The 56371-nt window shown below is 71.6% G+C and carries 52 protein-coding genes and 2 pseudogenes (1 of these 54 cut by a window edge); 26 read left to right on the top strand and 28 right to left on the bottom strand.

Annotation, left to right across the window (positions count from 1 at the left end):
* The 3 genes from AC0VYM_RS26745 to AC0VYM_RS26735 form a co-directional block, all read left to right on the top strand.
* A protein-coding gene (locus AC0VYM_RS26745) for an AfsR/SARP family transcriptional regulator (RefSeq protein WP_475456674.1) crosses the window boundary here: on the top strand, positions 1-1963 show its 3' portion. 1103 nt of this gene lie to the left of the window's left edge; the window shows 1963 of its 3066 coding nt (coding positions 1104-3066); its start codon lies beyond the left edge, outside the window; the stop codon is at positions 1961-1963.
* A gap of 397 nt (positions 1964-2360) precedes the next feature.
* On the top strand, positions 2361-3608 hold the full coding sequence (locus AC0VYM_RS26740; protein ID WP_475456672.1) for a hypothetical protein: 1248 nt from the start codon (positions 2361-2363) through the stop codon (positions 3606-3608).
* The gene (locus AC0VYM_RS26735) at positions 3605-4078 is read left to right on the top strand and encodes a hypothetical protein (protein WP_475456670.1); all 474 of its coding nucleotides are present in this window, start codon (positions 3605-3607) and stop codon (positions 4076-4078) included. The genes AC0VYM_RS26740 and AC0VYM_RS26735 overlap by 4 nt, the downstream gene beginning before the upstream one ends.
* Here AC0VYM_RS26735 and AC0VYM_RS26730 read toward each other — a convergent pair.
* Positions 3981-6059, bottom strand: coding sequence for a tetratricopeptide repeat protein (locus AC0VYM_RS26730; protein WP_475456668.1), 2079 nt, complete (start codon positions 6057-6059; stop codon positions 3981-3983). The genes AC0VYM_RS26735 and AC0VYM_RS26730 overlap by 98 nt on opposite strands.
* A gap of 254 nt (positions 6060-6313) precedes the next feature.
* Between AC0VYM_RS26730 and AC0VYM_RS26725 the strand changes: the two genes are divergently transcribed.
* Positions 6314-6577, top strand: a complete 264-nt coding sequence (locus AC0VYM_RS26725) for a GlsB/YeaQ/YmgE family stress response membrane protein (RefSeq protein ID WP_475456666.1) — start codon at positions 6314-6316, stop codon at positions 6575-6577.
* A gap of 16 nt (positions 6578-6593) precedes the next feature.
* Here the strand turns inward: AC0VYM_RS26725 and AC0VYM_RS26720 are convergent, their stop codons facing one another.
* Positions 6594-7529 carry a Gfo/Idh/MocA family protein gene (locus tag AC0VYM_RS26720; protein WP_475456664.1) on the bottom strand — a complete coding sequence of 312 codons (936 nt, stop codon included), beginning with the start codon at positions 7527-7529 and terminating at the stop codon, positions 6594-6596.
* 354 nt (positions 7530-7883) lie between these two features.
* Here AC0VYM_RS26720 and AC0VYM_RS26715 point away from each other — a divergent pair, with 354 nt between their 5' ends.
* Complete coding sequence (locus tag AC0VYM_RS26715) at positions 7884-8726, top strand: hypothetical protein (protein WP_475456662.1); 843 nt, start codon at positions 7884-7886, stop codon at positions 8724-8726.
* Between the two features lie 243 nt (positions 8727-8969).
* Here AC0VYM_RS26715 and galK read toward each other — a convergent pair whose 3' ends face one another.
* From galK to AC0VYM_RS26690, 5 genes are all read right to left on the bottom strand, one after another.
* Complete coding sequence (gene galK / locus AC0VYM_RS26710; RefSeq protein WP_475456660.1) at positions 8970-10109, bottom strand: galactokinase; 1140 nt, start codon at positions 10107-10109, stop codon at positions 8970-8972.
* Positions 10106-11068: a UDP-glucose 4-epimerase GalE gene (gene galE, locus AC0VYM_RS26705; RefSeq protein WP_475456658.1), complete on the bottom strand. Its 963-nt coding sequence runs from the start codon at positions 11066-11068 to the stop codon at positions 10106-10108. Before galE ends, galK begins: the two co-directional genes overlap by 4 nt.
* 3 nt (positions 11069-11071) lie before the next feature.
* A complete protein-coding gene (gene galT, locus AC0VYM_RS26700; protein ID WP_475456656.1) occupies positions 11072-12097 on the bottom strand; it encodes a galactose-1-phosphate uridylyltransferase in 1026 nt (341 codons plus the stop codon).
* Positions 12094-12882, bottom strand: a complete 789-nt coding sequence (locus AC0VYM_RS26695; protein WP_475456654.1) for a DeoR/GlpR family DNA-binding transcription regulator — start codon at positions 12880-12882, stop codon at positions 12094-12096. The genes galT and AC0VYM_RS26695 overlap by 4 nt, the downstream gene beginning before the upstream one ends.
* A gap of 362 nt (positions 12883-13244) precedes the next feature.
* A complete protein-coding gene (locus AC0VYM_RS26690; protein WP_475456652.1) occupies positions 13245-14207 on the bottom strand; it encodes an EamA family transporter in 963 nt (320 codons plus the stop codon).
* Between the two features lie 90 nt (positions 14208-14297).
* On the opposite strand from AC0VYM_RS26690, the gene AC0VYM_RS26685 reads away from it, so the two are divergent.
* Positions 14298-14804, top strand: a complete 507-nt coding sequence (locus AC0VYM_RS26685; RefSeq protein ID WP_475456650.1) for a MarR family winged helix-turn-helix transcriptional regulator — start codon at positions 14298-14300, stop codon at positions 14802-14804.
* Positions 14805-14876: 72 nt separating this feature from the next.
* On the opposite strand, the gene AC0VYM_RS26680 is transcribed toward AC0VYM_RS26685, so the two are convergent.
* The 3 genes from AC0VYM_RS26680 to AC0VYM_RS26670 form a co-directional block, all read right to left on the bottom strand.
* A complete protein-coding gene (locus AC0VYM_RS26680; RefSeq protein WP_475456648.1) occupies positions 14877-15071 on the bottom strand; it encodes a CsbD family protein in 195 nt (64 codons plus the stop codon).
* 109 nt (positions 15072-15180) lie between these two features.
* Positions 15181-15984, bottom strand: coding sequence for a bifunctional hydroxymethylpyrimidine kinase/phosphomethylpyrimidine kinase (thiD, locus tag AC0VYM_RS26675; protein ID WP_475456646.1), 804 nt, complete (start codon positions 15982-15984; stop codon positions 15181-15183).
* A 155-nt stretch (positions 15985-16139) separates the two neighbouring features.
* Positions 16140-17438: a flavin monoamine oxidase family protein gene (locus tag AC0VYM_RS26670; RefSeq protein ID WP_475456644.1), complete on the bottom strand. Its 1299-nt coding sequence runs from the start codon at positions 17436-17438 to the stop codon at positions 16140-16142.
* A 160-nt stretch (positions 17439-17598) separates the two neighbouring features.
* Between AC0VYM_RS26670 and AC0VYM_RS26665 the strand changes: the two genes are divergently transcribed.
* The 3 genes from AC0VYM_RS26665 to AC0VYM_RS26655 all read left to right on the top strand — a co-directional run bounded on the left by AC0VYM_RS26665 (position 17599) and on the right by AC0VYM_RS26655 (position 20272).
* A complete protein-coding gene (locus AC0VYM_RS26665) occupies positions 17599-18207 on the top strand; it encodes a TetR/AcrR family transcriptional regulator (RefSeq protein ID WP_475456642.1) in 609 nt (202 codons plus the stop codon).
* 1 nt (position 18208) lies between these two features.
* The gene (locus AC0VYM_RS26660) at positions 18209-19414 is read left to right on the top strand and encodes a DUF418 domain-containing protein (protein ID WP_475456640.1); all 1206 of its coding nucleotides are present in this window, start codon (positions 18209-18211) and stop codon (positions 19412-19414) included.
* 138 nt (positions 19415-19552) lie between these two features.
* Complete coding sequence (locus AC0VYM_RS26655; protein WP_475456638.1) at positions 19553-20272, top strand: DUF6882 domain-containing protein; 720 nt, start codon at positions 19553-19555, stop codon at positions 20270-20272.
* A gap of 69 nt (positions 20273-20341) precedes the next feature.
* Here the strand turns inward: AC0VYM_RS26655 and AC0VYM_RS26650 are convergent, their stop codons facing one another.
* On the bottom strand, positions 20342-21139 hold the full coding sequence (locus AC0VYM_RS26650) for a TIGR03084 family metal-binding protein (protein WP_475456636.1): 798 nt from the start codon (positions 21137-21139) through the stop codon (positions 20342-20344).
* A gap of 145 nt (positions 21140-21284) precedes the next feature.
* Here AC0VYM_RS26650 and AC0VYM_RS26645 point away from each other — a divergent pair, with 145 nt between their 5' ends.
* The 3 genes from AC0VYM_RS26645 (at position 21285) to AC0VYM_RS26635 (ending at position 23697) form a co-directional block, all read left to right on the top strand.
* Positions 21285-22448 carry an acyl-CoA dehydrogenase family protein gene (locus tag AC0VYM_RS26645; protein ID WP_475456634.1) on the top strand — a complete coding sequence of 388 codons (1164 nt, stop codon included), beginning with the start codon at positions 21285-21287 and terminating at the stop codon, positions 22446-22448.
* 22 nt (positions 22449-22470) lie between these two features.
* Positions 22471-23127, top strand: a complete 657-nt coding sequence (locus AC0VYM_RS26640) for a TetR/AcrR family transcriptional regulator (protein WP_475456632.1) — start codon at positions 22471-22473, stop codon at positions 23125-23127.
* A 138-nt stretch (positions 23128-23265) separates the two neighbouring features.
* On the top strand, positions 23266-23697 hold the full coding sequence (locus tag AC0VYM_RS26635; protein ID WP_475456630.1) for a DUF2000 family protein: 432 nt from the start codon (positions 23266-23268) through the stop codon (positions 23695-23697).
* Here AC0VYM_RS26635 and AC0VYM_RS26630 read toward each other — a convergent pair.
* The 6 genes and pseudogenes from AC0VYM_RS26630 to AC0VYM_RS26605 form a co-directional block, all read right to left on the bottom strand.
* The gene (locus AC0VYM_RS26630) at positions 23672-24511 is read right to left on the bottom strand and encodes a helix-turn-helix domain-containing protein (protein WP_475456628.1); all 840 of its coding nucleotides are present in this window, start codon (positions 24509-24511) and stop codon (positions 23672-23674) included. The two genes, AC0VYM_RS26635 and AC0VYM_RS26630, sit on opposite strands and share 26 nt — an antisense overlap.
* Positions 24512-24665: 154 nt before the next feature.
* Positions 24666-25211, bottom strand: coding sequence for a hypothetical protein (locus AC0VYM_RS26625; protein WP_475456626.1), 546 nt, complete (start codon positions 25209-25211; stop codon positions 24666-24668).
* A gap of 235 nt (positions 25212-25446) precedes the next feature.
* Entirely contained in the window at positions 25447-26364 is a 918-nt protein-coding gene (locus tag AC0VYM_RS26620; RefSeq protein ID WP_475456624.1) for a DNA-processing protein DprA, read from the bottom strand.
* A 428-nt stretch (positions 26365-26792) separates the two neighbouring features.
* Positions 26793-28163 (bottom strand): MFS transporter, encoded by a 1371-nt coding sequence (locus tag AC0VYM_RS26615; RefSeq protein WP_475456622.1) that lies wholly within the window; start codon positions 28161-28163, stop codon positions 26793-26795.
* A 279-nt stretch (positions 28164-28442) separates the two neighbouring features.
* Positions 28443-28901 carry a hypothetical protein gene (locus tag AC0VYM_RS26610; protein WP_475456620.1) on the bottom strand — a complete coding sequence of 153 codons (459 nt, stop codon included), beginning with the start codon at positions 28899-28901 and terminating at the stop codon, positions 28443-28445.
* A pseudogene (locus AC0VYM_RS26605) lies at positions 28898-29164 on the bottom strand (ATP-binding protein); the annotation flags it as partial. The gene AC0VYM_RS26610 and the pseudogene AC0VYM_RS26605, both read right to left, overlap by 4 nt.
* Between AC0VYM_RS26605 and AC0VYM_RS26600 the strand changes: the two are divergent.
* Together AC0VYM_RS26600 and AC0VYM_RS26595 are read left to right on the top strand one after the other, a co-directional pair.
* Positions 29153-29344: pseudogene (locus AC0VYM_RS26600) on the top strand (Rid family hydrolase); the annotation flags it as partial. The pseudogenes AC0VYM_RS26605 and AC0VYM_RS26600 sit on opposite strands and share 12 nt — an antisense overlap.
* Before the next feature lie 202 nt (positions 29345-29546).
* Complete coding sequence (locus AC0VYM_RS26595) at positions 29547-30962, top strand: CoA transferase (RefSeq protein ID WP_475456618.1); 1416 nt, start codon at positions 29547-29549, stop codon at positions 30960-30962.
* Between the two features lie 6 nt (positions 30963-30968).
* Here AC0VYM_RS26595 and AC0VYM_RS26590 read toward each other — a convergent pair whose 3' ends face one another.
* From AC0VYM_RS26590 to AC0VYM_RS26580, 3 genes are all read right to left on the bottom strand, one after another.
* Positions 30969-33440, bottom strand: coding sequence for a protein kinase domain-containing protein (locus AC0VYM_RS26590; protein WP_475456616.1), 2472 nt, complete (start codon positions 33438-33440; stop codon positions 30969-30971).
* A gap of 159 nt (positions 33441-33599) precedes the next feature.
* Positions 33600-34598, bottom strand: coding sequence for a small ribosomal subunit Rsm22 family protein (locus AC0VYM_RS26585; RefSeq protein ID WP_475456614.1), 999 nt, complete (start codon positions 34596-34598; stop codon positions 33600-33602).
* 89 nt (positions 34599-34687) lie between these two features.
* Positions 34688-35494, bottom strand: a complete 807-nt coding sequence (locus tag AC0VYM_RS26580) for a hypothetical protein (protein ID WP_475456612.1) — start codon at positions 35492-35494, stop codon at positions 34688-34690.
* A 151-nt stretch (positions 35495-35645) separates the two neighbouring features.
* Here AC0VYM_RS26580 and AC0VYM_RS26575 point away from each other — a divergent pair, with 151 nt between their 5' ends.
* From AC0VYM_RS26575 to AC0VYM_RS26540, 8 genes are all read left to right on the top strand, one after another.
* On the top strand, positions 35646-37424 hold the full coding sequence (locus AC0VYM_RS26575) for a carbon starvation CstA family protein (RefSeq protein WP_475456610.1): 1779 nt from the start codon (positions 35646-35648) through the stop codon (positions 37422-37424).
* 4 nt (positions 37425-37428) lie between these two features.
* A complete protein-coding gene (locus tag AC0VYM_RS26570; protein WP_475456608.1) occupies positions 37429-37701 on the top strand; it encodes a cory-CC-star protein in 273 nt (90 codons plus the stop codon).
* Positions 37692-38642, top strand: a complete 951-nt coding sequence (locus tag AC0VYM_RS26565; RefSeq protein WP_475456606.1) for an ArsA family ATPase — start codon at positions 37692-37694, stop codon at positions 38640-38642. The genes AC0VYM_RS26570 and AC0VYM_RS26565 overlap by 10 nt, the downstream gene beginning before the upstream one ends.
* A 239-nt stretch (positions 38643-38881) precedes the next feature.
* Positions 38882-39955: a substrate-binding domain-containing protein gene (locus AC0VYM_RS26560; RefSeq protein WP_475456604.1), complete on the top strand. Its 1074-nt coding sequence runs from the start codon at positions 38882-38884 to the stop codon at positions 39953-39955.
* A 72-nt stretch (positions 39956-40027) separates the two neighbouring features.
* Entirely contained in the window at positions 40028-41683 is a 1656-nt protein-coding gene (locus AC0VYM_RS26555; protein WP_475456602.1) for a sugar ABC transporter ATP-binding protein, read from the top strand.
* Positions 41680-42696, top strand: a complete 1017-nt coding sequence (locus tag AC0VYM_RS26550; protein WP_475456600.1) for an ABC transporter permease — start codon at positions 41680-41682, stop codon at positions 42694-42696. Before AC0VYM_RS26555 ends, AC0VYM_RS26550 begins: the two co-directional genes overlap by 4 nt.
* Positions 42693-43673 (top strand): ABC transporter permease, encoded by a 981-nt coding sequence (locus tag AC0VYM_RS26545; protein WP_475456598.1) that lies wholly within the window; start codon positions 42693-42695, stop codon positions 43671-43673. The genes AC0VYM_RS26550 and AC0VYM_RS26545 overlap by 4 nt, the downstream gene beginning before the upstream one ends.
* An 85-nt stretch (positions 43674-43758) precedes the next feature.
* The gene (locus tag AC0VYM_RS26540; RefSeq protein WP_475456596.1) at positions 43759-45030 is read left to right on the top strand and encodes a Gfo/Idh/MocA family protein; all 1272 of its coding nucleotides are present in this window, start codon (positions 43759-43761) and stop codon (positions 45028-45030) included.
* Between the two features lie 80 nt (positions 45031-45110).
* Here the strand turns inward: AC0VYM_RS26540 and AC0VYM_RS26535 are convergent, their stop codons facing one another.
* The 4 genes from AC0VYM_RS26535 to AC0VYM_RS26520 are packed head-to-tail and all read right to left on the bottom strand — an operon-like array spanning position 45111 to position 48351.
* On the bottom strand, positions 45111-45587 hold the full coding sequence (locus AC0VYM_RS26535; RefSeq protein ID WP_475456594.1) for an SRPBCC family protein: 477 nt from the start codon (positions 45585-45587) through the stop codon (positions 45111-45113).
* A 5-nt stretch (positions 45588-45592) separates the two neighbouring features.
* Positions 45593-45853, bottom strand: a complete 261-nt coding sequence (locus tag AC0VYM_RS26530) for an acyl carrier protein (RefSeq protein WP_475456592.1) — start codon at positions 45851-45853, stop codon at positions 45593-45595.
* A gap of 21 nt (positions 45854-45874) precedes the next feature.
* Entirely contained in the window at positions 45875-47086 is a 1212-nt protein-coding gene (locus tag AC0VYM_RS26525; RefSeq protein ID WP_475456590.1) for a beta-ketoacyl synthase N-terminal-like domain-containing protein, read from the bottom strand.
* On the bottom strand, positions 47083-48351 hold the full coding sequence (locus AC0VYM_RS26520) for a beta-ketoacyl-[acyl-carrier-protein] synthase family protein (RefSeq protein WP_475456588.1): 1269 nt from the start codon (positions 48349-48351) through the stop codon (positions 47083-47085). The genes AC0VYM_RS26525 and AC0VYM_RS26520 overlap by 4 nt, the downstream gene beginning before the upstream one ends.
* Before the next feature lie 164 nt (positions 48352-48515).
* Here AC0VYM_RS26520 and AC0VYM_RS26515 point away from each other — a divergent pair, with 164 nt between their 5' ends.
* The 4 genes from AC0VYM_RS26515 (at position 48516) to AC0VYM_RS26500 (ending at position 51829) form a co-directional block, all read left to right on the top strand.
* Complete coding sequence (locus tag AC0VYM_RS26515; protein WP_475456586.1) at positions 48516-48677, top strand: hypothetical protein; 162 nt, start codon at positions 48516-48518, stop codon at positions 48675-48677.
* A gap of 342 nt (positions 48678-49019) precedes the next feature.
* Positions 49020-49685: a LysE family translocator gene (locus tag AC0VYM_RS26510; RefSeq protein WP_475456584.1), complete on the top strand. Its 666-nt coding sequence runs from the start codon at positions 49020-49022 to the stop codon at positions 49683-49685.
* Positions 49686-49736: 51 nt separating this feature from the next.
* Positions 49737-50786 (top strand): 2-ketoarginine methyltransferase, encoded by a 1050-nt coding sequence (locus tag AC0VYM_RS26505; protein ID WP_475456582.1) that lies wholly within the window; start codon positions 49737-49739, stop codon positions 50784-50786.
* Complete coding sequence (locus tag AC0VYM_RS26500) at positions 50783-51829, top strand: pyridoxal phosphate-dependent aminotransferase (RefSeq protein ID WP_475456580.1); 1047 nt, start codon at positions 50783-50785, stop codon at positions 51827-51829. The genes AC0VYM_RS26505 and AC0VYM_RS26500 overlap by 4 nt, the downstream gene beginning before the upstream one ends.
* A 75-nt stretch (positions 51830-51904) precedes the next feature.
* Here the strand turns inward: AC0VYM_RS26500 and gltS are convergent, their stop codons facing one another.
* From gltS to AC0VYM_RS26480, 4 genes are all read right to left on the bottom strand, one after another.
* Positions 51905-53104, bottom strand: a complete 1200-nt coding sequence (gene gltS / locus AC0VYM_RS26495; RefSeq protein WP_475456578.1) for a sodium/glutamate symporter — start codon at positions 53102-53104, stop codon at positions 51905-51907.
* Entirely contained in the window at positions 53101-54039 is a 939-nt protein-coding gene (gene hutG / locus AC0VYM_RS26490; protein ID WP_475456576.1) for a formimidoylglutamase, read from the bottom strand. Before hutG ends, gltS begins: the two co-directional genes overlap by 4 nt.
* 5 nt (positions 54040-54044) lie before the next feature.
* A complete protein-coding gene (locus AC0VYM_RS26485; protein ID WP_475456574.1) occupies positions 54045-54785 on the bottom strand; it encodes an IclR family transcriptional regulator in 741 nt (246 codons plus the stop codon).
* A 261-nt stretch (positions 54786-55046) separates the two neighbouring features.
* Positions 55047-55784, bottom strand: coding sequence for a hypothetical protein (locus AC0VYM_RS26480; RefSeq protein ID WP_475456573.1), 738 nt, complete (start codon positions 55782-55784; stop codon positions 55047-55049).
* Positions 55785-56371: the final 587 nt, after the last annotated feature.

Here is a 56371-nt window from a genome sequence, read left to right as displayed (position 1 = left end):
CGCCAAGGGAGGGCAGGTGGGGCCCCTGATCCCCGGGACACCCCACAGCGTCGTGCTGGTGACGAGCAGGCAGATCCTGCTGGACGTGGAGGGGGCCCAGCGGATCAGGCTGGAATCGCTCGGCCAGGAGGAGGCGGTGCGGATGTTCTCGGCCTTCACCGGCCTCGCCCCGGAGACCGAGGGCATGGACCGGGCGGTGCGGCAGATGTGGAACCTTCCCCTCGCCCTGCGCGTGGGGTCGGGATACCTCCAGAGTCATCCCTCGTGGACTCCGGCGTACCTGGCGGACCAGATCGCGGACAGCGCTCGGGGCGTGACGAGGACCCTGATGCGCGGGGTGTCGACCGTGTTCGCCCTGTCCTACGACGAGCTCAGTCCTCGGGCCCAGCGCACCTTCCTGTGCCTCGGACTGCACCCCACGGCCCTGGTCTCCGACTACGCGGCGGCGGCCGCCGTCGGAGACTGGGACGAGATGGAGTCCGCCATCGAGGAACTGTTGGACCACCACCTCGTGGAGGAGGTCGCCCCCGGGCGCTTCCGGATGCACGACTCACTGCGGGACTTCGCCGCGCTGCGGTCCCGGATGGTGACGTCCGAAGGGGAGCGCCGGGCGATCGACGGCCGGATCCTCGACCACTACCTGGCCGCCCTGGACCACGCCGACCGGGTGGTCCAACCGGGTCGCTACCGGCTGTGGGACCTGCCGCCGTTCAGCTCGGCGCTGCCCCGGTTCCCGGGACCGAAGGAGGCCCACGCCTGGTTCACCGAGGTCTTTCCCACCATCGAGGCCGCTCTGGCCCACGCGCGACGCCACGGGTTCGTCGAGCACGCCGCCCGGATCCCTCTGGCGATGGCGGGGCTCCTGGGCAACGCGGGCCCCTGGGACCGTGCGGAGAGGTTCCTTGAGGACGCGGTGGGGGCGTGGCGTGAACTCGACTCGGCGACCGGTCTGGCGCACGCCCTCTACGAACTCGGGTGTGTGCGGGCCAACCTCGCGGATCCGGAGGCCGCGGACGGCCTGGAGACGGCCATCGCCTTCTGGACCCGGGAGGGGAACGACCTCGGGGTGGCCCATGCCCGGGTCCGGATGGGGACGTTGCGGGCCCGTGCGAGCGATGAGCCGGGGGCGATGGACCACTACCGCTTCGCCCTGTCCGAGTTCCGGCGCCTCGGTGACCGGTTCGGGCAGGTACGCGTCCTCACCCACATGGGCGGTCTCCACAACGAGACGGGGGACTTCGAGGCGGCCGAGGCCTCCTTCGAGGAGGCCCTGCCCCTCTGCCGATCGCTGGGCGACCGCCGGATGGAGGGCGCCGTCCTGATGGGCGTCGCCCGGACCGGTTTCGAACTGGGATACCACCGCAGGGCCCTGGAGTCCTGCCAACAGGCGCTGCGGATCTTCCAGGCACTGGGCGACCTCTACGGAGCCACGCAGGCGCGACTCAACCTGGGATCCATCGCCAACTACCTGTGTCGCTACCAGGAGGCGCTGGAGCACTTCCTGGCCGCCCGCGAGGGTTTCCGGGCGATGGGCGCCACGCCAGCCGAGCTCAACAACGAGAACGGCCTGGGCCTGGCCCTGCTGGAGCTGGGGCGGGTGGGCGAGGCGGAGGAGGTCCTGGCCAACGCGCTCCACCGGATCCGGACCTCGGGGATCGCGAGCCTCATCCCCCAGGTCCTGAACGTCCTGGGGGACGTTCACGTCGCCCAGGGACGCCTGTCGTCGGCGCGTATGAGGTACCAGGCGGCCCGGGAGGAGGCACGGGCGAACCTCTCGGTCCTGGACGAGGGACTGGCCTGGAACCGGCTGGGTGACCTGTGCCGTACGGAGGGGGACGAGGAGGCGGCCCTGACCAACTGGAGGCACGCGATACAGCTGCTCGAACCCCTGCGCACCCGCCATCTACCTCCCATAATGCTCAAGTTGGAAGCAAGCACCAGCTTCGGGATGCCGGGACACTGAAGCAAGATTTCTTCTTTACCCCTCAATTTCTCCACATCTTCTGCTTGGCGTCGGTAATCTACGGGCGTCCGTGACCGCAGTGTCCACTGCGGTCACTCTTGTTGCGGCCAGAACATCTGCTGTCGCCTTCGCGAAGATGGGATTTTCATCCGTGTCCGTTGTGGTTGTCCTGTTCGATTGCGCCGTTCGCCTCGATGCCGATGACGTCAAGTGGGGTGACGTCACCTCCCGGGTGGCGGTCGGCAAGGCGGAGGCACTCGACTCCGGGCTCCTCGACAGACGGCCATAGGAATCCCGCAAGGTTCCGCAAGGAAGTCGAAAGCGGTCCTCCAGGATTGGATCAGACATTTCGCCCAGAGTTGGTTCTGGTCAGACAGTGAAGATCAGAAGGAGCGAAATGAGCAGATCCTGGATGCGGGGTGACACCGGCCCGGTCTTCCCGCTGACGGTGCGCCCCGAGAGGACCGTCCTCGCGGTCGTCCACAGCCAACAGTCCGGCGACCGCCTCAGCGAGTTCATGGGGACTCTGCTGGAGAACGACCGTCGGGTCCAGGTGGTCTGGACCCTCGCACCCGGCTCACAGTTCGAGTCGAGCGGACGGGCGTTCCTGCACGGGTTGGACGCCGCGGTCCTGTCGTGGTCGGAGGCCACCTCCTTCGACTACGACCTGGCGGTCGCCGCCAACCACGGACTCCTGGAACAGGTCAGGGCGCCCGTGCTGGTGCTGCCGCACGGAACCGGCTTCTCCCGGCATCCGGCGCGCGGGAACGGCTACGGCCCGGCGGTCGCGCGGCCCGTGGGCGGTGCCGTCCCCGGTGCGCTCACCCGGTACGGGCGGCTGGTGCCCTCCGCCATCGGCGTGGCGCACGGTGCCCAGAGAGCGGCCCTCGTCTCCACCGTCCCGGAGACGGCGGAGATCATCCACGAGGTGGGTGACCCCTGCTACGACCGGGCCGTCGCCGCTCTCCCCGAACGGCGGTGGTTCCGGCGTGCGGCGGGGGTCGGGGAGGGCCAGAAGCTGGTGGTCGTCACCAGTACCTGGGGTCCCGCGGGCGTCTGGGGGCGCCATCCTGACCTCGTGGACCAGCTCGTGGACGAGATGCCGTGCGGGTACATGGCCGCCGTGATCCTGCACCCCGGGATCTGGTGGGGTCACGGCCCACGTCAGGTCCTGGGCTGGTTCTCCGAGGCCCGGCGTCGGGGGCTGCGCGTCCTCGCCCCGGGGTCGCCCTGGCTCGGGCTCCTGGTCGCCGCCGACGCGGTGGTCGGTGACCCCGGCTCCGTCACCGCCTACGCGGCGGGACTGGGGGCCGCCCCACTCCTGGCCGGGGGTGTCGCGGACATGGCCTCCGGCTCGACTCCGGAGCTCCTCCACCGGTTGGCCCACCACTACAGGGAGGGGGAGCCGATCTGGCCGCAGGTCGAGGACGCCGTCGGGCGGTGGGGGAGCGAGAACGCCTCGGCGGTGCACACCCGGCTGACCTCCGCTCCCGGGCGGTCCGCGGAGCTCCTTCGCCGCGTCATGTACCGGATCATGGACCTGCCCGAGCCCGCGGAGCCCGCCCGCCTCCAGCCGTTGCGTCGCCCGGTGTTCGTCTCCGAACGTCCCGGGTCGCGGGGAACCGGTGAGGGGAGGGTCGCGTGAGGAGCACACGAGAGCGGGTGATCCGCTGCCAGGTGGGCCTGGTGCGGGACGCCGGAGGTCCGAAGCCGTTCGACGATCACCTGACGGTCGTGCTGGCACCCGGTGTCCCCGCGCGTTGGCTGCACGTCGCCGACGTCGTCGACATCACGGACGCGGGCGGTGGGTGCGCCTTCGACGTCCTGGCCGCCCTGCCCGGCTCCCGGGCCGCCCTCGACCTTCGGCGGGGGGCGGCCGTGTACGTGCGCGGCTTCGCCGAACCGGTGCGACTCTCCGGACCCGTGATGGCGGGGGTGGTCGCCGCCCTCGCCTGCTCCTGGCCGGAGGCGTGGGGCGGGACCGGTGCGGTGGTCGCCGCGGCCAGGGACGGGGCGATCAGCGTGGTCGCGTGTACGGCGGCCGGTCCAACCTCGACCGCGTCCGTGCGGCTTCAGGGGAGGACAGCCCTGTATAGACGGGCAGCGCTTCTCTGAGCAGCTCGCCGGCCTCGTCGAACCGCCCCTCGGTCTCCGCGAGGTCAGCGAGCATGACCAGGGCACCGGCCCTCTCGGCCCGCGCCCCGACCTGATCGCTGAGCCGCAGGACCTCGACCAGGACCGCCCGGGCCCGATCCGGCTCGGCGGCGGCCATGTGTGTCCTGGCCAGCCCGGCCAGGACCCGGGTCCTGGCGTAGGGCTCCTCGGACTCGACGAAGAAGTCGAGGGCGCGCTCGAAGTAGTCGACGGCACCGACGTGGTCGTCGAGGTCCCGGCACACCTCACCGAGTCTTCGCAGCATCAGTGCGATCCCCCGGTTCCTGCCGAGCCTGGTGTGGATGGCGAGCGCGCTCTCGAAGTGGGGACGCGCCCTGGCGGGACGTCCCTGCGCGAGTTCGCACACTCCGCAGCCCTCCAACGACGACGCCGTTCCCAAGGCGTGATCGGCGGCCCTCCACAGTTCCAGGGCCTGGATCTGGAGTTCTCCGGCCTCCGCGGGTTCGTGGACGTTGAGACGCTGGATCGCCAGCATGGAGAGCATCCTGGCCTGGGCCCCGGGGTCGGAGAGCAGGCGCGCGGAGGCCAGGCCGTGCCGACCGACCTCCCGCCACACGAGCAGGTGTTTTCTCAGGATGAAGAAGCTGAGCAGCGCCTCACACAGCTGCCAGCACGTGGAGTGCCTGCCCGTCGACTCACAGAAACGCACGGTCGCGCGGAGGACCTCCAGCTCGGACTCCAGCCAGTCCAGAGCCTCGGACCTCGAACCGAACTCGCGTTCCGGTGGCCCGTCGAAGACGGGTGCGAGGTGCCAACGGCCGGGGTTCAGGGCGCGGTCGGCCGCGGCGGCGGTGGTGAGGTAGTACTCCAGGACCCGGTCCAGGGCCGCGTCGGACGAGGCCTGTGGCTCCTCCGCCTCAGCCAGGGCGCGGGCGTGCAACCGGACCAGGTCGTGCTGGCGGAACCTCCCTCCCGGGGCCTCCTCCAGGAGATTGGCCGCGACCAGGTCGGTGAGCAGGTCCTCGGCTTCGGTGGGTGCGCGGTCGAGCAGCGCGGAGGCGGCCTCGGGGGTGACGTCCCGTCCGGGGAGGAGACCGAGCAGGCGGTACAGGCGTCGCGCGGGCTCGGGTAACAGGTGGTAGGAGGTGGTGAAGACGGTGTCCACTGACAGCTCCCGGTCGCGGTTGAGCCCGGCGAGGCGGTCCTCCTCGCTGCTCAACCTGGACACCAGCCGACTCAGGGGTTGGTGCGGCCGCAGCGCCAGGCTGCTCACGGCGGCCTTCAGGGCGAGCGGGAGGCGGCCGCACAGGGACACCAGGCGGCGGGCGGACACGGGTTCGGAGCGGGCCCGGTCGTCGCCCAGCATGCGGGACACCAGATCCACGGCCTCCGCCTCACCGAGCGGCCGGACGTCCAGCACGGTCGATCCGTCCAGTCCGAGGCCGGACAGGCGCAACCTGGTGGTCACGATGAGCAGGTGGGCACCCTGGCCCGGAGTGAGGGCGCGGACCTGTGCCGCGGACACGGCGTTGTCGAGCAGGACCGCGATCCGCTGTCCGTGGGTGTGGCTGCGAAAGGCCGCCGCGCGGGCGGAGAACTCGTGTGGGATCGAGGCGGGATCCGCGCCCAGGGCCCGTAGGAACACGTCCAGGACGTCGGAGGGGTCGGCCGGTCCCTCCTGGGTGAAACCGAGCAGGTCGGCGTAGAGGGCTCCGTCCGGGAAGGACGTCCCGACGTCGCCCAGGAAACGCGTGGCCAGGGCGGTCTTGCCCACTCCACCGGTCCCGGTCAGCACGACGGTCCGGCCGCTGCCGTCACGGGTGACGTCGTGGAGCAGGTCCTCCAGGTGCTGGAACTCGGGCTCCCGGTTGGTGAACAGCCGTGGCGGGACCGGGAGCTGTCGGGGTACGGGTGAGCGGGGACCGCCGTGCAGGGTCACCGGACCCCGGACGGTGCCGACCTGGACCACCGTGCCGCTCACGTGACGGGCGGACGACACCGTCCCCGGGGGGTGTTCCGTCTCTGGGCGCTCATCGTCAGGAGGGGGCATGAGGGGACCTCTCTCGACGTCGACAGAGGGAGTTCTGCCCCCTGGCGGTCCGTGTACACACGGATGGCAGTACGTGGCCGCCCAGAGTTCAAAGTGCACAATGCGGGGCAAAAGCTTTGTCTGGTCCGGTGTCCACGGCTCGCGGAGCGGGAACGGGGAGAACGCGTCTACCTGGGGAGGGACTCGTGGAGATCACTGGAATCATCACCGCGATCATTGTTGGTCTGATCATCGGTGCGCTCGGACGTCTCATTGTTCCCGGAAAGCAGCACCTGCCCATCTGGCTGACCCTGCTCCTGGGCATCGTCGCCGCCTTCATCGGCGGCTGGATCGCGAGCCTCTTCACCGGGTTCTGGTTGTTCGTGCTGATCGTTCAGGTCCTGGTCGCCGCAGGCATCGTGTACCTCGCCGACGGCATGTACTCCAGGAACAACACCAGTACGGCCTGATCCGCCGCACGACGACTCAGCCCGGGGCCACCGGACGCGTTCCGGTGGCCCCGGGAACGCGCACCGTTCTTCCCGCGCTCGCGGACTCCTCCGCGGCGGCGAGGACGGCCACGACGTCCCGGCCGAACCGCACGTCACACGGGTCACCGGGGCAGTCGCGCAGCTGCGCCAACAGGCGGTCGACGGCCGAGCCGAAGGCCTCGACCGCGTTCCGGTCCCCGCCCGGGACCGCCCGCCACCCGTGCTCGCCGTAGAGGTCGACGGAGAAGGCCCCCGCCTCCGGTGCGGCGTCGAGGGTCACCGAGAGGGAGCCCACCGCCCCGCCCCGGTGCCGCGTGAGCACGTGCACGCTGTTCCGGGGACCCGTGACCGCCGTGACCTCCTCGACCGGTCCCAGGACGGGCAGCACCACCGAGAGCACGTGCGGCCCCACGTCCCACAGGCCTCCCCGTTCCCGGCGCCAGGGTGAGGCCCCGTACGGGTTGCCCGGCTGGAAGATCGACGCGAAGAGGGTCGCCCGCACCCCGTCCCAGCCGCCGTCGTCGGCGGCGCGGGCCAGGAAGTCGTTCACCGAATCGGAGAAGCGGCTGGTGAAGAAGACCACGGAGGCCAGGCCGCGCGCCCGTGTCTCGGCCACGATCGCGTCGGCCGCCCCGACGGACAGGGCGAGCGGCTTGTCCAGCAGCAGGTGTTTCCCGGCCCGGGCCGCGCGCAGGGCCAGGTCGCCCTGGACGTCCGGGGGGAGGGCGATCGCGACGGCGTCGACGTCGCCGAGGAGCGCGTCCACGTCCTCGTAGGGCCGTGCGCCCAGTCCCTCGGCCAGCTCCGCCGCCTTCGCCGGGTCACGCCCCCACACCCCGACCAGGGTCACCTCCGGGTGCGCGGCCAACGCCGCGCCGTGGGTCGCGGTGGCCCAGAAGCCCGTGCCCAACAGTCCGAACCGCACTCCCATGGGACCCTCCGGCGTCAGTGGTCTTGCCGTGCACCAGCAACCCTCGCCCACGGGAACGCCCTCGGCAAGACCCGGGGCGCGGGGCCCGGTCCTCCGCAGCACCTGGCGCCCCAGCGACGTGGCCAGGTCCGGACGCGCGGTCCGGAGTCCCGTTCTGCGTCCTCCCTGGTGGCCCGGGCTTTCCCTCGCGTCGGTCCACTGTTCGGGGCCCGGAGCGGCCCGTGAAACTCCTGGTGGATTCCTCCGGTCTCGACCATCATGGGCACCCGAGCACCGGGCGCGGTTCGGCCAGCGGAGACGTCGGCGGCGTGGTGACCGCCCGGTGTGCGTGTTCGCCACGAAGGGGGCCAACCCGTGGACACCGATCAGAAGAAGGACACTCCTCAGAACACCGTCCTGCTCGACGTCGAGGGGCCGGAGGAGGCCAACGCCTGGATGCGCACCAACATGGACTCCCTGCGGGCCTGCGCGCGATGGGCCGAGCACGAGTCCGGGACGGTCGACGGCCGTACCGACCTCCTCGAAGCGAGCCTGCGCGCGGCCCGGGCTCTCGGTGACACCGGGTTGGAGGCCTGGGTCCGCCACCTCCTGGGCCTGGTCCTGCTCGACGCGGGGGACCTGGTGGGCGCCGACCGTGAGTTCGTCGCCTCCCTCATGCTGGCCGAGGCCGAGGGAGACGACCGGGCGCGCGCCGCGTCCCTGGAGGGCCGGGGCGTCGTCGCCCAGCGGGACCGGCGCGACCAGGAGGCACTGGACCTGTTCGACCTGGTCGAACCGCTCCGGAACCCGGAGGGTCGACCGGGCGGGGCGGCGGTACTGGACCTGCTGCGCGGACGGTCGCTGGTGACCCTGGGCCGCTTCGACCACGCCCTGGAGCGGCTGGACGCGGCTCGGGGGGTCTTCGCCGCCCCTCCGGCGGACGAGGTCAACCTCGCCAGGGTGCGCCTGGAACGGGGGCGCGCGCTCAACGGCAAGCGCCGCGGCGGGGAGGCCCGGGGCGAACTGGAGCTCTCCCTGGCGGGTTTCGAGGCCGGGGGCCACACCGTGCAGATGGCCCGGGTGCGTGAGGCGCTGGCCGGTGTGACCCAGTTGGCCGGGGAGCGGAACTGGATGGACCACCTGGTGGAGGCCGAACGGCTCTACCGCGAGGTCGGCAGCGAGACCGAGGCGCGGCGTATCCGGACCTTCCTTCCCTAGATCGTGCTCTGTGGATCGTTCCTCCCGCCCGTCGCCGCCACCCCCAACGGACTCCTGCGGCGCCGCGTCCCCGCGTTGCCACCAGACTGCCTTCGGCCGCGCCGATGAGGCTCGGACAGCCAACCCCGGGCGGGCCCCGCTGTGCGAGGCTGCGGAGCTCGCGTGGCAGCGCACAGTAGGGGCGAGTCCGCTCGCACCGGTGACGGCTCCGCCGCCACCGGGGAAGCATCCGAAGCACACTCCCTAGCCCAGGCGGCGGGCTCCGGCGGAGGGCAGGGCGGTGAACACCACCGGTTCGGTGTGGCCGCGCTCGGCGAAGGCCGCCCGTACCGCCTTGCCGCAGTCCGCCTCGGCCCCGGACTCCACCAGGGCGATGACACAGCCGCCGAAACCGCCGCCGGTGATCCGGGCCCCCAGCGCACCGGAGGAGAGCGTGGCGGTGACCGCCGTGTCCACCTCGGGCACGCTCACCTCGAAGTCGTCCCGGAGGGAGGCGTGTGAGGCGGTGAACAGAGGGCCCGCCTCACGTGGCCGCCCGGCCCGGAAGAGCGCCGCCGTCTCCAGGACCCGCGCGTTCTCGGTGACCACGTGCCGCACCCGGCGGCGGACCACGGGGTCGGGCAGCGCGGCCAGCGCCGGCGCCAGACCCCCGAGGGAGACGTCGCGCAGCGCCCGCACCCCCAGGGTCCGGGCGGCCTCCTCACAGGCGCGCCGCCGCTCGCCGTAGGCGCCCTCGACCAGTCGACGCGGCGCCCGGGTGTCCACCACCAGCAGCGACAACCCGTGGGCGGCCGGGTCGAACGGCACCTGCTCGGTCTCCAGGGAACGGCAGTCCAGGAAGAGCGCCCGACCCTCGTCGGCCAGCATGACCGCGGACTGGTCCATGATCCCGCAGGGCATCCCGACGAAGTCGTTCTCCGCCCGCTGGGCCAGCCGCGCCACCTCCGCCGGAGCGGGCTCCGACCCGTGCAGACCGGTGGCGGCCAGGATCGTCGCGCAGCACACCGCCGCCGAGGTGGACAGCCCCGTCCCGGTGGGGATGCCGCTCTCCACCATCAGGTCCAGTCCGCCGATCGGGTGCCCCTCGTCGGCCAACGCCCACAGCGCGCCCGCCTGGTAGGCGGCCCAGCCGGGCACCGTACCGGGGGAGAGGTCGGCCAGCCGTGCCTCGAAGACGTCGGGGAACTCCCGTGAACGCAGCCGCACCCGGGCGTCCGGGCGGCGCGCGGCGGCCACGGTCAGTGCGTGGGGCAGGGCGATGGGGAGCGCGAAGCCGTCGTTGTAGTCGGTGTGCTCACCGATGAGGTTGATCCGTCCCGGTGCGGTCCACACTCCTTCGGGATCCGCGCCGAACGCCTCCCGGAACCCCGTCGCGGCGCTCACCGGGAGGACTCCCCGGCGCGGGCGGACTCCCACGCGTGCGCCACGATCTCGTCGAGCCCGCGGGTGGGTTCCCACCCCAGCTCCTGGCGGGCCCGGTCGACGGCAGCGACCAGTACCGCCGGGTCACCGTCCCTCCGGGGCCCCTCCACCACCGGAACCGGGTGTCCCGTGACCCGCCGCACGGCGGCCAGGACCTCGCGCACCGAGGAACCGCCGCCACCGCCCAGGTTGAACACCCGGTGGGAGCCGGGCGCCGCGTGCTCCAGTGCCGCAAGGTGGGCGTCGGCGAGGTCGGCCACGTGCAGGTAGTCGCGGACGGCGGTGCCGTCCGGGGTGGGGTAGTCGGTACCGAAGACCGAGGCGTGCGGGACCTTCCCGGAGGCCACCCGGAGCAGGTTCGGGATGAGGTGGGTCTCGGGCTCGTGCCGTTCACCGAACCCCAGGTGGGCCCCGGCGACGTTGAAGTAGCGCAGGCTCACCGCGCCCAGCCCGTGTGCCCGTGTCCACCCGGCCAGCATGTGGTCCACGGCGAGCTTGCTCGCGCCGTAGGGGTTGGTGGGCAGTGCCGGGTCGGTCTCGCGCAGCGGCGCGTCCGTGGGCGGGTCGCCGTAGGTGGCGGCGGTGGAGGAGAAGACCAGACGGCGCACCCCGTGGGTCCGCGCGGCCTCCAGCAGGGCCAGGGTGCCGCCCACGTTGGTGTCCCAGTACGGCCCCGGGTCCCGGACGGACTCGCTGACCAGGGACTTCGCGGCCAGGTGCACGACCCCGTCGAAGGACGGGTCGAGCACGTCGGCGGCGGTGCGCAGGTCCCCCTCGACCAGGGTCGCCTCCGGGGCGACCGCGTCCCGGTGCCCCGTGGAGAGGTCGTCGAGCACGGTGACCCCGTGCCCGGCCCCGGTCAGGAGGGCGGTGACGACGCTGCCCACGTATCCGGCTCCGCCGGTGACGAGGAGTTTCACGGATCAGACCTCTCGGAGTCGTCGGGCCGTGGTCTCGGGGGCCACGTCGTTGCTGAACACACCCGCGCCGGACTCGGTCCCGGCCAGGTACTTGAGTCTGCCCGGGGCGCGGCGCACGGAGAACAGTTCGAGGCGCAGCCGGGCCAGCCCGCGCGCCTCCGGGTCGTGGGCGGGCGCCTGGTGCCAGGCGGAGACGTAGGGCAGCGGGGTGTCGTACAGCCGGTCCGCGCGGCCGAGGAGGTCGGCGTAGAGCTCCGCGAGGGCGGTGCGCTCGCCGTCGTCCAGGGCGGGCAGGTCGGGCACGGCCCGATGGGGGTAGACGTGGACCTCCACGGGCCAGCGGGCCGCCTCGGGGACGAAGGCGGTCCAGTGTTCGTTGCGCAGCACCACGCGGGGACCCGCGCTCTCGGCGGCCAGGATGTCGGAGAACAGGTCCCCGCCGGTGGCGGCGCGGTGCCGACGGGCCGAGTCGAGGTCGCGTTCGGCCCGGGGCGTGACGAAGGGCAGCGCGTAGATCTGCCCGTGCGGGTGGTGCAGGGTCACCCCGATCTCCCGGCCCCGGTTCTCGAAGACGTACACGTGGGCCACCCCGGGCCGGGCGGACAGCTCCTCGGTGCGGTCGGCCCAGGCGTCGACGACGGTGCGCACGCGCCGGGGCCCGAGCGCGGCGAGCGAGGTGTCGTGGTCGGAGGAGAAGCAGACCACCTCACAGCGGCCCTCGGGCCCGCTCAGGGCGGGGAAGCGGTTCTCGAAGACCGCGACGTCGTAGGAGGCGGAGGGCACCTCGGAGCGGTGGTCACCCCGGGAGGGACAGAGCGGGCACTCGTCGCTGGGCGGCAGGTGGGTGCGGTCCTGGCGGTGCGCGGCGATGACCACCCACTCGCGCCGGAGCGGGTCCCAGCGCAGCTCGGAGCCGGAGGCGGTGGGCGGCAGGTCGCGCCGGTCCGGGACCTCCTCGCGGGCGCCGTCCTCCTCGTCGTAGTAGATGATCTCGCGGCCGTCGGCCAGTCGCGCGGCGGTCTTCCTCATCCGTCCTCCCCGGTGACGTCGGTGACCACGAGACGGCCCACGCGGTCCTGGAGGGTCTCACGTGCGGCGCCGGAGATCCGGTCGTCGGTGACGAGCACGTCGCAGCGGTCCAACGGGGCGATGGTGCTGAGTCCGACCGTGCCCCACTTGGTGTGGTCGGCGGCGACCACCAGGGTCCCGGCCGCCTCCACCAGGGCCCGGTTGGTCTCGGCCTCCATCAGGTTGGGCGTGGTGAACCCGGCCCGGTCGTGGATGCCGTGCACGCCCAGAACCAGGGTGTCCAGGTTGATCCCGCGCACGGAGGCCAGGGCGATCGGGCCCACGAGCGCGTCCGAGGGGGTGCGGAACCCGCCGGTGAGCGCCACGGTCTGGTCGGTGCGCGCGGAGCGGTAGAGGACCTCGGCCACGTGGACCGAGTTGGTGACGACGGTCAGCCCTGGGGTCTCCCGCAGGTGCTCCGCGACCAGGGCGGTGGTGGTCCCGGCGGACAGCCCCACGGCGCTGTGCGGCTCGACCAGCGCGGCGACGGCCCGGGCGATCGCGTGCTTCTCGTCGGACTGGAGCGTGGACTTCGCCTCGAACCCGGGTTCCGCGGTCCGGGCGCCCTCGGCGGCGACGGCCCCGCCGTGCACCTTGACCAGCGTCCCCCGGTGCTCCAGGGCGTCGAGGTCGCGTCGGATGGTCATGTCGGACACCTCGAAGGCCTCGACCAGCTCGGTCACGCGGACTCCGCCGTCCCGTCGGACCTGTTCGAGGATCAGCTCCCGCCGTTGCGCGGCCAGCATCGGCCCTCCGGTGATCGGAAATGTGTGAACGTGTTTGTTTACGGTGCCCTGTGATCGTGTTCACTGTCAACGGTGCGGGTCGAACTGAAGGATTCTATTGGTTTCTGTCTGGAGGGCGCGTTCGGTTCGGCTCGACCGCGCGGACCGAGGTCAGGTCCGGTCTCGGCCTCGCGGAGAGGCGCGGCCCGCATCCTCGGCCACCGGGCACGCGTGGGTGCACCTCCGGAACGCTCGGCTCACCGGCGGTGCCCGCATCCTCCACCTCCGGCTCACCCGAACCCGACCGGGCCGAGAGTGCCGGGGCGGTCTCAGTGAAGCCCGGCTCACCCGCGCCCGGACCCGACCCATGGATCGGGGATCCGTCAGGACACCGGTTCCTCGTGGGGCTCCTCCGGTCTGGCTCCGGACCGCCGGAGGGAGCCGCGCGCGGGCCCGGCGGGCCGGTACGAGGTGAGCTGGACCAGCAGCACCGCGCCGATCGCGGCGAGGGCGCCCAGGCCCTGGACGGGGGTGAGGGTCTCGTCGAGCACGAGGAACCCCAGGAGGGTCGCGGTGAGCGGGCTGGCGAAGGACAGGAAGGACGCGGCCAGGGCGGGCAGCCGCTCCAGCCCCCGGAACCAGATCACGTAGGAGAGCAGCGCCCCGACCAGCCCCAGGTACCCGTACCCGGCCAGGTTGGCGGCGCTGAGGCTCGCGGGCAGCCCCTCCAGGAGCAGGGTGGGGGGCAGCAGGACGAGCCCTCCCGCGGTGAGCTGCCAGCCGGTGGCCCCCAGCAGGCTCACCCCCTGGGGGCGCCCCCAGCGTTTGGTGAGCACGAGACCGGTACCCATGGAGACGGCGGCGGCCAGCCCGGCCAGGACCCCCACGGGGTTCAGGGCGGCCTCCGGCCCCACCACGAGCAGGCCCACGCCGGACGTGCCGAGCAGGCAGGCGAGGAGGTGCGTCAGCCGGAGACGGTCACCCAGCAGGAGGGCGGCCAGGAGCATGACGATCACCGGTTGGACCGCCATCACCAGGGCGGCGACCCCGCCGGGCAACAGGTAGGCGGCCACGTAGAGGAGATAGAGGAAGGCGCCGATGTTGAGGGATCCCAGGACCAGTGAACGCCACCACCACACCCCCGAGGGCAGCGCCCGGGCGAACAGCACCAGGAGGAGCCCGGCGGGCAGGGCGCGCAGGAGCGCGGCCAGCAGGGGGCGGTCGGGTGGGAGGAGTTCGGTGGTGACCAGGTAGGTGCTGCCCCACACCATGGGTGCCAGGGCGGTGACCAGTGAGTCGCCGAGCATGCGCCCGCGCCCGCCGGTCGCCGTGACGGGGGGTGCCATCGGCCGACCCTTCGATGTCGAAGTGTTCGATGCCGAAAGATTACGCGAAGGGTGCGGGGGAGGTCAAGACCGCGGCGCTATGATCGCCGGATGAACGACGCCGTCGACCTCTTCCTCGCCCAGTGGGCCCGCGAACGGCCCGACATCGACGCCTCCCCGATGGGGGTGATCGGTCGGATGAACCGCTTGCAGCAGCTGCTGGGGAGGAGGGTCTCCGACCTCCTGGCCGAGTACGACCTGGAGCGCTGGGAGTTCGACGTGCTGGCCACGCTGCGGCGGTCCGGGGAGCCGTACCAGCTGACGGCCAAGGACCTGGTCCGGATGATGATGGTGGGATCGGCCGCCATGACGAACCGGGTCGACCGCCTCGTGCGCAAGGAGCTGGTGCACCGCCAGGTCGACCCGGCGAGCAGGCGCCGTGTCCTGGTCACCCTCACCGACAAGGGCCGGGAGCTGGTGGACGGCGCGGTGGCCGGACACGTGGACAACGAGGCGCGCCTGCTCGACGGCCTGAGCGGGGAGGAGCAGGAACGTCTCGCCGCCCTGCTGCGCACGCTGCTGCTCTCCCTGGGCGACACCGCCCCCGAGGTGCCGTGAGCCCGCGGACGTGACAAGGGGGAGGTCCCGTGCGGGACCTCCCCCTGTGTCTGTGGTGCGACCCGGGCGAACCTAGTCGCGTTCGGGCTTGTGGTCCGGTGTCAGGGCGTCCTTGACCTTCTCGCCCGCCTGCTTGAGCTTGGACTTGGTCTGTTCGGCCTTGCCCTCGGCCTGCCACTGCTCGTTGCCGGTGGCCTTGCCGACGCCCTCCTTGGCCTTGCCCTTGAACTCGTCGAACTTGTTCTCGGCCTTGTCGCTCTCGGACATGCGAGCCTCCTTCGATCGGATTCACCCACAGCCCTGTCCGATTCAGCCGGAATCAATCATGATCGGGGCGACGCATGTGGCGGGAGTGACCGAGGACACCCTCTGGGACTCAGGACTGGGCGGGCGAGACCGGCACGACGGAGGCGAAGGGCGCGTGGGTGGTCAGCCGCTGGGAGATGCCCTCGCGCACCATGGCCTTGGCGGTGCGCACGGCGTCGCCGACCTCGGCGCCCTTGGCCAGCTCGGCGGTGATCGCGGCGGCGAAGGTGCAGCCCGCCCCGCTCACACGCTCCTCACCGATCTTCGGGGCGCTCAGGACGGTGACCTCCTCACCGTCGAAGTAGACGTCGACGGCGTCGGGGCCGGGCAGCTCCGTGCCGCCCTTGACGACCACGTGCCGGGGGCCGAGCTCGCGGATGCGGCGGGCCGCCTCGACGAGGTCCTCGACGGTCTCGATCGACTCCATCCCCGCGAGGGTGCGGGCCTCGAAGTGGTTCGGGGTGATGACGGTGGCCAGCGGCAGGATCTGCGCGGTCAGGGCCTTGTCGGTGTCCAGGGCCGCGCCGGGCTCCTGACCCTTGCAGATGAGGACCGGGTCGAGGACCACGTGCCGCCACGTCTGGCGCTGGAGGGCCTTGGAGACCACGTCGATGGTGTCGGGGGTGCCGAGCATGCCGATCTTGACGACGTCGAGGTCGTGGCAGGTGGTGGCGGCCTCGATCTGGTCGGAGATGACGCCCGGGTCGACCGGGACGAACCGGTGGCCCCAGCCGTTCTCGGGGTCGAAGGAGACGATGCAGGTGATCGTCCCCATGCCGTAGACGCCCAGTTCCTGGAAGGCCTTGAGGTCAGCCTGGATACCGGCTCCGCCGGTGGCCTCCGACCCTGCGATCACGTACGCGCGGTTGGTCATCGCCAACCTCCCTCTAACTTGCTGTGCAGATGCGCGGTGTCGGGGCCCTCGCGGGTCACGAACCCACTGGTTATTGCATCACAACTGCCCATTTCCGGCATAACGTTCACGGTGTGGTTCTCGGGACACCCGGCCCGGACGGGGGCGCGCGTGCCTCATCCGTGGGCGAGCAGGGCGTCCGTGGTGTCGTAGCCGCTCGCGTAGGCGCCGTCCACGGTGTTCTCACCGGTGGTCGGTTCTCCCGCGAAGTACAGCACGCCCTCCAGCGGCCGGGCGAGGGCGTCCGGTGCGTCGTGCGCGCCCGGAGGGACGAAGAGGTAGGCGCCCCGGCTGAACTCGTCGGCCGCCCAGTCGTGCGTGGTCCGCGCGACCGGTGCGGGCGGCCGCTCCCCGAGCGCTTCGGACAGCGCCGCCAGCCCCGCGTCGAACCGCTCGTCCAGCGGCAGTTCCAGGAGCTCCCGGGCGGGCTCTCCCGCGGCCCAGGCCACCACCACCTCGGGGGAGTTCCGGGACAGGCACCAGAACACGAAACCGGTGTCCTCGTCCCAGCCGAGGGCGTCCTCGTCGGCGGGGAAGACCGCGCGGTCGAACTCGTACACGAGCTTGAGGGCGTCGGTGCGGTCCAGTGCCTCGACCGCGTCCCGGTGGCCGGACGGCAGCGCCGGCTCGAAGACGACGTCGCCCGCCTTGAGGACCCCGATCGGCAGGGTCACCACGCACCGGTCCGCGCGTACCGCGAGGTCGCCCTCGGGCGCGGCCACGTGCAGTTCCACGCCGCGTCCCGACCACCGCACGCGGCGCACCGCGTGCTCCAGCCGTACGTCCAGGCCGTGGGAGAGCGGCGGCAGGAGGCCGTCGTAGCCGCCGACCACCCGGAAGTTGTCCCGGGGGACGGACCACCAGTCGAAGATCCCGTACTCGTGCATCCACACGGCGCTCCACCGCTCCAGCGACTCGTTGTCGATGGCCACCGGGGGCCACCGGTCCTCGGGTACGCCCATCCGGCGCAGGTACGCGGCGGCGTCCTCGTCGGCGCGGGGCGCCCCGGGGGTCGGGACGGGGGCGGAGACCCCCTCCCCGGCGCGCATCCGGACGGTCTCGGCCCCGGCCTCCGCCACGAGTTCCCAGGTGTGGGCCTCCCGGCCGTGGATCAGCCCGGCGCCCAGCTCGACGGGGACGGAGCTGAAGGAGTGGTCGGTGTACAGCTGGCCGCCGATCCGGTCACGGGCCTCCAGGACGACCACGGAGAGGCCGTGGTCAGCGAGGTTGCGTGCCGCGGACAGTCCGGTGACCCCGGCACCGATCACCGCGACGTCCCAGCGTTCCCTGGCCGCGTGGACCGAGGCGCCCAGCAGGGCGGTGCCGCCCAGGAGCGCACCCCCGCCGAACAGCAGGGACCTCCGGCTCACCGCTGGTCGCGGTGTGCCCTCCGCGCCCCGCCCGTCCGCTCCCACGTCGCCTCCCACTCGCCCGGCCTCGGCTCCCGGTCGCGGGACGCCGTCACCGCATTATCGGGCGGAACCGGACACGGCGCTCACGTGAGCCTCCGGAGCCGGGGGTGGCCGGATGCGGCCACCGCTTGCGAAAATAAAAATATGTTCCTAATATTTTTATATGCCACGTACCGCTGACCACGACGAGAGAAGGCGCCAGGTCACCGAGGCCCTGCTGCGCACCATCGCCCGGAAGGGCCTGGCCGCGACCACCTTCGCGGACGTCGCCGACGAGCTCGGGGGGTCCGTGGGGCTGGTCCAGCGCTACTTCCGCAGCAAGTCCGACCTCCTGCGCTTCGGTGTCGAGCACCTCTACGAGCGCGGCAAGGAGAGGATCGAGGCGGTGGAGCGGGTCGCGCCCGTCCGCGACCTCATGTTCCGGATCGCGCACACCCTCCTGCCCATGGACGAGGAACGGCGCATGGAGCTGACCGTCTGGCTGGAGTTCCTGCCCAACGCCGTCCGCGAACCCGAGATGGCCGAGCTGCACCGGACCACCACACGCCAGCTGGTCGACGGACTCGCGGAGGGCCTGGCCGCCGCGCAGCGCCTGGGCGAGCTCTCCGCCGACCTCGACCCCCACACCGAGGCCGCCGCCCTGGTGGCCCTGGCCGACGGGCTCAGCATGCACCAGCTCGCCACCCCGGACCTGTTCGACGACGCCACCGCCGAGCGCCTGCTCCGGCGGCACTTCGACCGCCTCTTCGCGGCGCCAACGGAGGACGCCTGACATGACCGGAGACGACACCGCGCTCCAAAGGACCCCACCCGGCGGACGCGCCGCCAGCGGTCGGCTGCCCCTGCTGGACGTCCTGCGGGGCGTCGCCATCCTCGGCACCCTCGCCACCAACGTGTGGCTGTTCGCGGGGCCCGGCGGCGACGCCGCGATCCTGTACGGCTCAGGCGAACTGAACCCGTTCACGCCGTTCCACACCGACCCCTCCGCCGCGACCCTGGCGGAGGGAGTCTTCCGTACCGTCGCCAACGGCAAGTTCCTCGCCCTGCTCACACTGCTGTTCGGCGCCGGCCTGGCCATCCAGTTCCAGTCGGCCGCCCGACGGGGCGCGCGCTGGCCGGGGCCCTACCGGTGGCGGGCCCTGTTCCTGTTCGTCGAGGGAACGGTGCACTTCACGCTGGTCTTCGCGGGTGACGTGCTCATGGGGTACGCGGCGGTCGCCCTCCTGGTCGCCTGGCTGCTCACCCGCTCGGAGCGTGCCCGGAACAGGGTCATGTGGGTGTCCGTCTCCCTGCACGTGGCCCTGATGGGCCTGGTCACGGCGGCGCTCGTGACGGAGCCCGGGGGGTCCTCGTCCGTGCCGCCCGAGGCGGTCGAGCTCTACGCCCACGGCTCCTACTGGGACCAGGTCGCCTTCCGCCTGGACAACTTCCTGGGGCTGCGCCTCGAACCCGTCTTCACCTTCGGCCTGATGGTGTTCATGTTCCTGCTGGGGGTGCGGCTCCTCCGGGCCGGTGCCTTCGCGGACGACGCCGTCGGGAGAAGCGTCCGCACCCGTCTGCTCGTCTGGGGGCTCGGCCTCGGCGTCCCGCTCACGGTGGTCACCGCCCTGGCCGGACCGGACTGGCTCCTCATGGACCGCTACGTGGTGGCGCCGCTGGTCGCCGTGGGCCTGATCGGACTGATCGGCCGCCTGCTGGACCGCACGAACGGTACCGGGCCCGTGGTCGCGGGGGTCTCCGCCCTCGGCCGGATGGCGATGACCGGCTACGTGGCCCAGAACGTCGTCCTCATGTTCGTCTGTTACGGCTTCGGCCTCGGGCTGGCCGAGCGGATGGCGGACACGGGCCGGTGGTGGGTGCTGGTCCTGTGGGCCGTGGTGTCGCTGGTACTGGTGGTGTCGTCCCTGCTGTGGCTGCGCGGCTTCCGTCAGGGGCCGCTGGAGGCCCTCCAGAAGAAGGTCCTGTCACGGGCCCGTTAGCTTCCGGGGCACCAGCCTCCGGGAGTCCGCCAGACCCACCGCCGTCCGAGGTGCCGAAGGGCCGCCAGCCTCATCTCGCGCACCGCCCCCGCTTCGGTCTCTCACCGGATGTCCGCCGCGCACGCTAGTGTCCGGCGCGTGCAGAACACACCTACCCTCCACGATCTCCTCAACGACGCCGCGATCCTCTCCCTGGAGCACCAGCTCCACATGGAGACGGTCGTCGGGAACTCCCACTGGAACGTGGACCTGGCCGAGCCCAGGTTCGAGTTCTCCGGTGAGTCGGAGCTGGTCTGCGACCGGTTCCACCTGCTGGGCAGCGCCGCCCCGGGCCCCGGGTCCTGGATGTGGGCCTGGGCCAACCCGTCCGGCTTCTCCCCCGAGGTCACCGAGCTCGCCGCGACCGTGCGCGACCTCGGCCGCAGGTACGGCATCGCCGAGCTGGCCGAGCCGGAGGTGCCCTTCGGCGCCCTGCCCGGCTCCCCGGAGATGCCGCACCAGGTCCTGTCGCTGCTCACCGACGCCGCCAAGGTCCTCACCGGACGCTGGTCCGCCTACAACGGCCCGGTCGGCGGTGGTACGCGCGCCGGCTTCCTCCTCGAACACCCGGGCTTCCTGCTCCCCGCGCCCACAGCGCTCCACGTCATCAGCGTCATCCAGCAGGCCGTGTCCGGAGTCCCCTCCATCACGGACCACCGCAGGGCCGCCCACAGCTACGCCCGACTGCGCGGGCTCGACCCCCGGTTCTCCGCCGACGGCCGGATCCTCGTCCTCGGGGCCTTCGGGATCGAGCTGGAGTTCGACGAGCGGAACCGGCTCGTCAGGGCCGAGGGCACCCTCACCCCGGGCTCGGTCTGACAGAACGGTCAACTCTGCTCCCTCGCGTCCTGAGGCCCCGGCCCTGTGTCAACGCCCAGGGCCGGGGCCTCAGCCCTGGGGGAACTGGCCGGGACGGCGTCCCTGGCCTGGGCCGCCCGCGTAGGTCTGGCCCACCTCCAGCCACTCCCGGGCGGCGGGACCCTCGGCGGTCAGCGACGTGTCGGCGGGGTGGCGACGGCGGGTCAGGACCAGGCAGAACTGTTCGGCGTCGCCGCGCACCACGTCCTCGGCCCCGTCCGGGCCCATCCTCCACAGGCCGCCGTCCGGGGCGGTGAGCTCCACGCGGACCTCCGTGTCCGGCGCGGGCAGCCCACGGGCCAGGTAGCTGTAGGACCGGGTGCGCAGGGCGAGGTGGACGACGTGGCGCAGGCGGTCGGTGGGCTGGCGGATCGTGCCCAGCGCGTCCACGACGTCCTGGCCGTGGGCCCAGGTCTCCATCAGCCGCGCGGTCGCCTTGGAGGGCACGCTCATCGGAGGCCCGAACCAGGGCACCCGCGTCCCGGCGGGGGCGTCGAGGAGGGCGGCCCGGAGCGCCGCCGAGGCCTCACACCAGCGGCTGAGCAGGACACCCGGGGGCAGGGCGGCCAGCGGGGCGGCGGCCGTGTCCACGTACCCCTCCGGGTCGGCCAGGGCCGCCTCGACCATCGCCGCGAACCCGTCCGGGTCGGTGACGGCGGTCAGCGCGGACTCGTCGAAGAAGGCCAGGTGGGCGACCTGGTCAGCGATGCTCCAGCCGGGGGAGGGGGTCGGCCGGGACCAGTCGGCGGGGTCGGTGCCCCGGAGGAGGGCGGCCAGTTCGTCCTGTTCGGATCGCAGGTCCTCGACGAGTGCGGCGGTGTCGACCACGGGGGCTCCTCACGGGGCCGCCGGTCCTCCGACTCCCCAGATGTTGACTGACTTGTCATGTTCCGCGCACCATAACAAAGTGTGAGCTGGATCTCCCAGGGGTCCGGCCGAACCCCTCCGCGACACGGATTGCGAGTGTGCGTACATGACCGCGACCGACACCCCCCGGGCCGACCGGTGGAACACCCCCGAACGCGCCGCGCTCCGGGAGACCGTGCGGACCTTCGCGGCCAAGGAGATCCTTCCCCACGTCGAACAGTGGGAGGACGAGGGCGAACTGCCCCGGGACCTGCACCGCGCGGCCGGTCGGCTCGGGCTGCTCGGCCTCGGCCAGCCCGCGTCCGTGGGCGGTGAGGGGGAGATGCTCGACCAGTTGGTCGTCTCCGAGGAGGCGGTCCTGTCCGGGGTGCCCACCGGGGTACTGGCCTCGCTGTTCACCCACACCATCGCCCTGCCCGCCCTGGTCGAGGACGGTCGTGAACACCTGGTGCGCGACTACGTCCGCCCCGCGCTGGCCGGAGAACTGGTCTGCTCGCTGGGCATCACCGAACCCGACGCCGGTTCGGACGTGGCCCACCTGCGCACGAGGGCGGTCCGTGACGGCGACGCGTGGGTGCTCAACGGCGCGAAGACCTTCATCACCTCCGGGTACCGGGCCGACTTCGTGACCGTGGCGGCCCGCACCTCCGGCACCGGGCACGACGGCATCTCGCTGTTCGTCGTGGACCGCGGTACCCCCGGGTTCACCGCCGCCCGCAAGCTGGACAAGATGGGCTGGCGCTCCTCGGACACCGCCGAGCTCTCCCTGACGGACGTCCGGGTCCCCGCCGACCACCTCGTCGGCGGCGTGGACCAGGGCTTCCTCCAGATCATGCGCCAGTTCGCCAGCGAGAGGATCGGCCTGTCCGTGCAGGCCTGCGCCACGGCGCGCCGCTGCGTGGACCTGTCCGTCGCGTGGGTGCGGGAGCGCGAGGCCTTCGGCGGCCCGCTGTCCCGCCGCCAGGTCCTGCGGCACCGGCTGGTGGAGATGCACCGCCGCACCGAGGTCGCCACCGCCTACGTGCGGGGGATAGCGGAGCGGCTCCAGGACGGCGAACCGCTGATCTCCGAGGTGGCGATGGCCAAGAACACCGCGACCGAGGCCATGGACTACGTGGTGGACAACGCCGTCCAGCTGCACGGCGGCATGGGATTCATGCGCGGCACCGAGGTGGAGCGCCACTACCGGGACGCCCGGGTGTTCAGCATCGGCGGCGGCACCTACGAGATCATGAACGAGGTCATCGCGAAGTTCCTCCCCCTGCGGTGACCGAGGGGGACGAGGGGTGCCAGTGGGAAAACAGACGCTGACCGGGCGACCGCCCACGGAACGCGGGCGGCGCAAGCGGGGCGCCCTCGTCCAGGCGGCCCGTGAGGAGTTCGAGGAACGCGGGTTCGAGGAGACCAGGATCGCCCAGATCACCGGCCGTGCCGGGATCGCCTACGGGAGCTTCTACACCTACTTCGACTCCAAGGACGAGGTCTTCCACGAGGTCGCCAAGGGGGTGGCCGGGGAGATGTTCGACGCCGCCCGCTCCGCCGCGCCCCCGGGGACCGACCCCGTGGACCGGATCCGGCACGCCACCGTCCGCTTCCTGGCCGCCTACCGGGACAACGCGCGGATCATGCAGGTCATCGAGCAGATCTCACCGCGCCACCCGGACTTTCGGACCCTCTTCCTGGAGATCCGGGGGCTCTTCGTGGAGCGCATCAGCTCGGGGACCCGCCGCCTCCAGGAGGAGGGGCTGGCCTCGGCCGACATCGACGTGGAGGCCACCGCGAGCATGCTCGGCGGCATGGTGGAGCACACCGCCCGGATGCTGTTCCTGTACGGCGAGGAGCACGACCCCGACGTGGTCGTGGAGACCGCCACCCGCCTCTGGGCGCGCGGCATCGGCCTGGAGTACGAGCCACCCGCCAAGGGGCCGCGGGAACCAGGGTTCGGGTGACCGATCGTGCGGGTCGGGACTGTCGGCGGCCACACACGCACGGGGATCGGAGGGGGCGCGGAGCGGGGACTGGGCGGTGTCGACGCGGGTGAGGAACGTACAAGACTCCGGTCGCCTCCGCTGGCGAGGATGTGACGCATGGAGACCACAGACGCCCCCGTGCGCTTCGACACCAAGATCGCCGTCCTGCTCCGTGACGACCTGGCCGTGTGGCAGCGACTCAACGTCACGTCATTCCTGGTCAGCGGGTTGGGAAGCCGAGTCCCGGAGCTCATCGGCCAACCCTACGCGGACGCCGACGGCACCGCCTACCTGCCGATGTTCCGCCAGCCCGTCATGGTGTTCGAGGCCGACAAGGAGGCGCTGACCAAGGCGCACGCCCGGGCGGTGTCGCGGGAGGCCGAGCTGGCGGTGTTCACCTCCGACCTGTTCGCCACCGGTAACGACCGGGACAACCGCGCCGCCGTCCGCGCGGTCGGCCGGGACTCCCTGGATCTGGTGGGCCTGGCCGTGCACGGACCCAGGAACGGCGTGGACCGGATCGTCAAGGGCGCGCGGATGCACCGCTGAGACCCGGTGGGGCGCCCTTCCGCCGCGCACGGGCGTACCGCCCGGGAGGCAGCCCGAGGACCCGGGTGAAGTGCCGGTTCAGGTGGGCCTGGTCGTAGAAGCCCGAGGCGGCCGCCGCGTGCGCGGGCGCCCGCCCTTCGAGGATCAGCCGCCGCGCCAGGTCCACGCGCCGCCCCACCAGGTACTGGTGCGGGGGCATCCCGAACCTCCTGGTGAACACGCGGGTCAGGTGGGCGGGGTGGGCGTGCAGGATCCGGGCGGCCTCGGTCAGCGGCACCCCCTCGACGGTGCGGGCGTCCAGGAGGTCGCGCAACCGCTCGGCCAGGCCGGGGTCGTCGGAGTCCGCGGAAGCCCCCACCGTGCCGCGCAGGTGCTGACGGAGCCGTTCGGAGACCAGTTCGAGCCGGCTCTCCGCCTCCAGGCGGTCTCCCTGCCGGAACAGGGCGCCGTGCAGCTGGTGGACGCGGTGGCGCAGGAGGGGGTCGTCGAACATCGGGTGGTCCACCGCCCGGCCGACCAGCCCCGGGTCGATCTGTTCCGGCTCCAGGTACAGCACCCGCTTGCGCAGCCCCTGCGCGGTGGTGGGGGTGCCGTTGTGCGGGACCCCCGGAGGCAACAGGGTGACCGTGCGGTCGAGCGCGCCGTGCTCGTGGCGGCCCAGGTCGTAGCGGACGGTTCCGGAGTCGATGATGAGCAGCGTCCACGACCGGTGCGTGTGCATCGGGTAGGCGTGTTGGCGCAGGTGCGTGTGGAACACCTCGGCGATGCCGTCGATCCCCGGTCTGAGGACCACCGTGTCCGCGTGGCCGTCCATGCCAGAACTCTACGCCGCGCCGCAGCCGGGTCGTCCTCCGCTACCCGGCCGGTCACGAAGGACGCCGTGACCGGGTTCCAGACCGACGTGGACTGTGACGAGGCCGGGCCGCGTCGGGGACGTCCCGGCCCGCTTCGAGCTTGGGGAAGCTCCGCTAGGGCGATCGAGGCGCAGGGATCATGTCACTGAGGTGGAACGCACAGGAATCCATCTCGTAGGGGGCTTTGGAGATGCGCTCCACCAAGGGCTTCGAATGACCGTAGTCAGGGTTGATCTGACGTGCCAGTACGAGCACGACCACCTTGTGGGCCCCAGCCTGTTTGAGGCAATAGGCTGCCGACTGTGCGCGGGCACCGGTCACCCATGTGTCGTCCAGCAGAAGGACGGCAGTCTGTGAACCCTGCTCCGGGATGACGCCGACCTCGAACCAGTCCTTGTGAAAGGAGCGGGATTCCGACGGGACCTGCTGATTGACCGAGAGCCGGATGTCGCGCAGACTCCGCACCTTGTCACCGAGGGTCTCCTCCAGGGGATGCACATCCTGCGATGGATTCTTCGTGCTTGGAACGAAACAGACATGCGTGAATCGGTCAACATCCGCCGCTGCCTTCACGCAATTGATGTGGTGAAGACAGAAATAAGCGAAAAGCGCGGTCAGGTTTCTTCTCGCAGTCCTGTTGTGCGGCTCCTGCTTGTACATACGAAGATTCTGACTGTGCTGTCCGCCGGAGCCCTTGCGGTAGGTGATAGGAACAACGAGGTCAGCCGCCATGTGCCCGGCCTGGTAGACGACTTCCCCACAGGGAACACAGCGGGCGGAGGAGGGGCGGCAGGCGCCGAAACACACCTGGCAGACCCCTGCCCCCGGGGTTGGGGGTCCGTGTAGGTAGGCGAGCTGAACCTCGACGTGGGTACGGACCGAATACCGGCGCGACTCACCAGACAAGTTCGGCTTCCCCTACCAGTTCCTCCGGCTTCACCTCGGCATCAGCCATGATCGATCGCACAGCGCACATCAGCTCCTCGATACCGCTGACCAGATGAACTCCAGGGCGCTTCTCATAATCACGCACCCACTGGTTCCGCAGCAACTCCCGAGGCAGGATGACAGGTCGACCGTGTTTGAGTGCCATCCGCGCTTGAATACGGGCTCCGCTGTGTTCTCCGGCCTCCACGACAATGGTCGCGGCGGCGTAGCCGCTCATGACCGCGTTGCGCATGGGGAAACTCTTCTTCGTGGGAGCGGCATCAGGAAGGAACTGGCTGATCAACAGGCCCTTGTCAGCGATCTCACCCTGGAGAGGACGATTCTCCGAGGGGTAGAACCGGTTAATCCCCGTGCCCAGCACGGCGACGGTTCGGCCACCGTGGTCCAGGGCCGTCCTGTGCGCCACGGTGTCGATTCCGGCCGCGAGTCCGCTCACCACGGTGATGTTCTCCCGGGTGAGTCGGCGGGCGATGCTGCCGGCGACCGCCAGACCGTGCTCGGAAGCCTTCCGTGAGCCGACTACGGCGATCGACCGCTGCTCCTCGGCCAGGACTGTTCCGCGGGTGAAGATCAGCGGCGGCATCTCGTGTACGTCGCGCAGCTGGGTCGGGTACGAGCCGTCCCAGAAAGCGTGTGTCCCGACCCCGTCAGAGGCGCAGCGTGAGAGCAGCTGGCGTGCCTCTGCCAGGGCCACTTCCATCGGTCCCTGGTCCACGTCGAAGAGTGTGTCCTGGCGCCCGAAGGCGTCACGCAGAACATGAGTGGCGCCAGTCGAGTTCAGGACTCTCTCAGCCACGTCACGCCATCGGACCTGCTTGCCCAGGAGAAGGGCGAGAAGGGCCGCCTGTTCCTCGCTCTGCCTCATACCCTCCAGGTTAAGACTTCCGTCACTACCGCATGTCCACGACACAGAACTCACCCCTTCCCCCATCACTCCAACGCCCGACTAGTACACATGTTCCAATACGGGTCTGACATTGTCCATGGTGCCCCGTGTGGGCGTGCGGCTCGGATGGCCGCGGCCAGGATCCCGTCCGACCGGAAGTGCGCCGCCGTCCACGAGCACCGGTGTCTTGAGACCTGATGTGCCGCGGTCGACACGGCTGCGGCCGGTGACACCCCAGGGGGTGGTTGATGTTCCGTTCGGGAAGCAGCGCTTGGAACTGCTCCCACAGAGGGTCAGCGGTGAAGGTGGGCAGGTCGGGCAGGTGGTCTTCCGGCCGTCGTCGGTGGAGCGAAGGGGAGGGGCTGCCACGCCGCGACCGTCCGGGCGCGGCGCGACAGCCTGCTCTGCTACCCGGCCTGCGGCTGCCCCACCGCGGTGGCCGGCGAGCGGGAGATGACCACGGCACCGACGATCAGCCCGATGACGGCGAGCACCGAAGCGATCACGAACGGGTCTCCGGCGTGCAGGGCCGGGGCGAACCCGAGACCTACGTAGACAGCCACACCGGCTGCTCCGCCGAGCTGGTCTGCTGCCCGCTGGACACCGGAGGCGATCCCGGCGTCCTCGTCAGTGGTCCCGCTGACCGCGATGTACTGCAGCCCCACGATCCCGAAGCCCATGCCCGCTGCGATCAGCAGCATCGCCGGGAGCAGCCATGCCGGCCCGCCGCCCTGGACGGCCACGAGAGCGACCACAGCCATGGCGCCCGCAGCAGCAGCGAGCCCGGCCAGCACGCACGCACGCGCGCCCCAGCGTCCCAGCAGCCGGGGCACGAGCACCGATGCCGCGATCAGAGCCACGGCCAGGGGCAGCATCGTGAGGCCTGCCCCCAGAGGCCCGATACCGAGCCTGTCCTGCAGGTAGAAGGTGAACAGCAGGAACGAGGTCGACAACGCACCGCTGAGCAGCATCGTCGTCAGGTTCGCACGCAGCCGGGCGCGGTCCGCGAAGAACGTCAGCGGGACCAGCGGGTTCGGCGACCTCGACTCGACCCGCACGAACCCGACAGCGGCCAGCACCGCGCCGACCAGCGCGGCCACGCTCACCCACGGATCGGTCGCAGGCTCGCCCGCCTCGACCGCGGCGTAGACGAACAGCAGCGGGCACGCGGTCAGCAGGAGCGAGCCCGGAAGGTCCAGTCGGGCCCGCTCACGGGACGCGGACCGGTCCGCCGGGACCAGGACGAGCGCGGCCACGATCACGACCAGGATGAACGGCACCGAGATCAGGAAGATCCAACGCCAGCCCAGCTGGGCGGTGATGATCCCCGACAGGGCGAACCCGAGAACCAGGCCGCAGCTGGCCACGGCGGCCCACACGCTCAGAGCGCGCGACCGGCGCGGGCCCTCAGGGAAGAGCAGCACGATGGTCGCCATCGCCGCGGGCAGCGCGACGGCCTCACCGGCTCCCTGGAGCAGGCGGGCGGCGACCAGAACCGGGAAGGAGGGGGCCAGGCCCGCCAGCAGGGAAGCCGCGCCGAAGAGAGTCGTGCCGACCAGAAGGGTGCGGCGGCGGCCGAGAAGGTCACCGAGCCGGCCGCCGAGCATCAGCAGCCCGCCGCCGGTGATGGTGTAACCGACCACGGCCCAGGTCAGGGAGTGGCCCTCGACGCCGAAGTCCGCGCCGATCGAGGGCAGCGCGATGTTGACCACGGTCACGTCGACCGCGATGAAGAACTGCAGCATGGACATCGCGCACAGCACGAGCCGTGCGCGCATGGGGGACGGGCTTTGCCCGCGGGAAGAGGAAGTGCCTGAAAGCATCGATTGCTCCGTCGATCTGAGGAGATACCGAGCAGCACGAAGGGCCGCTCCGGATGGATCACGAAGCGGCTGGACGTTCCAGGTGGATGTTGCTGTGAGTTGGACGTCCCGCCGCTAGCGGGACGTCCTGGTCACTGCCGCGCAAGCGGCCGAGCACGAAGCGGCTGACATGCCGCACATGCTAGCAGCGAGAGCCTGTGCCTCCGGTCCTGTGCCCCTTATTCGAGCGAGCGCTCAGATCGGGAATCCGGCTGACTGGAAGAGCGACTGGCCGATCTCCTCCGCGGTGGTCAGGGCGAGTAGGAGTGTGGTGCTCACGGCCAGTGCGGGCCAGTGCTTCCAGCGGCGCGGGGCGCGGTGGCGTCCCCGGGAGGTGTCCGGGGGGTTGGGCGGGGACTCCACGGTCCGGCGGGCTTGCCCGGCCTCTTCGGCCTTTTCCCGCTGCTGTCGGGCCACATGCATCCAGTGGGGGAGTTCGCCGTGTTCGAGCATGTAGGCGATGCGGGGGTTGCCCTCCATCTGGCGGAGCAGCCGTTCCCGCCGGGCCTGGGGCGTTTCCGGCATGGTGGGCCGGGTGTGCTGGTTGCGCTGAGAGGGCCGGGGTGTGGGGCGGTTCAGCGTGGCGCCGGGTCGGGAGAACCGGTGTCCTCGGGGTTCGGCGAGTACGGAGCGCACCCTGGTGTTCGTCGTCATCGCTGAGACCCATCGTTCAGGGTGAACTCGGCCCAGGTGACGGTGCCCAGCCCGGCGCAGAAGGGGAAGTCCAGCACCGAGCGGGTGCCCCACCGCTCGGCGAGGTGGTGGATGAGCAGCAGGCCCCGGCCGCGTTCGGCCTGCTCCCATTCCTCCACCGTGCGCTGGTGGGGGATCTGCGGCCCCGTGGGTTCGACGGCGTCGGTGCGGGTGCCGTCGTCCACGATCGCGACCTGAATGCTGCTCGCGGTGGGGGTATGTCCCTGGCGAACCTCGTCCGGCTCAACGTCTACACCACCGACGTGGACCGGCTCTTCGAGCACTACGGCGAGCTGGCGTCGAGGCTGGGCGCCGTCCGGGTCGCACCGACCTCCACGATGCTCGGGGTGACACGGCTGGCCGTCCCCGACCTGATGGTCGAGCTGGAGGGAACCGCCGTCGCGGGACGCCGCCCGGCCGGGCGGTCCTGGCCGACTCGGCCGGCTCCGGTGGTCCGGGTCGCCCCCGCTCGCCTGCTGACGCCCTGGATCACCGGCGGGCACGTGACGCGGAGACCGGACGTGCTCCGCGACAGCGATCGGCAACTGTGATCCACACCCAGGACCGGACGAAGGAACCAGAAGGCCGGGTGGGCACAATGAGGGCATGACGACCGATCCCAGCGGTACCCAGGACCCCCGCGGCACACCGGACGTGGCGACAACCCAGGCGTGGCAGGCGATCGGAGGGTCGGCGGACCTGGTGGAGCGGGTCTCCTACCGGGGTGCGGGGGAGGTGCTCCCCGCGAAGCTGCCGGTACGGGAACTGGCCAGGGCCACCGTCGGGGCGTGTTCGCTGGCCGCAGCCGAACTTCTGGCGGCACGCAACGGCGGCCCGGTGCCGCAGGCGCTGATCGACGAGGGCGCCGTGGCCACCGCCTTCATCAGCGAACGCCACCTGCTGGTGGACGGCCGGAAGCCGACCCCCTTCGCGTCGCTGTCGGGGTTCTGGCAGACCGCTGACGGCTGGGTGCGCACCCACGCGAACTACCCCCATCACCGGGCCCGGCTGCTGGCCGCGCTGGGGCTGAGCGAGCGGACCGGCCCGGAGGAGCTCGCGAAGGAGCTGGCCGCCCGGTCCGCGCACGAGGTCCAGGAGGCGGTCTACGCCGGGGGAGGGCTGGCGGTCGCCGTGGCACCCGAAGCCGGTCCTGACGGGGAGCCCGGCAGGCCGGGGGACTTCCAGGCGGAAGGGCTCCCGCTGGCAGAGTCCGAGGCTGTGGGTCCGGCGGGTGAGCGTCGGCTCCCCTCGGGGGAGCTGCCCGCTGGCGGGGTTCGGGTCCTGGACCTGACCCGGGTCATCGCCGGTCCGGTCGCCACCCGGACCCTCGCCCTGCTCGGCGCCGACGTGTTGCGCGTGGACTCCCCGGGGTTGGAGGAGGACCCCGACAGCCACACCGACACCGGGATGGGCAAGCGCTCCACCCTGCTGGACCTGGACACGGCGGAGGGCCGGAGCACCTTCGCGGAGCTGCTGGAGACCGCCGACGTGGTGGTGACCGGCTACCGTCCGGGCGGGCTCGACCGGCACGGGCTGGCCGCTGAGGAGCTGATCGCCCGCCGCCCCGGCCTGGTCGTCGCGCAGTTGTGCGCCTGGGGCTGGTCGGGTCCGTGGGCCGGGCGCAGGGGGTTCGACAGCCTGGTGCAGGCGGCGAGCGGAATCGCTTCGACTGAGTCGGTTCTCAAGGACCGCCCGGGCGTACTGCCCGCCCAGGCCCTGGACCACGGCACCGGATACCTGCTGGCCGCCGGGGTGCTGCGGGCGCTCACCGAGCGCCAGTCGGATGGCAGGGGCCGTCACCTGCGGTTCTCCCTGGCGGGAACGGCCGGATGGCTGATGAACGACATTCCCCCGGAACCGGCGGAGGGCGGCGGATACGAGCCCGCCGACTGGCTCACCGAGGGCCCGTCGGACTACGGCAGACTGCGTTACGCACTGCCGCCGGTCGCCTACGAGGGCGGGCCGGGGGGCTGGGACAGCACGTCCACCCGTTGGGGGAGTGACCGGGCCGCCTGGCTCTGATGCGGATCAGCGCGTGGGAGCCGCGAACTCCTCCACTGGTTCCAGGTCCTCGTCCAGGAACGCGAACCGGTCGGCCCCGCCCTCCACCGGGAAGGTGGAGACGAGCAGGCTGGCGTTGCCGGGGGAGGCGTTGAGGGTCGTGTACTCCAGATCGGAATCGCCTTCCGCCACGACCTCACCCTCCGAGTCCCAGACGACCATGAAGCTGTCTCTGCGCCTGGTGCCGATCCCTGAGGCGACCACCAAGTCTCCGTCGTCGCCCACGGTCACCTCCCGGATCCGGGCGTGTGAGACCCGGTGCTCCCGCGGCAGTTCGAAGGTTCTGGGGCCCTGGTCGGAGCGGATGTCCCACACCTCTACCCCCTTCTCGGAACCGAGGACGTCGGAGACGACGAACCCGCCGCTGATCTTCGCGGCCTGTGTGCGCTCGCCGAGTTCCTGACGCAGCTCCGGGACGCCGGGGTGCGGTTCCCCGGTCACGGCGTCCCATACGGCGACCCCGTTGTCCAGCGCGGCGACCAGGAGGTCTCCCTCGGGGGAGGTCCCCACGGCGGTGACCGATCCTTGGTAGGCCCGGTCGTAACTCTTCTCGGACCGGGGTGCCTCGGGTACCTCCACGCTGTAGAGCTCCTCGCCTTCGTCCACCCGGTAAGCCGTCACCGTGCTCTGGTCGCCGTTGAAGTAGAGGGTCGCGCCGTCCGGGGAGAGGGCGAAGGTCCCGCCGTCGTTGGCGTCGGGCAGTTCGACCACGGATCGGTCGTCTTCCTCCAGGTCCCACACGTGGATCGCCGCCACACCGTCGTTGACCGACTTCGCCGCCTTGCTGGCCAGGTGGGAACCGTCGGGGGTCGTCGCCAGGTGCGAGTTGGAGAAGGCGAAGCGCTCCGATTCGTCGGTGAGCCGTTCCCTTGGGCTGCGTTGGCCGGATTCGAAGACGTACACGCCCTCAGCGGAGAGCATGGCGAAACGGTCGCTCTCCCCCAACCGGACGACATGCCTGATGTCGCTCCGGGGCGTGGACGTCTCGGTGGGAGCGCGGGAGGGGGTGGGGGAGGGAGAAGGGGAGGGGAAGAGGGAGGTCTCGGTGCTGTTCCCGGAATCGGCGTAGGGCGTTCCGGCCCAGGGGTCGGGGTCCTCGGTGTTGTTGACGATCAAGGCCACCAGGGCGATCACGGCCACCACCGCGCCGCCGACCTTCCACGCGCCCCACGTGTCGGACTTCGCTGGTGAGGATGTCCGCCCGGAGCTCCCTGACAGGGCCCGCGCGGTTCCCGGCCCGGATTCCTTCGGTTCAGGAGCGGCGTCCGTGGCCTGTCGCTGATCCGACTCGCTGAGCGGGGCGGGGGCCTGATCCTCGCCGGAGGAGCTCTGTCCATCGCCGACGGGCGAGCCCTCCGGGTCTTCGGCGGGTGAGTCCTCCCTGTCCTCGGCGGGAGCCGCGGTGGCACCTTCGGGCCCCTCCTGCCCGCCCCCGGCGGAACCCTCCTCACGAGCCCCGGCGGGAGCGTCCTCCTCCCGCGGGACCGCTTCCACCCCGCCCCCCAGGGCCGTCGCCTCCAGGGTCGGGACGGCCCTGGTCCGGACGAGGGTGCGCTTCACCTGGGTGGCCACGGCCTCGGGCAGCCACTCGGTGGGGTCCTCGTCGCCCCGGGGCAGCGCGGTACCGGTCAGCTGGTCCAGCACCGAACCCAGCTCCGGACGGTCGTCCGGGTCCTTGGCCAGGCAGGCCGCGACCAGGGGGTGGAGGGCCTCGGGCACACCGCTCAGGTCGGGTTCCTCGTTGACCACCCGGTAGAGCAGTGCGTGCGCATTGCCGGTACCGAAGGGCTGGCGGCCCGTGGCGGTGAACAGCAGCACGCCGCCGAAGGAGAACAGGTCGCTGCGCGGGTCGACGACCGTCCCCACGGCCTGCTCCGGGGACATGTAGGCGGGGGTGCCCAGGGTCTGGCCGGTGCGGGTGAGCGCGGTGGCGTCGAGGGCGCGGGCGATGCCGAAGTCGATCACCTGGGGACCGCGCGGGGAGAGCAGGACATTGGAGGGCTTGAGGTCGCGGTGGACCAGCCCCACCCCGTGGATGGCCGACAGCGCCTCGGCCAGACCTGCGGCCAGGGACCGCAGCGAGGGTTCGGGGAAGGGCCCGTTGTCCCGTACCGCGTCGTGCAAGGAGGGCCCGGGGACGTACTCGGTGGCCAGCCAGGGGTGCGGCCCGTCGGTGTCGGCGGCCAGGACCCGGGCGGTGTAGGGACCCCGTACCCTGCGGGCGAGCTCCACCTCGCCGGCGAACCGCGCGCGGAACTCCCGGTCGCCGGAGTACTCGGACCGGATGGCCTTCACCGCGGCCAGGTCGTCCCCCGTGCCGTTCCCGGTGCCGTCGGCGGAGACCGCCAGGAACACCACGCCCATGCCGCCCTCGCCGACGCGTCTCAGCAGGCGGAAGGGCCCGAGCTCGCGGGGGTCGTCGGGGTGCAGTGGCTCCACGGGGGTTCTTTTCCAGGCTCGGGGGGATTCACGCCGAAGCGTAACGGATGTCCCTCTGGCGGTGGTCAGCGGCTGGAGCCCACCCCGGTCAGTGGCCGCGCCCGAGCTCCGGTCTGCGTTCGGGGCCGGGAGCGGTCAGTGGCCGCGCCCGAACCCCGGTCAGCTCTCGGCGTCCTCCGGGGGCGGCCAGGCGTCGCCCCACTCGGCCTTGCGGGCCGCGCGGTAGGTCTGTCCCTGGCGCTTGGAGACCACCCGCTCCTCGATCCCGGGGCCCGGGGTGCACAGGCTCAGCGAGACCAGGCCCTTGCGCTTCTGGGGGTGGCGCAGGACCCGGTTGGCGGGGCGGTCCACGGGATCGGCGGTGGCGGCGACGAAGGAGTACTTCTCGTCCTCGAAGCCCAGCGTGCCGAACTTGAGCCTGCGCTGGATGCCGGAGCGGTTGAGCCGCTCGGAGAAGTGGCACCAGTCCTCACCCGGGGCGATGGGGCAGGCCTCCCCGTGCGGGCAGGGCGCCGCCACGGTCATCCCCTCCGCCAGGAGGTGTCTCCGGGCGTTGATCACGCGTTCGTACCCCTCGGGGGTGCCGGGCTCGATCAGCACGACCGTCCGGGCCCGTCGGGCCAGGGAGCGCACGACCTCCTCCTGGACCTTCGGCGTGAGCTCGTTGAGCACGTACGACATGGTGGCCAGGTCCACGCGCGGGCCGTCCGGGACGGCTCCGGTGAGCCGGAAGCGTTCCCACTCGGACCCGCTGACCGCTGGCGCCGTGGACCTGCGGGCGATCCGCTTGCCCAGACTGATGGCGGGGGCGGACTGCTCCAGCACGGTGGTGGAGCGCAGGGACGGCCAGGCGGAGGAGGCCGCCCACACGGCGGCGCCCATGCCGCCGCCGACGTCCAGGTGGGTGGCGGGGGCGAACCCCGGGATCGAGGCCGCGGCGGTCTCGAAGGCGGCCTCGGCGGCGGTGAAGGTGGCGGGGAGCCGGTAGGCGGCGTAGGCGACGACGTCGGTGTCCGTGGCCAGGACCAGGTCCTGGGGGTCCACCCTGCCCCGGTACTTCTTCATGAGTTCCTGGACCGACGCGGCCAGCGCGTGTTCGTTGGCCCCGCTGGCGACGCTGTCGATCGCCGCGAAGAGTTCGCTGTTCAGATTCCCCATGCGTGTTTCTTCTCGATCGCCGTTACCAGCGCATCCTATCCGCCGCCCCCGCCCGGACCGGGGCGTCCGGGGGCAGGGGGCCACCGGGTTCAGGCGCGGCGCCGGGACTCGGCCCGGGAGACGGCGGAGCGGCAGGTGCGGGCGAGGGAGCGGTGGTTGGCGAGGCGTTCCAGCAGCCCGTAGGGGGACAGCGGGCCGGAGGGGGAACCGCCGGTGGGGCCGCCCTCGGCCTCGGTGACCAGGAGGGTGTCACCGGTGAGAGGGCCCCCACGGGACCAGCGCTCCCAGCGTTCGAAGTCCGGGCTGTACTGGTGCGCGAACACGAAGGCCGGTTCGCCCTCGCCTTCGATCGGGGCGCCGCCGCGCGACCACAGGGTGACGTCGCCCCGGTCCGGCCAGGTCTCCGCCGTGACCACCTCGACCTCCGGGCGACCCGAGCGGTCGCGCACCAGCAGGGCGTCCCGCGCGCGGGTCCGGGGGGGCAGGGCGTGCTCCTCCTCGACCGCGGTGAGGGAGACGAGCAGGCGCGGCACCCACCACCAGTTCTCCCGGCGGGCGATCAGGCTGTCCGCGCGCAGCCGTGTGGGCGGGTGCTTGATCGCCTCCTGCTCCACCAGGTGCTCCACGAACTCGGCGCCGTCGAGGTCCTCGACCACCTCGACCGGTCCGGTCCCGACCACCGCCGTACCGCCGCCCGCGTCCTCCGCGCTCACGCTGAGGGCCACGGTGCGCCCCCGGAGCTCCAGGGCGGTCCCGGCCATGGAGTAGGGCAGCGCGACGCACGGGGAGTCACGCCACATGAGGGGAACCACGGGAATACCCGAAGGGCCGGAAGGAGTGGTCCAGGAGAGTTCGGCGACGGTGGATCGCTGCCAAACCGTGATCAGGTCCGTCAAGGTCAGGCCTTATATGTGAGGAATGCCGCATGTTAATTTCTGGTGACTTTAACCCATACTCCGAATCGGCCGCGACCCCCCAGGTGACGAGCACGGACAGAGGGGACGCGGTGACGACTTGGACCCGGAGCGTGAAAGGTAGGCCTCGGCCATGCCCGCAGCCCTAGTCCTACTCGCGTCGGTGGCGGTGTTCGCCGTTGGCTACCGTTACTATTCGCGATATTTGGCAGAGAAGGTGTACGCGCTCGACCCCGGGTACATCACCCCGGCGCACACCTACAAGGACGGCGTCGATTTCGTTCCGACCAATCGGCACATCGTTTTCAGCCACCACTTCATCTCGGTGGCGGGTGCCGCGCCCATCGTCGGTCCGGCCGTCGCGGTCTTCTGGGGCTGGGGGCCCGCCCTCGCGTGGATCCTGCTCGGCACCGTCTTCGCGGCGGGCGTGCACGACTTCGGCGCCCTCGTGGTGTCGGTCCGGCACCGGGCCCGCAGCATCGGCACCCTCGCGGGCGAGGTCATCAGCAAGCGCTCGCGAGCGCTGTTCCTGGTGATCATCTTCTTCCTGCTGACCATGGTGAACGCGGTGTTCGCGGTGGTCATCTCGAACCTGTTCGTGGCCTACCCGGGGTCCGTCCTGCCGGTCCTGGTGACCATCCCGCTGGCCATCGCGGTCGGCCAGTTCGTCTACAGGCGCCGCACCGCGGCCCTGGTGCCCTCGCTCGTCGCGCTGGTCTTGGTCTACGTGTGCATCCCGCTCGGCGTGATGTTCCCGATCGACATCACCGGTGTCTCCGAGGCCATGGGGATGACCCCCAACACGGTGTGGATCGTCCTGCTGTTCGTGTACGCGTTCATCGCGTCCCGCATCCCGGTGTGGATGCTGCTCCAGCCGCGCGACTACGTCAACCTGCACCAGATGCTGCTGGCCTTCGCGGTCATCGGCGTGGGTGTGATCGTCGGCTGGGACACGATCGTCGCGCCGATGATCAACAGCGATATCCCCGCGGGTTCCCCGCCCTGGTTCCCCCTGCTGTTCGTCACCATCGCCTGCGGTGCCATCTCCGGCTTCCACAGCCTCGTCGCCTCGGGGACCACGGCCAAGCAGATCGACAAGGAGACCGACACCCGGATGGTCGGCTACCTGGGCGCGGCCGGTGAGGGCGCGCTCGCGGTCTGCTCGATCCTGGCCTGCACCGCCGGTGTGGTCGCGGCCTCCGCGTCGCCGCTCGCGGACTGGCGGGGCCTGTACGGCGACTTCGGATCCGCCTCGGCCGGGGCGACGGGAAACTTCGTCGAGGGTGTCGGCCAGTTCGCGAACAACATCGGCATCCCGCTGCAGATCGGTGTCATCTTCGCGGTGGTGGTCGTGGTCAGCTTCGCCGCCACCACCATGGACACCGGCGTGCGCCTCCAGCGCTACATCGTCCAGGAGATCGCCGAGATCGTCCGCTTCCGTCCGTTGGCGCGCAACCTCACGGTGGCCACCCTGATCGCCACGGTCGTTCCGCTGGGTCTGGCACTCATCCCGGGCGACTTCGCCTTCGGCACCCTGTGGCAGCTGTTCGGCACCACCAACCAGCTCACCGCCGGGCTCGCGCTCGCCGTGATCGCGGTGTGGGTGACCAAGCGCGGGCGCAACCCGCTGGCCATCCTCGTTCCGCTGGTCTTCCTGCTCGTGATGACCTCGTGGGCACTGATCGTCAACCTGGTCGCGTTCCTCAAGTCGGACTCCCTGATCGACCTCTTCCTGCTGGCCCCGCTGGACTTCGTCATCTTCGCGCTGGCGGTCTGGCTGGTCGTGGAGGCCGGTCTGGCGCTGCGCAAGGCCTTCGCCGCCCGCCGGGCGGGGGAGCTTCCGGAGGCCGAGGACGCCCCGTCCGAGGAGACCGTCGCCGACCCCACCGCCGCCGACCCGAAGGAGAAGTAACGCGATGGGTGCGCTCTCCCGCGTGCGTGACGCCTGGAAACGGGTGGAGGCCTTCCACGACGAGGTCTTCGCCTCGCGCTGGCGGCAGGAACTGCGCAGGGAGGCGCGCACCCAGGAGGACACCCTGCGGGCCCTGCTGCTCCTGGAGACCCTGGGAGTGGAGGGGCCCGTCTCCTATGAGACCCTCGACCTCGTTCCCCACATGGTGGCCGACCTGCACGAGTGGCACCAGCGCATGGGTCGGGACGATCTCGGTGGACCGGGGGTGTGCTGTTGAGGTTCGGCAGAGGGCGCCGCGCGCGGGCGGGGAGCCCCGCGCCCGTTCCGGCGGAGGCCCCCATCGTCTTCTTCGGCGGCAAGGGCGGCGTCGGCAAGACCACCATGGCCGCCGCGCACGCGCTGGGCCTGGCCGACGCGGGCCTGCGCACCCTCCTGGTGTCCACCGATCCCGCGCACTCGCTCGGTGACGCGCTGGACCTTCCACTGGGTGACCGCCCGGTGCTGGTCAGCGACAACCTGTGGGCGCGCGAGCCCGACGCGGACGCCGCCCTGCGCCGCAGGGTCCGGCAGATCGGTGACGACGCCAGCGCGGCCCTGCCCCGGGAGATCCTGCCCGCCGTCACCCGTCACCTGGACCACGCGGCGGCCGGTCCGGGCATGGCCGAGTCCGCCCTGGCCGACCTGCTCATGGACGCGATGGAGGAGGTCCCGGGCACGTGGGACCGGCTCGTGGTGGACAGCGCCCCGACCGGCCACCTGCTGCGCCTGCTCGACCTGCCCGAACTGCTCACCCCGTGGGTCCGGGGGCTGGTGCGCCAGCGTGAGCGCGCCGTGGACGCCGACCGCTTCGCCGTGGGCGTCGTCGGCGGCGCGGGCGACGGCGCCCCGGACGATCCGCTCCTGGAGAAGCTGCACGCCCGCCGCCGGAAGCTGGAGCGGGCCGCCGCGCGTCTGCGGGAGGACGCCGAGGTCAGGCTCGTGCTGGTGCCGCGCCGGATGGTGCTGGCCGAGACGGACCGCGCCGCCGCCCAGCTGGTGGCCACCGGCTTCCGTCTGGGCCGGGTGATCGTCAACCAGGTCCCGGAGGACGCGGACCCCGAGATCCTGGGTGCCGTCCGTACCCGCTTCGCCGACCCCGGCACGGTGGAGCTGCCGCTGAGCGCCGCGGAACCCATCGGCCCCGAGGCCCTGCGCGCGCTCGCCGCCCGGCTCGGCTGACCCGAGCCCCCCGTCCCGAACGCCCCCGGCCTCGCCGGGGGCGTTCTCCGTTGCCCCGGAAACCCTCCTTGGCCCCCTGGCCACGCTCTGTTCTTTTGCGCTAACAGAGATCGGATCATCACTGACTTTTGTCGATTGCCATCAAAAAGGTTATTGACGGTCGCCACAAGGATGCGTAGATTCGTGACTCAGCTCACAGGATGGAGGTCCCCCCGATGGGTTCGACGAGGCACCGGAACATGCTTGGGCGACGTTGGCGCGGGTCGCTGGCACTGGGCGCCGTAGCCGTGGCCGGGACACTGATGGCCACCGCGTGCAGCACACCCGAGGGCGGCGGCGGAGCCGGCGAGACCGAGGGCCCGTTCACGATCGGGGTCAGCAACGGCTTCATCGGCAGCGAGTGGCGCGAGCAGATGCTGTCCGAACTGGAGACGGCCTTCGGTGAGTATGAGGCCGAGGGGATCGTCGACCAGCTGGTCGTGGAGAGCGCCGACGTCGACATCAACGGCCAGATCCAGCAGATCCGCAACCTCATCCGCTCGGACGTGGACGCGATCATCGTCAACCCGAACTCGCCCACCGCCCTGGACCAGGTGTTCGCGGAGGCGGCCGAACAGGGCATCGAGATCGTCGCCATCGACCAGGCCGTGGCGTCCGAGGACGTCGTCAACGTGGTCATCGACCAGGCCGAGTGGGCCTCCCTCTCCGCCCAGTGGCTCGCCGACGAGGTCGGTGAGGGCGGCCGGATCATCGCGGTCAACGGCATCGACGGCCACCCCGCCAACGAGGACCGCTGGTCCGGGGCGAGCGAGGTCTTCGACGCCGCCGGGGTCGAGGTCGTCGCCAACGACTACGCCGAGTGGGACCAGAACCAGGGCCAGACCGTCACCCGCGACCTGCTGGCCAGCAACCCCGACGTCGACGGCGTGTTCGTCCAGGACGGCATGGCGCTCGGCGCCTTCCGCGCGTTGCAGGCCGAGGGACTCGTGGACGACGTCGTCATGACCGGCGAGGCGCGCGTGGGCTACATGCGCGAGTGGGACGCCCTGCGTTCGGAGGGCGACTTCACCAGCATCGGCGTCCCCAACCCGCCGTCGGTCTCCGTGTCCGCGCTGCACGTGGTGATCCGCATGCTCCAGGGCGAGGAGTTCACCGCCGACGGGCTCGACGGCAACAACGCCTGGCTGCCCATCCCCGAGACCATCACCGACGACACCTTCGACGAGCGCTTCGCGGAGGTCTCCGACGAGAACGACGCCTACGCCGTGGACCACGCGCTCAGCCCGGAGGAGGCCGACGCCTACTTCGAGTAGCCCGCGCGGGCGGAGCCGGGCGTACCCACCCGTGGCGGAGGCCGCGAACGGACAGGAGCAGGGAGAGAACTCGTGGACTCACCGCCGTTTCTGCGCATGAGCGGAGTGCGCAAACGCTACGGAGGGGTCACCGCGCTGGACGGTGCCGACTTCGAGGCCCGCGCCGGGACGGTGCACGCCGTCCTCGGCCCCAACGGCTCGGGCAAGTCGACCCTGTTGAAGGTGCTCACCGGGGTGGTCGGGCCGGACGCCGGGGAGGTGCGGCTGGACGGCGCACCGCTGCGGCCGCGCGGGCCCCGCGACACCCTGGCCGCCGGGATCAGCTCCGTGTACCAGGAGCTGTCGCTGGTCGAGGACTTCACAGTCCTGGACAACCTGGTGCTGGGCGTGGAGCCCTCCCGGTTCGGGCTCCGCGACCGCCGCGCCGCCCTGGCCCGGTCCCTGCCGTGGTTGGAGCGGTTCGCCCCGGCCTTCGGCGGCAGGGTGCCCGCCCGCGAACGGGTGGGCGACCTCGACCCGGGCGAACGCCAGGTGGTCGAGGTGTGCAAGGCGCTGGTCCGCGACCCCCGCCTGCTCGTGCTGGACGAGGCGACCGCCTCCCTGCGGCGCGGCCAGGTGGAGGTGCTCTTCGAGGTCGTCGACGAACTCCGCGCGCGCGGCGTGCTGGTCCTGTTCATCACCCACCGGCTGGCCGAGATCTACGCGGTGTGCGACCGGGCCACGGTCATGCGCAACGGGACCGACGTGGCCACGGTGACCGTGGCCGGGACCCCGGAGGCCGAACTGCTGGAACTGATGTCCGGCCGCCCGAGCGCCGGGCCGTCGGGCGCCCGGAGGACGGGCCCCGTGGCGGAGACCGGGACCCTCCCCACGGCCGCGGAGCCGGAGGAGGCGGACAGGGGCGCCGACCCCGCCACACCGCCGCGCCTGGAGGTGCGCGACCTGACCGGGGACCGGCTCCACGGGGTCTCCCTGCACGTCCGCGCGGGCGAGGTGCTGGGGCTCGGCGGCCTCCAGGGCCAGGGGCAGTCCGAGCTCATGGCGGCGCTCTTCGGCGCCGGTCGCCGGACCGGCGGCACCGTGCTGCTGGACGGTGCCCCGGTACGCCCCCGCTCGCCCAAACAGGCGGTCCGGGCCGGATTCTGTTACGTGCCCGGCAACCGGGGCGTCCAGGGACTGGCACTGGGCCGACCCATCCTAGAGAACCTCGCCCTGCCCTCGGTGGGCCGCCGCGCCTTCCTGGGCGTGGGCCTGTCGAGGCGCCGTGAGGTCGCGGCCGCCCGCGAGGTAGCCGAACGCGTCAACACCCGCTACGGCTCCCTGGACGACCCGGTCTCCACGCTCTCCGGAGGCAACCAGCAGAAGATCGTGGTCGGCAAGTGGTTCCCCACCGAACCCGCCGTGGTGCTGATGGACGACCCCGCCAAGGGCGTCGACGTCGGCGCCAAGGCCGAGATGTTCGACGTGGTGGCCGAGCTGGCCGCGTCCGGTGCCGCCGTGCTGGTCGGCTCCAGCGACGACCGCGAACTGGTCGAGGTCTGCGACCGCGTGCTCGTGATGTTCGAGGGCCGGGTGGTGGACGAGGTGTCCGGGGACCGCCTCACCGAGGACACCCTGATCGCCAGCGCCATGCACGTCACCGGAGCCGACGTCGCCGCCGCCCGCGAGGGCCACGCGAACGAACTCCCCGACCCCGAACCGCGCCACGCCGAGGAGGGCGGAGCATGAACCTCCTGAGGGGCACCGGAACGCGGGACCTGCCCGGTCCGGTGCGGTCCGTGTTGTCCGTACACATGCCGGCCCTGGCCGTGGGACTCCTCCTGCTGGTCACGGTGACGGCCTCCGCGATCCTCCAACCGGGGTTCTTCTCGCCCTACGGCCTCAGTGCCAGCTTCGCCACCTTCCTGCCCCTGGCCACCATCGCGGCCGCGCAGGCCATCATCGTGCTCGGCGGCGGTATCGACCTGTCCATCGGCACCATCGTCACGCTGTCCTCGGCGGTGTCCGTGGTGCTCATGCAGGGGGACGACGCCCGCCTGCCGCTGGCCCTGGCCGCCGGACTCGCCACCGGCGCCGCCTGCGGCCTCTTCAACGGCCTGGTGGTGGCGGTCCTGCGCCTGCAACCCATCGTCGCGACCTTCGCCACGAGCTCGGTGTTCGGCGGTCTGGCCCTGCTGGTGCTGCCCACCCCCGGCGGCGAGGTGTCGCCGGTCCTCACCGGGACCTACCGGATGGTCCTGGCGATGTACGTCCCGATCCCCGCCGTACTGCTCGTGGTCCTCTTCCTCGGCTGGCGGCTGCTGCGGGGGACCCGCTACGGCCAGCACCTGTACGCGGTGGGCGGCAACCCCGAGGCCGCCTACACCTCGTCCGTCCCGGTGTCGAGGGTGCGCGTGCTGTCCTACACCCTCGGCGGGGCGGTGGCCTCCCTCGCGGGGGTGGCGCTGCTGGCCGACGCCGGGGCGGGGGACCCCACCCTCGGCACCGAACTCACCCTGGGGTCGATCGCCGCGCTCGTGATCGGCGGCACTCGGCTGCGCGGCGGTTCCGGCGGGGTCGGCGGAGCCCTGGTGGGCGCGGTGGTGCTCTCCCTCATCCAGGGACTCGTCTTCTTCGCCGGCGTTCCCACCAACGCCCGCGAGTTCGTCTACGGCTGCGTCATCATCGCCGCGATCGCGCTCGCCGGGCTCCTCACCGCCCGCGACGGTACGGCGTCCGGAGCATCAGGAGGCACACGATGACCACCACCCTCACCGCGCGCCGCCTGACCACGGACCCGGTGGTCATCTCCGGCGCGGTCACCCTGCTGCTGTGGGTCGTGGCCAGCTTCTACTCGCCCGCCTTCGCCACGTGGGGCCACATCGTCACCACGCTGACCGTCGCCTCGTTCCTCGGTGTGATCGCCATCGGGCAGACCCTGGTGATCATCGCCGGGGGCGAGGGCATCGACCTGTCGGTGGGGTCGGCGGCGACCCTGTCCGCGATCGTCGCCTCGCGCTTCATGGACGGCAGTGACGACGGCTTCCTCTTCGCGGTGCTGGTGGCCCTGGGCTCGGCCTGCGTGATCGGGGTGGTCAACGGGATCGGCGTCCTGCTGTTCCGGGTGCCACCCCTGGTGATGACCCTCGGCATGATCGCGGTCGTGGCCGGGTTCATCCGCCTCTACACCGGCGGGCGCCCCGAGGGGTCGGCCGCGCCCCTGCTCAACCAGCTGGTCACCGGCGACACGGTGTTCGGCGTCCCCGGGGTCCTGTGGCTGTGGCTCGCGCTGTCGGTCGTGGTGATCTGGCTGCTCCGCCGCACGTCGTTCGGGTGGCGGCTCTACGCGGTCGGCGCCAACCGGACCACGGCCCACCTGTCCGGGGTCAACCCCTCGGCGGTCCGGTTCAGCGCGTACGTGCTGTCCTCGCTGTTCGCCGGGGTGGGCGGGCTGCTGCTCCTCGGCTACTCCCAGAACGTCTACACGAACCTGGGCGCCGACTACATGCTCAACAGCGTCGCCGCCGTCGTGATCGGCGGGACGGCGCTGATCGGAGGGGTCGGCGGCTACCTCGGCACCATCGTCGGCGCCGTCCTGCTCACCGTGCTGAGCGCGCTGCTGCGCACCATGCAGATCGGCGGCGGCGAGTGGGGAGACGCGCCGCGCCAGATCCTCTTCGGCCTGGTGCTGATCATCGTGCTCACCGCCTACGGCCGCCAGAGACACCTGCGCGCCTGACCCCCCACGGCCGTGACGCGGACACCCCCCGTGCCGTCACGGCCCCACCACCTCAGTACCGCCAATTCGATGGGGAGACTCCAACGTGACTTCACAGGTGAACGGTCGGCTCGGTGTCGGCGTCGTCGGCAGCGGGTTCATCGCCGACTTCCACACCCGTTCCTTCCGGGGCGTGCGCGACGCCGACGTCGTGGCCGTGTGCGGCCGGACGGCGGAGACGGTGCGCCAGGTGGCCGACCTCGCCAGGGAGCTGCGCGTGGGCGACCCCACCGCCTACGACGACGTGCGCGCGATGGTGCGCGACCCCGCCGTCCAGGCGGTGTGGGTGACCACGCCGAACCACGTGCGCCTGGAGACCGTCCGGGCGATCTGCGAGGAGGTCACCTCCGGCCGGGCCGACCTGCGGGGGATCGCGATCGAGAAGCCGCTGGGCCGGACGCTGGCCGAGGCGGAGGAGGTCCTGAGCCTGGTGGAGGGGGCCGGGCTGCTCCACGGCTACCTGGAGAACCAGGTCTTCGCGCCCGGGGTGACGCGCGCCCACGAACTGGTCTGGGCCCGTGGCGCCGCCGCCTCCGGCTCCCCCTACCTGGCACGGTGCGCGGAGGAGCACAGCGGCCCGCACCGGGCGTGGTTCTGGCAGGGGGAGCACCAGGGCGGCGGGGTCCTGAACGACATGATGTGCCACAGCGTGGAGGCCTCCCGGTACCTCCTCACCCCGCCCGGGACCCAGGCCAGGGACTGGCTGCGGCCGGTGAGCGTGGAGGCCACCATCGCCTGCCTGAAGTGGGCGCGCCCGCACTACGCGGACGAGCTGGTCAACCGGTACGGGCCCGAGGTGGACTACCGCAGGAGCCCCGCCGAGGACTACGCGAGGGCCACCGTGGTCTACGTCAACGGCGACGGCCACCAGGTGGTCGCGGAGGCCACGACGTCGTGGAGCTACGTGGGCGCGGGGCTGCGGCTCAGCTACGAACTCCTGGGTCCGGAGTACTCGATGTCCTCCAACACCCTGGACACGGAGTCGAGGGTGTTCCTCAGCCGTGAGATCGCCGGCGGGGTCGGTGAGGACCTGGTGGAGAAGCAGAACGCCGAGGGCGGGCTCATGCCGGTGGTGCCCGACGAGGCGGCGACCTACGGCTACACCGAGGAGAACCGCCACATGGTCGAGCGCTTCCTGGACGGGAAGCCGCCCCGGGAGGACCTGCGCGACGGCAGGGACGTGACCCGGCTGCTGATGGCCGCCTACCTGTCCGCGCAGGAGGGCCGCAGGGTCGACCTCACCGACCCCGCCACCCTGGAGCGGCTGACCGCCTTCGTGCCCGACGTCGCCCAGGGGACGTGGCGCGCCGGGGTCTGAACCCCGCCGGAAGCACGAGGGGCCCTCGACCCCGGCACGGTGTCACCGGCCGGGGTCGAGGGCCCCGTGTGAGGCCGCGGTCAGGAGACCACTTCCTCCGCCAGCGCCTGGGCCCGCGCCTCGATCCTCTCCCGGATCTTCGCCATCTCCAGCGGCACGCTCTCCTCGAAGTGCTGCTCCATCCGGTCCTCGGACCAGGGGCACTCCGGCTTCACCGCGAACTCGTAGTTCCAGGTCAGGCGCACCCCCTCGGGCTCCTGCTCGTAGTCCCAGACGATGCGCATGAACTCGAACGGGCCGGTCTCCACACGCTCCGCCCGGGTCCGGCCCGCCTCACGGTCCATCGTGCGGTCGGAGACCCAGGTCATCATCCGGCCCTCCTCGTCGGGGACCTTCGTGATCCGGAAGCGGATCGTGTCGCCGTCCTGGTGGATGACGTCGACCGACTCGTAGCTCGGGGCGAACAGGTCGGCCCACGAGGCCACGTCGTTGGTGACGTCCCAGACCAGGTCGTAGGGGGCGTCGATGAGGGTGTCGTACTCGACCTTGACTGTCATCGGGGTCACACACCTTCCACGAGGGTGGGGGCGTCGTCGTTGACGAACGCGATCAGGGCGTTGGGGGAGGGCGACAGCTCGGCCTCGCTGCCCAGCTTGCGGCCGACGCGGCGCTCGATCTCCGCGACGATGCCGAGCACGCCGAGCGAGTCGACACCCAGCTCCTCGAAGGTCTGGGCCGCGGCGGTCTCGGTGTCGGTCCGGACCCCGGCGCTGGCGGAGATCAGCTCCACCAACTCCTCCAGCGTGATGTGTTCCTGTGCCATGTTTCTCCTCGAATCTCGTGTTCAGACGTGGTGTGGGCTGGTGAGGACGACCGCCGAGGCCCCGCCGCCCATGCCCCGGGACAGGACCAGCGCGGTGCGCAGTGGTGCGGGCCGGGCCACCCGGACGACCAGGTCGAGCCCGGCGGGCGGGTCGGGGACGCGGGGTGTGGGCGGGATGACCTGGTGTTCCAGGCTGAGGACCGCGGCGGCCACGTCGAGTGCTCCGGACCCGGCGTGGGCACGGCCGAAGCCCGCCTTCGGAGCGGTGACGGCCACACCGTCGGGGAAGAGCTGGCGCAGGGCCGCGGCCTCGTCGGCGTCGGCCTTCGGCATGCCCAGGGCGTCCGCGAAGACCACGTCCACCTGGTCCGGGGTGACACCGGCGCGGTGCATCGCGCCCCGGGCCGCGTGCAGGAGGCCCTCGCCGCCCGGGTCGTAGCCCCCGACCGACCCGAAGGTGCTCGCGTGGCCCGCGACGACGGCCCGGACCCGGGCGCCGCGCGACCTGGCCAGGTCGTGGTCCTCCACGAACGCGACGGCCGCGCCCTCGGCGGGAACGTAGCCCACCGTCCGTTCCGTGAAGGGCAGGTACACCGAGTCCGGGTCGTCGCCCTCCGCGAGCGTGCCCGAGACCGCCTGGCAGGCCAGGGAGTAGGGCGCCCCGAGGGCCGACTCGCTGGCGCCGACCAGCATCGCGGAGCCCCCGCGGCGCAGGGCCTGGTCCGCCTGGCCCAGAGCGTCGAGCATCCCCGGTTCGTCGGTGACCAGGACCCCGCACATGCCCTTGAGGTCGTTCCGGATCGACACCTGACCGGTGCTGGCCGCGTAGAACCACGCGATGGACTGGTAGGGGCCCACGTGGCTGGGGCCCTTCCCGTACAGTTCGGTCAGCTCGCGCTGGCCGAACTCGGCCCCGCCCGCGCCGGAGCAGATCAGCACCCCGGTGGCGTACGGGTCGGCTGTGACGTCGAAGCCCGAGTCCTCCAGCGCCTCCTCGGCCGCGACCATCGCGAACCAGGTGAACGCGTCGGTCTGGACGACGTACCGGCCGTCCAGGTGTTCGCGGGGGTCGAACCCCCGGACCCGCCCGGCCAGGCGGACCGGGAACCCGCTGGTGTCGAAGTCGGAGAGCGGGGCGATGAGCGACCGGCCCTCCACGAGCGCCGCCCAGTAGTCGTGGGTCCCCGTCCCCGCGGGGGAGACCGTTCCCAGGCCCGTGATCACCAGGTTCATGACCGCACCTCGCTTCCTCGGTCCAGGACGACCGCCGACTGGAACCCCCCGAAGCCGCTGCCGACGGACAGGACCACGTCGATGTTCCGCTCGCGCGCCGTCACGGGCACGTAGTCCAGGTCGCACTCGGGGTCCGGGGTGGTGAGGTTCGCCGTCGGCGGCACCACCCCGGTGTCCATGGCCAGCACACAGGCGGCGAGCTCGATGGAGCCGATCGCGCCGAGCGAGTGCCCCACCATCGACTTGATCGACGTCATGGGGGTGCGGCGGGCGTGCTCGCCCAGGGCCCGCTTCACCGCGTCGGTCTCGTGCCGGTCGTTCTGCACGGTCCCCGAACCGTGCGCGTTGACGTAGTCCACGTCGGTCGCCGGGCGGCGCGCCTGGTCCAGCGCGGTCGTGATGGCCCGGGCCATCTCCGTCCCCTCGCGGCGCAGTCCGGTCATGTGGAAGGCGTTGCCGTGGTTGGCGAATCCCGCGACCCGGCAGCGCGTGCGCGCGCCCCGGCGGCGCGCCGCCGACGCCTCCTCCAGGATGAGCACGGCCGCCCCCTCGCCCATGACGAAGCCGTTCCTGTGCCGGTCGAAGGGCCGGGACGCGTGCTCGGGGTCGTCGTTGGTGTCCGACGTCGCCCTGATGGCGTCGAAGCAGGCCATGGCGATGGGGGAGATCGGGGACTCGGCCGCTCCCGCGACCACCACGTCCGCGAGGTCGTCCTCGATGGCCTGCGCCGCGTAGCCCACGGCGTCGAGGCCGGACGTGCAGCCCGTGGAGACGGTGCGCACCGGTCCGCGCGCGCCGACCCGCTGCGCGATCTCCCCGGACAGCGAGCTCGGGGACAGGGCCAGGTCCAGGTGGGGTCCGGCGGCGCCGGGGTCCACCACCCAGTCCGCGCCGCCCCGGCTCATCACCGCGTACTCGCGGTCCAGCTGGGAGGTGGCGCCGACCGCGGTCCCCATGCTCACTCCGACGCGCCAGGGGGACACGTCGGCCAGGGCCACGGCGCTGTCGGCCAGCGCCTCCGCGGTGGCGACGGCCGCGAACTGGGCGTATCTGTCCATGCGTTCGGCCTCGTCGGGGTCCAGGCCGAGCGCGACGGGGTCGAAGTCGACCTCGGCGGCGATCCGGGACCGGAAGCCCGACGGGTCGAACAGGGTGATGCCCCGGGTCGCGGTCCTTCCCGCGGTGAGCATGTCCCAGAAGGCGGTCGTGTTGGTCGCACCGGGAGCGACCACCCCGACTCCGGTGATGACGGCCTCACGCCTCATGGCGCCTCCCCGGGATCGGGGCGGCGGGGCGCGGTGCGGCGGCGAGGGAGCCGGTGGTCCCCGTGGGGACGTGCCGAGTGGGGTCGGGTGGAAGGGCTCGGCGCCCTGGGATCACGGAAGGACGGCGGGTCAGGGTCAAGGGTGTCTTCTCCACGGTTTCGGGCATGCAGAGGCCGACAGCCGAGTGGCTGAGCGTGCCGCGCGGCGCCTCGGGCGGGGTCGGGCGTCGGTCGGCGGTCGAGGTCGGACACGAGGGCGTCGGGGACGGCACGGTTCAGTACGGGAAGACCGACTGCGGTCCGCATGATTACTTTCGGTACATGTGATATCACGCTAAGGATCGACGTCCCTCATGCGACGCGGCGGCGTGCCACCTGGCTGGCCAGCTTTGTCGGCGGCGGATCCGCGGGGGCGGGTGTCCGTTCCGGTGTCGGGCGCGCCCGCTCCGCGGGGTGGCGGCCGCGACCCCCGAAAACGTCGGCCGAGTTCACGTTACGCAATGGTTAAATAGGCTGGCACGATCCATTAAACGGTGCCAAACATTGAAATTCGAAACATACTGCCCGGATCGGTCAGTTTGAAAACCGTGCCTTGGCCCCTTGTCCGTTCTCACTGTGCGTTATAGCTTGTATCCGTATCTGAATGAGCATCCTCGCGAAACGGGTTGTATGGACGCTCAGCAGGCGTTGGCATCTTTTGTCGTGTTCTCGCTCATTGTCACCGTCACCCCGGGCCCCGCCACCGTGATCGTTCTGAGGAACGGCATCGTGCACGGGGTCCGACCCGCTCTCTCGGCGGCCATGGGCGCGGCTCTGGGATCCCTCGCCTGGGGGTTCGCGGCCGCGGTCGGGGTCGCCGCGTTCGTGGCCCGTTCGGACGCCGCCTTCGAGGCCCTCCGCTACGCGGGCGCGGCCTACCTCGCCTACCTGGGGGTGCGCACGGCCGTCGAGCGCCCTCCCGCCTACACCCCCGAACCCGAACCGGCGGCCGCCACGGCCCCCTCGGGCCGTACCCGTGTGCGGCCCCTGGCCGGTCGGAGGTGGTTCCGGCAGGGACTCCTCGCCGACCTGCTCAGTCCCAAGGCCGGGCTCTTCTTCCTGGCGGTCCTCCCCCAGTTCGTGCCGCAGGGGTGGGCGCCCATGCCCGCCATGATGCTCCTCAGCCTCGTCGACTGCCTCCTGGTGGCGGCCTGGCTCGGATTCCTCTCGTACTTCTCCCACTACGCACTCCGACGCCTCCACCAACCCGTGTGGTACCGGACGGTCCAGATCGTCTGCGGGCTGACCCTCGTCCTGCTCGCACTGCACGTCGTCACGGCCGACCCGGGCCGATAGCCGCCCCGGGGCCCAGGGAAATCACGCGCAATTGTCGTGAAGGGATTCGCCATGCCTGAAACCATGAAATCCGGTCTGGAGATCAGGCTGGTGGAGGCCTTGCAGCCGGTCAGGTACTTCGTATTGGCGCAGGTGCTCCACCAGTTCATGGAAACCGGACTCCACGAAGAGCTCGACGCGGGTCCCCGCACCGTGGAGGAGTTGTCGGAAAGCCTTTCCCTCCAGCCCCGGCGCCTGGTGGGGGTGCTGCACTACCTCGCCAACGAGGGCTACCTCAGTGAGAACGACGGTGTCTTCTCCCTGGAGGAGAAGGCACGGGAGACCGCCGTGTTCTCCTCCTGGTACAAGCTCCTCGTCGGCGGCTACTCCCAGACCTTCGAACAGCTCGGCCGGACCCTCCAGGAGGGGGCGGGCTTCGCCTCCCGGTCCGGGCTGGACGTGGGCGTCGGCAGCTGCGGCATCAGCCAGTACGACGCCTACCCCGTCATCGTGGGCCTGCTCGAGGCCGTCCGCGACGACGTCGAGTCCGTGGTCGACCTCGGGTGCGGCGACGGCAGCTCCCTGGCCGACCTCATGGAGCTCCTGCCCGGGCTGTCGGCCATCGGGGTCGATCCGGAGCCCGCGAGCGTCCGCGCGGGGGAGGAGCTCATGCGGCGGCGCGGACTCGACCAGCGCGTCCGGCTGCGGGTGGCGGGGGCGGAGGACGCGCCCGAACTGGACCTCGGGCCCGGACCCGTCTGCTTCATCTCCGCCTTCGTGCTCCAGGAACTCCTGGAACAGCAGGGGAGGGACGCGGTGGTCGGCCTCGTACGCGAGGTGTTCACCCACCACCCGGACGCGCACTGGGTCGTGATCGAGGTCGACAACCGCATCGCCGACCGCGCCGCGATGGCCCACCGACTGGCCCTGTCGTACTACAACCCGTACTTCCTGGTGCACTACCTCACCGAGCAGCGCCTGGAACGCGACGCGTTCTGGCACGAGCTCTTCACCGAGGCGGGGGCCGAGGTCGCCCAACAGCTGACCGCCGACCCCCGCGTCGACTCCACGGGCTTCCTGCTCGGGTACCGCCTGCGGGTGGGCACCGGGGGGCGACGTTGATCGAGACGCGCGCGAAGTCCGAGAGGGAGCCGGAGCCCGGGAGGACGGCGGAACTGAGCTCCAACGAGTCCCCCGCGGGGCCGCCGCCGTCCGCCGTGGACCGGCTGCTCGCCCTCCAGCACTCCCTGCACCGCTACCCCCGTGGGGCCAGCGCCCTGCTGCGCAAGGAGATCGCCGCCCACTGGCGGGTGCGGCCGGACTCCCTGGTCCTGACCAACGGTGTCGACGAGGCCATCGACCTGCTCGCGTCGCTCACCGACCGGGTGTGGTGCACCGTCCCCGGGTTCGACGCCTTCTGGACGCGCCCGGAGACCCAGGGGCTGCCCACCACGCGGCTGCCGCTGAGGGAGGACGGACAGCCCACGGTCGGCCCGGAACGGGTCGGACCGCACGGGGTCGCCTTCGTGGCCCGGCCCAACAACCCCACGGGAACCGTCGTCTCCAGCGAGTGGCTGGACGCGCTGCCCGCCCGGGTCGACCTCGTCTGCGTGGACGAGACCTACGTCGACTTCTCCGAGGAGAGCGGATACGTCCCGAGACTGGGGGAGTGGGAGAACCTCTGCGTCTTCCGCAGCCTGTCCAAGGCCCTCGGCCTCGCGGGCCTGCGGCTCGGGGTCCTGGCCGCCCCTCCGCTGCTCGCCGCCCGCCTGCGGGAACGGCAGCGGTTCTACTCGGCGGACGCGGTCAGCCTCCACCTGGCCGCCGCCGCCATCACCGACGACGCCTACCTGGAGGGACACCGCGCCCAGGTGGTCCGGGGACGTGAGCGCCTGGTGGACCTCCTCGGCGCCTCGGGCCTGTTCGTCGAGGTCCTGCGCACCCAGACCAACTTCGTCATCGCGCGGTGCCCGGACCCGGCCGAGGCCGTGCACGTCGAACAGTGGCTGGCCGAACGCGGAGTCTACGTGCACGAGTGCTCGCTGCTCGGCTACCCGGGGCGGCTGCGGATCTCGGTCGGCACGGACGAGGAGACCGCGCTCCTGGGCGGCCTCCTGGCGGAGCTGGCCAGGCAGGGCGCCCCAGGGCCTCCCGCCCTGGAGTGAACCCCGGGACCCCGGCCGCGACGACAAGGGATCCCCAGGTCAGTGACCTGGGGATCCCCCGGGAGGCGGCGCGGGTCAGGCCACCGCGTTGATGCACCACACGATCCACGGCAGCGCCACGATGTCGATCAGCACCGCCCCGGCCAGCGGGACGATCAGGAAGGCCTTCTCCGAACGGATCCCGAAACGCCGGTTGAAGGCGTCCATGTTCGCCATCGCGTTGGGCGTGCCGCCGAGTCCGTGGCCGACCATGCCCGCCGCCATCGTCGCGGCGTCGTAGCCCTTCCCCAGCAGGCGGAACACGACCAGCGCGACGAACAGCAGCAGGACGATCACCTGGACCGCGAGGAGCAGCACCAGCGGCAGGGCCAGCGCGTACAGGTCCCAGATCCGCAGGCCCATCATGGCCATGGTGAGGAACAGGCCGAGCGACAGCGACGACACCAGCGACAGGGCGCCCTGGTGCATGCGCAGCCCGAACCGGTCACCGACGTTGCGCGCGACGGCCGCCACCACCATGGCACCCACGTACGCGGGCAGCACGAACCCGGTCGTCTCGCTGAACCACGTGCCCAGCGCGACCCCGGCCACCATCACCACGCCGATCAGCACGGCGGTGTTCAGCAGCGGGCCGTAGCCCACCGGCTGCTCCTTCTCCTCCGCCTCGACGGCGGCGGACGCAGCGGTGTCAGGGGCCGACGGCACCTCCACCTTGTGGCGTCGCATCAGCCAGGAGGCCATCGGACCGCCCAGCAGACCACCCGCGACCAGGCCGAACGTGGCCGCGGCGATCGCGATCGCGGTGGCGCCGTCGGTGCCCAGGGCCTCAGCGGTGGGCCCGAACGCCGCCGCGGCGCCGTGGCCGCCCTCCAGGGCGACGGCACCGGCCATCACGCCCAGCACGGGGTCGATGCCCAGGGCCTTGGCCATCCCGATGCCCACCACGTTCTGGAGGATCGCCAGGGTCCAGCAGGCCAGCAGGTAGACGATCAGCAGCTTGCCGCCCTTGCGGAGCAGGCTGACGCTGGCGCCCAGACCGATGGTCGTGAAGAACGCGATCATCGCGGGCTCCTGCAGCGTGGTGTCCAGCTCCAGCTGGGCCACGCCGGTCTCCCGCAGGGCCAGGACGGCCAGCGCGAACGCGAAACCGCCGATCACCGGGCCCGGGATGCTGAACCGCTGGAGGAAACCGACGTGGCGCCGGGCGAACTCGCCCAGGAGCAGCAGGACCACGGCCAGGGTGGTGGTCTGGATCAGGTCCAGGGAGATGTTCATGAGCTCCGTCCTCTGGCCGCGCGTACGCGGTCCACCATGCGCGCGGCGACGCGCGCGGTCCGGCCGTCCACGTCCAGGGACGGGTTGAGTTCGGCCACGTCGAACAGGGCCAGCCGTCCCGAGGCGGCGACCTCCTCGACCACGGCCTGCACCACCTCGGTCGGAACGCCGAGCGGCGAGGGGGCGCTCACCCCGGGCGCCACCCACGCGGGCAGGGCGTCCAGGTCGAGCGTGAGGTAGACGTCGTCCACCGTGTCCAGGAAGGAACGGACGAACTCCAGCACCCGCCCCAGGTGGGCGGCGGTGCACTGGTCGTCGGTGAGGTACTCGACGCCGAGCCGGCCGGCGCGGTCGAACAGCACGGGGGTGTTCCCGGCCTCGTTGATCCCGACGACGGCGTACCGGAAGTCGCGTCCCCGGGCCCGCTCGTCCTCGGAGATCTGGAGGAACGGTGTTCCGGAGGTGGGCTCCGGCTCCTCGCGCAGGTCGAAGTGGGCGTCGATGTTGAGCACGCCCAGGGTGCGGGTCCGGTCGGATCCCAGGCCCTCGTCCAGGCCCAGGTAGCTCGCGTAGGCGACCTCGTGGCCGCCGCCGAGCACGACGGGGAAGTGTCCGGCCCTCATGGCCCCGGCCACCACCGAACCCAGCGCGCGCTGGCCGGCCTCCAGGTCGCCGTCGTCCACGCGGACGTCCCCGGCGTCGTAGAGCGCCTCGTCCCGGTGCAGGGCGAGCGGGGCGAGCGCGCGGCGCAGGGCGGCGGGGCCCTCGGCGGCACCGGTGCGGCCCCTGTTCCTGCGCACGCCCTCGTCGGAGGCGAATCCGACGATCGCGGTTCCGGCCCGGCCGGCGTCGTCGAGCGGGCGCACGGTGCCGTGCCAGCGCCGGTGTTCGGCGCCGGGGCCGTCGTCGCGCCCGGTCCAGACGGGGGGATCCACCCTGTTCAAATCGTTCCTCCACTCAGGTCACGCGCCGCCTCTTTGACGAGGCGGACGTAGTAGGGGCGTCGGCGCTCGGTCAGCGCCGCCGGGGCCATCACGGTGACGACCCCGTTCAGGGAGCCCGAGTCACCGAGCACGGGGGCGCTCGCGCCCCACACGCCCTCGTCGAGGGCGCTCTCACTGACCGCCACACCCTGGTCCCGCACCAGGGAGTGCGCTGCCTCCAGGGCCCGCACCCGTTCGGCGGGGAGCCGGTAGGCGGCGTACACCTCCTGGCGCCGTGACTCGGGAAGGTGGGCCAGCAGCGCCTCGGCCGTGGCCCCGCGCAGCAGCGGCCGCACGGCTCCGCGGGTGTAGCAGCAGCGCAGCACCCGGGCCCCCTCGACCGCGTCCACGCACAGGGCCTCGGTGCCGACCGGCACCATGAAGGCCGCCAGTTCTCCGGACTCGTGCGAGAGCCGTTCCAGCCGCGGGCTGATGGCGGTGCGCTCCAGTGCGCCGTTGCGGTACTTCTCCGCGAACCGGACCGCCACGGGACCGGCTCCGTATGCGGTGCCGTCACGCTGCACGAACCCGGTCGCGGACAGCCGGTCCAGCATCCGGTAGACGGTGCTGACCGGGATGCCGGTGGCCTCGGAGACCTCCGAGGCGGTGGCGTGTTCCGTTTCGGCGAAGACCATCAGCACGCCGAGCAGGCGATCGGTGGTCCGCCCCGAGTTGCCGGACGTCGCGTCGGCTGACATGGCGCCCCCTCTCCCGGACCGGGCCAGCTCCGAGCGGCGCTCGGGACCGGCTCACTCTATGGATCGGACAAAAGGGATGAAAAGGGCAAATTCTCATCCAATGAGAAGGCTACGGTCCGATCCGCGCCCGGGTCGTCGGCCGGTTCTGTGAGGTTGCGCTCACGCCGCACCCTGAGGGCGGGCACGAAAAAAGGCCCTGCTGAGCAGGGCCTTCGTCGGTGTGTGAGGGGGACGCGAGCCGTCCCCCTCGTACGCCCGGTTCTAGAACTCGGTGATCGACTCCGCCATGCCGTCGGCGATCTCGACCTCGGCCATGACGGTGGTCCCGTTCGCGAGGGTCGCGTCGAACTCGTCGAAGTCGCACGCCACGTCGCCGGTGTCGGGGTCCTGGACGCCCCCGGCGCAGGCGTTGACGCCGCCGATGATCACGGTGTCCTCGGAGACGAAGAACGCCGTCCCGTCGATCATGTACTCGCCCGGGGCGATGTACTCCAGCTCGCCCACCACGTACTCTTCGGCCCCGCCCGCGGCGCCCTCGTCGGTTCCCCCGTCCGCCGGCTCCTCGGGCTCCTGGTGGCTGTCGTTGTCGTACTCCGTGATCGACTCGGCGTTCCCGGTCTCCAGCACCTCGGCCCGGGCGTAGACGTCCGTGCCGCTCTGGGTGGCGGCCTCCAGCGTCTCCAGGTCGCAGTCCACGACGCCGAAGCCGTTGTCGTCGAGGCCGTTCTCGGCGGGGCAGGCGTTGTGGCCGCCCAGGATCCGGGTCTCCTCGCTGACGAAGAAGGCCTCGCCGTCGATCATGAACTCACCCGGCGCGACGAACTCCAGCTTGCCGGACCGCGGCTCCGTGACCACCGCGGCCTCGTTCCCCTCGCTCTCCTGGGGGGAATCGCCCGACACCGCGCCGATCACGTCCCCGGTGGAGCAGGCCGCGGAGCCGAGGACCACCAGGCCGGAGGTCGCGAGGGCCAGGACGGTGGTACGGAAATTGCGCTTCATGCGATTCCTTTCTCCCCGAAGAAGGAGACTTCTCAATGCGGGTGAGTGGTTTCGGGTATAAGTCGGCAGGGGTTTCCGTGGGTGGGAGAACACGCGCTACGGGGGATGTGCGGTGTTTTCCAGAACCCGGAGGAAATGCGCCTCACGAGGCGCGCCGGTGCCGGTGGTCCGGGTGGAGAGGTGCTGTGACCTCTAGCTGCGCCTCATCGGCGTCGGGAGCTGTGGTGTCGGGCGAGTTCCGTCATCGACGCGTGTCCGAGTTCGTGTGTATCGGTCGCCTGGCAATGCGTTTCGCCCTTTCTCCCCTGCTCGGCGGCGGCCTCTTGTGCCGCGCCTCCTGTGTCCGTGGTTTCTTTCTGTGCGTTCTGATGGCGGCGGGGGTGGAGGAGTTCTCCCGAATGGCGAAGTTTTTTGGGTCCCGGGAGACCGCGCGGGACAGGCCGTACTCCCCGACACCCGGCTGGGCCCGTCGGGAACCGCCCGGTGGGAGAGGGACGGGACCCCGTGAAACACGAAGTGCGGGCCGAGATTCGCTCTCGACCCGCACGGAGTTCCTGCTGGTGTCCGAGGGGGGACTTGAATCATTC

This window comes from Nocardiopsis sp. iso_237 (assembly GCF_056173345.1).
This window is presented reverse-complemented; position numbering and strand designations above follow the sequence as displayed.

Excerpts from the sequence above, each read along its gene's own strand:
- AC0VYM_RS26740 (WP_475456672.1), top strand. The coding sequence starts at position 2,361 with ATGAGCAGATCCTGGATGCGGGGTGACACCGGCCCGGTCTTCCCGCTG.
- AC0VYM_RS26720 (WP_475456664.1), bottom strand. The coding sequence starts at position 7,529 with ATGGGAGTGCGGTTCGGACTGTTGGGCACGGGCTTCTGGGCCACCGCG.
- galT (WP_475456656.1), bottom strand. The coding sequence starts at position 12,097 with ATGAGGAAGACCGCCGCGCGACTGGCCGACGGCCGCGAGATCATCTAC.
- AC0VYM_RS26695 (WP_475456654.1), bottom strand. The coding sequence starts at position 12,882 with ATGCTGGCCGCGCAACGGCGGGAGCTGATCCTCGAACAGGTCCGACGG.
- AC0VYM_RS26690 (WP_475456652.1), bottom strand. The coding sequence starts at position 14,207 with ATGGCACCCCCCGTCACGGCGACCGGCGGGCGCGGGCGCATGCTCGGC.
- AC0VYM_RS26685 (WP_475456650.1), top strand. The coding sequence starts at position 14,298 with ATGAACGACGCCGTCGACCTCTTCCTCGCCCAGTGGGCCCGCGAACGG.
- AC0VYM_RS26680 (WP_475456648.1), bottom strand. The coding sequence starts at position 15,071 with ATGTCCGAGAGCGACAAGGCCGAGAACAAGTTCGACGAGTTCAAGGGC.
- thiD (WP_475456646.1), bottom strand. The coding sequence starts at position 15,984 with ATGACCAACCGCGCGTACGTGATCGCAGGGTCGGAGGCCACCGGCGGA.
- AC0VYM_RS26665 (WP_475456642.1), top strand. The coding sequence starts at position 17,599 with ATGCCACGTACCGCTGACCACGACGAGAGAAGGCGCCAGGTCACCGAG.
- AC0VYM_RS26660 (WP_475456640.1), top strand. The coding sequence starts at position 18,209 with ATGACCGGAGACGACACCGCGCTCCAAAGGACCCCACCCGGCGGACGC.
- AC0VYM_RS26645 (WP_475456634.1), top strand. The coding sequence starts at position 21,285 with ATGACCGCGACCGACACCCCCCGGGCCGACCGGTGGAACACCCCCGAA.
- AC0VYM_RS26635 (WP_475456630.1), top strand. The coding sequence starts at position 23,266 with ATGGAGACCACAGACGCCCCCGTGCGCTTCGACACCAAGATCGCCGTC.
- AC0VYM_RS26630 (WP_475456628.1), bottom strand. The coding sequence starts at position 24,511 with ATGGACGGCCACGCGGACACGGTGGTCCTCAGACCGGGGATCGACGGC.
- AC0VYM_RS26625 (WP_475456626.1), bottom strand. The coding sequence starts at position 25,211 with ATGTACAAGCAGGAGCCGCACAACAGGACTGCGAGAAGAAACCTGACC.
- AC0VYM_RS26620 (WP_475456624.1), bottom strand. The coding sequence starts at position 26,364 with ATGAGGCAGAGCGAGGAACAGGCGGCCCTTCTCGCCCTTCTCCTGGGC.
- AC0VYM_RS26615 (WP_475456622.1), bottom strand. The coding sequence starts at position 28,163 with ATGCGCGCACGGCTCGTGCTGTGCGCGATGTCCATGCTGCAGTTCTTC.
- AC0VYM_RS26610 (WP_475456620.1), bottom strand. The coding sequence starts at position 28,901 with ATGACGACGAACACCAGGGTGCGCTCCGTACTCGCCGAACCCCGAGGA.
- AC0VYM_RS26595 (WP_475456618.1), top strand. The coding sequence starts at position 29,547 with ATGACGACCGATCCCAGCGGTACCCAGGACCCCCGCGGCACACCGGAC.
- AC0VYM_RS26585 (WP_475456614.1), bottom strand. The coding sequence starts at position 34,598 with ATGGGGAATCTGAACAGCGAACTCTTCGCGGCGATCGACAGCGTCGCC.
- AC0VYM_RS26575 (WP_475456610.1), top strand. The coding sequence starts at position 35,646 with ATGCCCGCAGCCCTAGTCCTACTCGCGTCGGTGGCGGTGTTCGCCGTT.
- AC0VYM_RS26570 (WP_475456608.1), top strand. The coding sequence starts at position 37,429 with ATGGGTGCGCTCTCCCGCGTGCGTGACGCCTGGAAACGGGTGGAGGCC.
- AC0VYM_RS26560 (WP_475456604.1), top strand. The coding sequence starts at position 38,882 with ATGCTTGGGCGACGTTGGCGCGGGTCGCTGGCACTGGGCGCCGTAGCC.
- AC0VYM_RS26550 (WP_475456600.1), top strand. The coding sequence starts at position 41,680 with ATGAACCTCCTGAGGGGCACCGGAACGCGGGACCTGCCCGGTCCGGTG.
- AC0VYM_RS26545 (WP_475456598.1), top strand. The coding sequence starts at position 42,693 with ATGACCACCACCCTCACCGCGCGCCGCCTGACCACGGACCCGGTGGTC.
- AC0VYM_RS26535 (WP_475456594.1), bottom strand. The coding sequence starts at position 45,587 with ATGACAGTCAAGGTCGAGTACGACACCCTCATCGACGCCCCCTACGAC.
- AC0VYM_RS26530 (WP_475456592.1), bottom strand. The coding sequence starts at position 45,853 with ATGGCACAGGAACACATCACGCTGGAGGAGTTGGTGGAGCTGATCTCC.
- AC0VYM_RS26525 (WP_475456590.1), bottom strand. The coding sequence starts at position 47,086 with ATGAACCTGGTGATCACGGGCCTGGGAACGGTCTCCCCCGCGGGGACG.
- AC0VYM_RS26520 (WP_475456588.1), bottom strand. The coding sequence starts at position 48,351 with ATGAGGCGTGAGGCCGTCATCACCGGAGTCGGGGTGGTCGCTCCCGGT.
- AC0VYM_RS26515 (WP_475456586.1), top strand. The coding sequence starts at position 48,516 with ATGCAGAGGCCGACAGCCGAGTGGCTGAGCGTGCCGCGCGGCGCCTCG.
- AC0VYM_RS26510 (WP_475456584.1), top strand. The coding sequence starts at position 49,020 with ATGGACGCTCAGCAGGCGTTGGCATCTTTTGTCGTGTTCTCGCTCATT.
- AC0VYM_RS26505 (WP_475456582.1), top strand. The coding sequence starts at position 49,737 with ATGCCTGAAACCATGAAATCCGGTCTGGAGATCAGGCTGGTGGAGGCC.
- gltS (WP_475456578.1), bottom strand. The coding sequence starts at position 53,104 with ATGAACATCTCCCTGGACCTGATCCAGACCACCACCCTGGCCGTGGTC.
- AC0VYM_RS26485 (WP_475456574.1), bottom strand. The coding sequence starts at position 54,785 with ATGTCAGCCGACGCGACGTCCGGCAACTCGGGGCGGACCACCGATCGC.
- AC0VYM_RS26480 (WP_475456573.1), bottom strand. The coding sequence starts at position 55,784 with ATGAAGCGCAATTTCCGTACCACCGTCCTGGCCCTCGCGACCTCCGGC.